This is a genomic window from Pseudomonas sp. Z1-29, assembly GCF_051131995.1.
Classification (GTDB): domain Bacteria; phylum Pseudomonadota; class Gammaproteobacteria; order Pseudomonadales; family Pseudomonadaceae; genus Aquipseudomonas.
In genome coordinates, this window is the sequence record NZ_CP071645.1 from 5587196 (window position 1) to 5644866 (window position 57671).

50 protein-coding genes and 1 pseudogene (2 of these 51 running past the window's edge) are annotated in these 57671 nt (G+C 62.2%); 23 read left to right on the forward strand and 28 right to left on the reverse strand.

Annotated features, from left to right (window positions below; translation table 11 throughout):
* The 3 genes in view from pilO to J3P84_RS25405 are tightly spaced (each overlapping or abutting the next) and all read right to left on the reverse strand, a layout consistent with a single transcriptional unit that may run on beyond the window.
* A protein-coding gene (pilO, locus tag J3P84_RS25395; RefSeq protein ID WP_434602584.1) for a type 4a pilus biogenesis protein PilO crosses the window boundary here: on the reverse strand, positions 1 to 129 show its 5' end (the start). 495 nt of this gene lie to the left of the window's left edge; 129 of the gene's 624 nt are visible here — the first part of the coding sequence; the start codon lies at positions 127 to 129; its stop codon lies off the left edge, out of view.
* Positions 126 to 692, reverse strand: coding sequence for a PilN domain-containing protein (locus J3P84_RS25400; RefSeq protein WP_434626463.1), 567 nt, complete (start codon positions 690 to 692; stop codon positions 126 to 128). The genes pilO and J3P84_RS25400 overlap by 4 nt, the downstream gene beginning before the upstream one ends.
* Entirely contained in the window at positions 692 to 1756 is a 1065-nt protein-coding gene (locus J3P84_RS25405; protein WP_434626464.1) for a pilus assembly protein PilM, read from the reverse strand. Before J3P84_RS25405 ends, J3P84_RS25400 begins: the two co-directional genes overlap by 1 nt.
* Positions 1757 to 1964: 208 nt before the next feature.
* Between J3P84_RS25405 and J3P84_RS25410 the strand changes: the two genes are divergently transcribed.
* On the forward strand, positions 1965 to 4409 hold the full coding sequence (locus J3P84_RS25410) for a penicillin-binding protein 1A (RefSeq protein WP_434631528.1): 2445 nt from the start codon (positions 1965 to 1967) through the stop codon (positions 4407 to 4409).
* A gap of 246 nt (positions 4410 to 4655) precedes the next feature.
* Here J3P84_RS25410 and J3P84_RS25415 read toward each other — a convergent pair whose 3' ends face one another.
* The 3 genes from J3P84_RS25415 to rpmE all read right to left on the reverse strand — a co-directional run bounded on the left by J3P84_RS25415 (position 4656) and on the right by rpmE (position 7159).
* A complete protein-coding gene (locus J3P84_RS25415) occupies positions 4656 to 5924 on the reverse strand; it encodes a malic enzyme-like NAD(P)-binding protein (protein ID WP_434570160.1) in 1269 nt (422 codons plus the stop codon).
* Positions 5925 to 6101: 177 nt separating this feature from the next.
* Positions 6102 to 6893, reverse strand: coding sequence for a thermonuclease family protein (locus J3P84_RS25420; RefSeq protein WP_434631531.1), 792 nt, complete (start codon positions 6891 to 6893; stop codon positions 6102 to 6104).
* Between the two features lie 41 nt (positions 6894 to 6934).
* On the reverse strand, positions 6935 to 7159 hold the full coding sequence (rpmE, locus tag J3P84_RS25425) for a 50S ribosomal protein L31 (RefSeq protein WP_305497356.1): 225 nt from the start codon (positions 7157 to 7159) through the stop codon (positions 6935 to 6937).
* A 292-nt stretch (positions 7160 to 7451) separates the two neighbouring features.
* Between rpmE and J3P84_RS25430 the strand changes: the two genes are divergently transcribed.
* From J3P84_RS25430 to J3P84_RS25475, 10 genes are all read left to right on the forward strand, one after another.
* On the forward strand, positions 7452 to 9671 hold the full coding sequence (locus tag J3P84_RS25430) for a primosomal protein N' (RefSeq protein WP_434626465.1): 2220 nt from the start codon (positions 7452 to 7454) through the stop codon (positions 9669 to 9671).
* A 263-nt stretch (positions 9672 to 9934) separates the two neighbouring features.
* The gene (gene argS / locus J3P84_RS25435) at positions 9935 to 11671 is read left to right on the forward strand and encodes an arginine--tRNA ligase (RefSeq protein WP_305497358.1); all 1737 of its coding nucleotides are present in this window, start codon (positions 9935 to 9937) and stop codon (positions 11669 to 11671) included.
* Between the two features lies 1 nt (position 11672).
* Positions 11673 to 12368 carry an SPOR domain-containing protein gene (locus J3P84_RS25440; protein WP_186639635.1) on the forward strand — a complete coding sequence of 232 codons (696 nt, stop codon included), beginning with the start codon at positions 11673 to 11675 and terminating at the stop codon, positions 12366 to 12368.
* A 275-nt stretch (positions 12369 to 12643) separates the two neighbouring features.
* On the forward strand, positions 12644 to 13174 hold the full coding sequence (hslV, locus tag J3P84_RS25445) for an ATP-dependent protease subunit HslV (RefSeq protein ID WP_003186641.1): 531 nt from the start codon (positions 12644 to 12646) through the stop codon (positions 13172 to 13174).
* 43 nt (positions 13175 to 13217) lie between these two features.
* Entirely contained in the window at positions 13218 to 14555 is a 1338-nt protein-coding gene (gene hslU / locus J3P84_RS25450; protein WP_305497360.1) for an ATP-dependent protease ATPase subunit HslU, read from the forward strand.
* A gap of 210 nt (positions 14556 to 14765) precedes the next feature.
* Complete coding sequence (locus J3P84_RS25455) at positions 14766 to 15143, forward strand: gamma-butyrobetaine hydroxylase-like domain-containing protein (RefSeq protein ID WP_434602581.1); 378 nt, start codon at positions 14766 to 14768, stop codon at positions 15141 to 15143.
* A gap of 277 nt (positions 15144 to 15420) precedes the next feature.
* A complete protein-coding gene (phaC, locus tag J3P84_RS25460) occupies positions 15421 to 17100 on the forward strand; it encodes a class II poly(R)-hydroxyalkanoic acid synthase (RefSeq protein WP_434626466.1) in 1680 nt (559 codons plus the stop codon).
* A 262-nt stretch (positions 17101 to 17362) separates the two neighbouring features.
* On the forward strand, positions 17363 to 18220 hold the full coding sequence (gene phaZ / locus J3P84_RS25465; protein WP_039592414.1) for a poly(3-hydroxyalkanoate) depolymerase: 858 nt from the start codon (positions 17363 to 17365) through the stop codon (positions 18218 to 18220).
* A 112-nt stretch (positions 18221 to 18332) separates the two neighbouring features.
* Positions 18333 to 20015: a class II poly(R)-hydroxyalkanoic acid synthase gene (gene phaC / locus J3P84_RS25470; RefSeq protein WP_434626467.1), complete on the forward strand. Its 1683-nt coding sequence runs from the start codon at positions 18333 to 18335 to the stop codon at positions 20013 to 20015.
* Positions 20016 to 20076: 61 nt separating this feature from the next.
* Positions 20077 to 20697 carry a TetR/AcrR family transcriptional regulator gene (locus tag J3P84_RS25475; RefSeq protein WP_434626468.1) on the forward strand — a complete coding sequence of 207 codons (621 nt, stop codon included), beginning with the start codon at positions 20077 to 20079 and terminating at the stop codon, positions 20695 to 20697.
* Positions 20698 to 20878: 181 nt separating this feature from the next.
* Here the strand turns inward: J3P84_RS25475 and J3P84_RS25480 are convergent, their stop codons facing one another.
* The 3 genes from J3P84_RS25480 to J3P84_RS25490 all read right to left on the reverse strand — a co-directional run bounded on the left by J3P84_RS25480 (position 20879) and on the right by J3P84_RS25490 (position 22748).
* A complete protein-coding gene (locus tag J3P84_RS25480; protein ID WP_434626470.1) occupies positions 20879 to 21781 on the reverse strand; it encodes a phasin family protein in 903 nt (300 codons plus the stop codon).
* Positions 21782 to 21791: 10 nt separating this feature from the next.
* Complete coding sequence (locus J3P84_RS25485) at positions 21792 to 22214, reverse strand: phasin family protein (protein WP_434626471.1); 423 nt, start codon at positions 22212 to 22214, stop codon at positions 21792 to 21794.
* A 258-nt stretch (positions 22215 to 22472) separates the two neighbouring features.
* Positions 22473 to 22748 carry a polyhydroxyalkanoic acid system family protein gene (locus J3P84_RS25490; RefSeq protein ID WP_434570176.1) on the reverse strand — a complete coding sequence of 92 codons (276 nt, stop codon included), beginning with the start codon at positions 22746 to 22748 and terminating at the stop codon, positions 22473 to 22475.
* Between the two features lie 155 nt (positions 22749 to 22903).
* On the opposite strand from J3P84_RS25490, the gene ubiE reads away from it, so the two are divergent.
* The 10 genes and pseudogenes from ubiE (at position 22904) to J3P84_RS25540 (ending at position 31067) form a co-directional block, all read left to right on the forward strand.
* Positions 22904 to 23674 (forward strand): bifunctional demethylmenaquinone methyltransferase/2-methoxy-6-polyprenyl-1,4-benzoquinol methylase UbiE, encoded by a 771-nt coding sequence (gene ubiE / locus J3P84_RS25495; RefSeq protein ID WP_024779926.1) that lies wholly within the window; start codon positions 22904 to 22906, stop codon positions 23672 to 23674.
* Positions 23674 to 24298, forward strand: a pseudogene (locus J3P84_RS25500) (ubiquinone biosynthesis accessory factor UbiJ). The gene ubiE and the pseudogene J3P84_RS25500 overlap by 1 nt, the downstream one beginning before the upstream one ends.
* The gene (ubiB, locus tag J3P84_RS25505) at positions 24295 to 25899 is read left to right on the forward strand and encodes a ubiquinone biosynthesis regulatory protein kinase UbiB (protein ID WP_434626472.1); all 1605 of its coding nucleotides are present in this window, start codon (positions 24295 to 24297) and stop codon (positions 25897 to 25899) included. The pseudogene J3P84_RS25500 and the gene ubiB overlap by 4 nt, the downstream one beginning before the upstream one ends.
* A gap of 81 nt (positions 25900 to 25980) precedes the next feature.
* Positions 25981 to 26379 (forward strand): phosphoribosyl-AMP cyclohydrolase, encoded by a 399-nt coding sequence (hisI, locus tag J3P84_RS25510; protein WP_305497371.1) that lies wholly within the window; start codon positions 25981 to 25983, stop codon positions 26377 to 26379.
* Complete coding sequence (locus tag J3P84_RS25515; protein WP_003186671.1) at positions 26372 to 26704, forward strand: phosphoribosyl-ATP diphosphatase; 333 nt, start codon at positions 26372 to 26374, stop codon at positions 26702 to 26704. The genes hisI and J3P84_RS25515 overlap by 8 nt, the downstream gene beginning before the upstream one ends.
* A 24-nt stretch (positions 26705 to 26728) precedes the next feature.
* Positions 26729 to 27016 (forward strand): twin-arginine translocase TatA/TatE family subunit, encoded by a 288-nt coding sequence (locus J3P84_RS25520; protein WP_434626473.1) that lies wholly within the window; start codon positions 26729 to 26731, stop codon positions 27014 to 27016.
* 10 nt (positions 27017 to 27026) lie between these two features.
* On the forward strand, positions 27027 to 27440 hold the full coding sequence (gene tatB, locus J3P84_RS25525) for a Sec-independent protein translocase protein TatB (protein WP_434626474.1): 414 nt from the start codon (positions 27027 to 27029) through the stop codon (positions 27438 to 27440).
* Positions 27437 to 28234: a twin-arginine translocase subunit TatC gene (gene tatC, locus J3P84_RS25530; RefSeq protein ID WP_434626475.1), complete on the forward strand. Its 798-nt coding sequence runs from the start codon at positions 27437 to 27439 to the stop codon at positions 28232 to 28234. Before tatB ends, tatC begins: the two co-directional genes overlap by 4 nt.
* Positions 28231 to 28938 carry a 16S rRNA (uracil(1498)-N(3))-methyltransferase gene (locus tag J3P84_RS25535; protein WP_434626476.1) on the forward strand — a complete coding sequence of 236 codons (708 nt, stop codon included), beginning with the start codon at positions 28231 to 28233 and terminating at the stop codon, positions 28936 to 28938. Before tatC ends, J3P84_RS25535 begins: the two co-directional genes overlap by 4 nt.
* A 212-nt stretch (positions 28939 to 29150) precedes the next feature.
* Entirely contained in the window at positions 29151 to 31067 is a 1917-nt protein-coding gene (locus J3P84_RS25540) for a methyl-accepting chemotaxis protein (RefSeq protein ID WP_434626477.1), read from the forward strand.
* Between the two features lie 1314 nt (positions 31068 to 32381).
* On the opposite strand, the gene mdoH is transcribed toward J3P84_RS25540, so the two are convergent.
* The 17 genes from mdoH to hutC form a co-directional block, all read right to left on the reverse strand.
* On the reverse strand, positions 32382 to 34952 hold the full coding sequence (gene mdoH, locus J3P84_RS25545; RefSeq protein WP_434626478.1) for a glucans biosynthesis glucosyltransferase MdoH: 2571 nt from the start codon (positions 34950 to 34952) through the stop codon (positions 32382 to 32384).
* On the reverse strand, positions 34945 to 36687 hold the full coding sequence (locus J3P84_RS25550; protein WP_434626479.1) for a glucan biosynthesis protein G: 1743 nt from the start codon (positions 36685 to 36687) through the stop codon (positions 34945 to 34947). Before J3P84_RS25550 ends, mdoH begins: the two co-directional genes overlap by 8 nt.
* Positions 36688 to 37037: 350 nt before the next feature.
* A complete protein-coding gene (gene dtd / locus J3P84_RS25555) occupies positions 37038 to 37475 on the reverse strand; it encodes a D-aminoacyl-tRNA deacylase (RefSeq protein WP_434626480.1) in 438 nt (145 codons plus the stop codon).
* Positions 37472 to 38443: a prolyl aminopeptidase gene (gene pip / locus J3P84_RS25560; protein ID WP_434626481.1), complete on the reverse strand. Its 972-nt coding sequence runs from the start codon at positions 38441 to 38443 to the stop codon at positions 37472 to 37474. The genes dtd and pip overlap by 4 nt, the downstream gene beginning before the upstream one ends.
* Positions 38444 to 38547: 104 nt before the next feature.
* Positions 38548 to 39459 carry an alpha/beta hydrolase gene (locus J3P84_RS25565; protein WP_434626482.1) on the reverse strand — a complete coding sequence of 304 codons (912 nt, stop codon included), beginning with the start codon at positions 39457 to 39459 and terminating at the stop codon, positions 38548 to 38550.
* Between the two features lie 163 nt (positions 39460 to 39622).
* Positions 39623 to 40570, reverse strand: a complete 948-nt coding sequence (locus J3P84_RS25570) for a choline ABC transporter substrate-binding protein (RefSeq protein ID WP_434626483.1) — start codon at positions 40568 to 40570, stop codon at positions 39623 to 39625.
* A 260-nt stretch (positions 40571 to 40830) separates the two neighbouring features.
* Positions 40831 to 41634, reverse strand: a complete 804-nt coding sequence (gene hutG / locus J3P84_RS25575) for an N-formylglutamate deformylase (RefSeq protein ID WP_434626484.1) — start codon at positions 41632 to 41634, stop codon at positions 40831 to 40833.
* 11 nt (positions 41635 to 41645) lie between these two features.
* On the reverse strand, positions 41646 to 42848 hold the full coding sequence (gene hutI, locus J3P84_RS25580) for an imidazolonepropionase (RefSeq protein WP_434626485.1): 1203 nt from the start codon (positions 42846 to 42848) through the stop codon (positions 41646 to 41648).
* 157 nt (positions 42849 to 43005) lie between these two features.
* Positions 43006 to 44538: a histidine ammonia-lyase gene (gene hutH / locus J3P84_RS25585; RefSeq protein ID WP_434626486.1), complete on the reverse strand. Its 1533-nt coding sequence runs from the start codon at positions 44536 to 44538 to the stop codon at positions 43006 to 43008.
* Between the two features lie 128 nt (positions 44539 to 44666).
* Entirely contained in the window at positions 44667 to 46190 is a 1524-nt protein-coding gene (hutH, locus tag J3P84_RS25590; RefSeq protein ID WP_434631533.1) for a histidine ammonia-lyase, read from the reverse strand.
* A 194-nt stretch (positions 46191 to 46384) separates the two neighbouring features.
* Positions 46385 to 47215 carry a quaternary amine ABC transporter ATP-binding protein gene (locus J3P84_RS25595; RefSeq protein WP_434626487.1) on the reverse strand — a complete coding sequence of 277 codons (831 nt, stop codon included), beginning with the start codon at positions 47213 to 47215 and terminating at the stop codon, positions 46385 to 46387.
* Positions 47212 to 48063: an ABC transporter permease gene (locus J3P84_RS25600; protein ID WP_109752006.1), complete on the reverse strand. Its 852-nt coding sequence runs from the start codon at positions 48061 to 48063 to the stop codon at positions 47212 to 47214. Before J3P84_RS25600 ends, J3P84_RS25595 begins: the two co-directional genes overlap by 4 nt.
* A gap of 71 nt (positions 48064 to 48134) precedes the next feature.
* On the reverse strand, positions 48135 to 49103 hold the full coding sequence (locus J3P84_RS25605) for an ABC transporter substrate-binding protein (RefSeq protein ID WP_434626488.1): 969 nt from the start codon (positions 49101 to 49103) through the stop codon (positions 48135 to 48137).
* A 70-nt stretch (positions 49104 to 49173) separates the two neighbouring features.
* Positions 49174 to 50640 (reverse strand): purine-cytosine permease family protein, encoded by a 1467-nt coding sequence (locus tag J3P84_RS25610; protein ID WP_434626489.1) that lies wholly within the window; start codon positions 50638 to 50640, stop codon positions 49174 to 49176.
* Positions 50641 to 50786: 146 nt separating this feature from the next.
* Complete coding sequence (gene hutU / locus J3P84_RS25615; protein ID WP_434626490.1) at positions 50787 to 52475, reverse strand: urocanate hydratase; 1689 nt, start codon at positions 52473 to 52475, stop codon at positions 50787 to 50789.
* 470 nt (positions 52476 to 52945) lie between these two features.
* Entirely contained in the window at positions 52946 to 53515 is a 570-nt protein-coding gene (locus J3P84_RS25620) for a HutD/Ves family protein (protein ID WP_434626491.1), read from the reverse strand.
* Positions 53512 to 54222, reverse strand: coding sequence for a histidine utilization repressor (hutC, locus tag J3P84_RS25625; protein ID WP_305501386.1), 711 nt, complete (start codon positions 54220 to 54222; stop codon positions 53512 to 53514). Before hutC ends, J3P84_RS25620 begins: the two co-directional genes overlap by 4 nt.
* A gap of 142 nt (positions 54223 to 54364) precedes the next feature.
* Between hutC and J3P84_RS25630 the strand changes: the two genes are divergently transcribed.
* On the forward strand, positions 54365 to 55729 hold the full coding sequence (locus J3P84_RS25630; RefSeq protein ID WP_434626492.1) for a formimidoylglutamate deiminase: 1365 nt from the start codon (positions 54365 to 54367) through the stop codon (positions 55727 to 55729).
* Between the two features lie 117 nt (positions 55730 to 55846).
* Here J3P84_RS25630 and J3P84_RS25635 read toward each other — a convergent pair whose 3' ends face one another.
* Entirely contained in the window at positions 55847 to 56416 is a 570-nt protein-coding gene (locus tag J3P84_RS25635) for a lipocalin family protein (protein ID WP_434626493.1), read from the reverse strand.
* 43 nt (positions 56417 to 56459) lie between these two features.
* A complete protein-coding gene (locus J3P84_RS25640) occupies positions 56460 to 56714 on the reverse strand; it encodes a hypothetical protein (protein ID WP_434626494.1) in 255 nt (84 codons plus the stop codon).
* A gap of 282 nt (positions 56715 to 56996) precedes the next feature.
* Here J3P84_RS25640 and J3P84_RS25645 point away from each other — a divergent pair, with 282 nt between their 5' ends.
* Positions 56997 to 57671, forward strand: the beginning of a protein-coding gene (locus J3P84_RS25645) for a methyl-accepting chemotaxis protein (RefSeq protein ID WP_434626495.1). 1218 nt of this gene lie beyond the right edge of the window; 675 of the gene's 1893 nt are visible here — the first part of the coding sequence; it begins with the start codon at positions 56997 to 56999; its stop codon lies beyond the right edge, outside the window.

Consider the following 57671-nt stretch of genomic DNA (forward strand, 5'->3'; position numbering starts at 1 on the left):
GAGCACCAGGATCACTAGCATGATGCCGGCCAGCCACTTGACCGGCGTCGGCCATGAACCGACATTGTTGGTGTCCAGGTCACTGAGATCGATCTTGCGCAGCGCGTCGAACCACTCTGCCGGCTTCATTGGGCGTCCTCCGCATCGGCCGGACGGGTCTGGCGAACCGTCAGCTGGAAGACATTGGCCTGGTCGAGCTGGCCCGCCGTGGTGGCCTTGACCTCCGTCAGGCTGGGCGCATCGAACAGCTCCGACGAGTCGAGGTTGCGCATCAGGTCCGAGACCCGGTTGTTTGACGCCGCGGCCCCTTTGATGGAGAGCGTGCCCTCTTCCATTTTCACTTCAGTGAAAAACACCCCATCCGGCAGGGTCCGCGCCAGTTGATCGAAAATGCGCGCACTGACCGGCCGGTTGCCCTGCAAGTCCTGGATGATCCGCATGCGCTCCAACAGTTGCTGACGCCGAGCCTTCAGCTCGCTGATCTGCTTGATGCGCTCGTCCAGCACGGCGATTTCCCCGGTCAGATGGGCGTTGCGCGCCATTTGGTAGTCAATCTCGTTGCTCAGGTACTGTGCCGCCAGCAGCGTCAGCCCCACCGCACCGACCAGCGCCCCCACCAATGCCAGCAAAAAGCGCTTGCGCCGCTCTTCGCGCAGTTCTTCGCGCCAGGGAAGCAGGTTGATCCGAGCCATCAGTCGAAACTCCTGAGGGCCAGCCCGCAGGCAATCATCAGGGCTGGCGCATCACTGGCCAGGGCACCGGCATTGACCTTGCTGCTCAAGGCCATGTTGGTAAACGGGTTGGCCACCTGGGTAGGTGTGCCCAGGCGCTGCTCGATCAAACGGTCGAGGCCTGCGACCGAGGCCGTCCCTCCCGCCAGCAGGATATGGTCCACTGCGCTGTACTGACCTGAAGCGAAGAAAAACTGCAGGGAACGCGACACTTGCTGCACCAGCGCTTCGCGAAACGGTTGCAGCACTTCGCCGAGATAGTCGTCCGGCAGGCCGCCCTGCTTTTTTGCCACGCCGGCCTGCTCCGGCGTCAGGCCATAACGGCGCTGGATTTCCTCGGTAAGCTGGCGCCCACCGAACAACTGCTCGCGGGTATAAATGATGCGCCCGTTGTGCAACACGCTGAGCGTGGTCATCGTGGCTCCGATGTCGATCACCGCCACGGTCAGGCGCTCCTGGGATGCCGCCAGCTGAGTGGCGAGCAGGCCGAACGCACGCTCCAGCGCGTACGCTTCCACATCGACCACCCGGGCCGTCAGCCCGGCAAGCGCCAGCGCCGCCTCGCGCACCTCGACATTCTCTTTGCGACAAGCCGCCAACAGCACCTCGACACGCTCGGCGCTGCGAGGCGATACGCCGACCACCTCGAAATCGATCGCCACTTCGTCCAGTGGATAAGGAATGTACTGGTCGGCCTCGATCTTGAGCTGGTTCTCCATGTCGTCATCGGACAGCCCGGCGTCCATCTCGATGGTCTTGGTGATCACCGCCGACCCCGCCACGGCCACCGCCACGTTGCGCAAGGGTGTCCTGGCCTTGGCCAGCACTCGTGAGAGCGCCTGGCCCACTCCTTCCAGCTCGGCGATGTTCTTTTCCACCACGGCATTGGCTGGCAACGGCTCGACAGCGTAGGACTCGACACGCAGACGATCGCCCTGACGGCTCAATTCGAGCAGCTTCACCGACGTCGAGCTGATGTCGATCCCCAAAAGTGTGTGGGCTTTTTTATTGAAGAGTCGTAGCACTACCAATTCCCTATGACTATCCGTGAGTTACGGACTCTCTAATATGAATTGCGTTCAATCCCCCCGGTCCGACGGACGTCCGGATGGCGTTTCCGACGAAAAAAAATGCTTATAATGCCCAGCGTTTTTTTTCGCTTTGTTGCTGGCATGGGTCCTTCCCTGAACCTGGCGCCTTTTTCATTCTTTGCCTGGATATCCAAAAGCCTTGATTCGTCTGCTGAAATTTTTCGGATGGTCCATCGTCGCGGTTTTCTGCGGACTGCTCCTGGGTCTGAGTGGTGCCTTTCTTTACCTTAGTCCGGGATTGCCGTCCGTGGAGGCGCTGAGAAGTATTCAGTTGCAGATTCCTCTGCGGGTATACAGCAGCGACAATAAATTGATCGCCGAATTTGGCGAAATGCGCCGCACGCCGATCCGTTTCGCCGACATTCCGCCCAATTTCATCAATGCGTTACTAAGTGCTGAAGACGACAACTTCGCCAACCACTATGGCGTCGATCCGGGCAGTCTGATGCGCGCCGCCAGCCAACTGGTCAAGAGTGGCCACATCCAGTCCGGCGGCAGCACCATCACCATGCAGGTCGCCAAGAATTTCTTCCTGACCAGCGAACGCAGCTTCTCGCGCAAGACCACCGAGATCCTCCTGGCCCTGCAGATCGAGCGGCAACTGACCAAGGATGAAATTCTCGAGCTGTACGTGAACAAGATCTACCTGGGCAACCGCGCCTATGGCATCGAGGCGGCGGCGCAGGTGTATTACGGCAAGTCGATCCGCGACGTGAGCCTGGCGCAGATGGCAATGATCGCCGGCCTGCCCAAGGCACCGTCACGTTTCAACCCGCTGGCCAACCCGGCACGCAGCAAGGAGCGTCGCGACTGGATCCTGGGGCGCATGTACAAGCTCGGCAAGATCAGCGAAGCCGACTACACCGCCGCGATCAACGAGCCCTTGAACGCCAGCTATCACGTGCCGACGCCGGAAGTGAATGCCCCGTACATCGCCGAAATGGCCCGGGCCGAGATGGTCGGGCGCTATGGCAGCGACGCCTATACCGAAGGTTTCCGGGTCACCACCACGGTGCCGAGCAACCTGCAGGAAATGGCCAATACCGCGCTCCACGAAGGCCTGATGACCTACGACCAGCGCCACGGCTACCGTGGGCCGGAATCGCGCCTGCCAGGCAAGACCAAGGAAGCCTGGGCCCTGGAGCTGACCAAGCAGCGCACCATCAGCAGCCTGGAGCCGGCGATCGTCACTCAGGTGGACAAGGACGGCATCAAGGTCCTGACCCGCAATGGCGAGTCCGAAGAGCACGTGGCCTGGGACACCATGAAATGGGCCCGTCCGTTCCTCAATACCAACAGCATGGGCGCCAACCCGCGGCAGCCGTCGGACGTCGCTCAGGTCGGCGACCTGATCCGCGTACAGCGCCAGCCGGACAACTCCCTCAAGTTCAGTCAGATACCTGCCGCCCAAGGCGCGCTGGTGTCGCTGGACCCGCAGAATGGCGCGATCCGCTCGCTGGTGGGTGGTTTCGCCTTCGAGCAGAGCAATTACAACCGCGCCTTGCAGGCCAAGCGTCAACCGGGCTCGAGCTTCAAGCCGTTCGTCTACAGCGCTGCGCTGGATAACGGCTACACCGCCGCCAGCCTGGTCAACGATGCGCCGATCGTGTTTGTCGACGAGTACCTCGACAAGGTCTGGCGACCGAAGAACGACACCAATACCTTCCTCGGCCCGATTCGCCTGCGCGAAGCGCTGTACAAGTCCCGCAACCTTGTCTCGATCCGCCTGCTGCAAGCGCTGGGCGTGGACCGCACCATCGACTACATCAGCAAGTTCGGCTTCAACAAGCAGGACCTGCCGCGCAACCTGTCCCTGGCACTGGGCACCGCGACGCTGACGCCCATGGAAATCGCCACGGGTTGGAGCACCTTTGCCAACGGCGGCTACAAGATCACTCCGTACATCATCGACAGGATCGAAAGCCGCAACGGCGAAACGCTGTTTGTCGCCAACCCGCCACGAGTACCGACAGGCGAGCAGGCCAGCGACGGCGTCGCCGCCCCCGCCGCCGAGACCTTCACGGTCAACGCAACTGGCGGCGAAGCCACCACCGCCCCTGGCGTACCGCAAGCGCCGGCAATCGCCGAACGCATCGTTGACGGCCGTACCACCTACATCCTCAACAGCATGCTGCAGGATGTGATCAAGCTCGGCACCGGCCGGCGCGCCCTGGCACTGGGTCGCACCGACCTGGCCGGCAAGACCGGTACCACCAACGAATCGAAGGATGCGTGGTTCTCGGGCTACAACGGCGATTACGTGACCACCGTCTGGACCGGTTTCGACCAGCCCGAAAGCCTGGGTCGCCGCGAATTCGGCGGTACCGTGGCACTGCCGATCTGGATGACCTACATGGGCGCCGCCCTCAAGGACCGACCACCCCACACCCAGCCGGAACCGGAAGGCATCCTCAGCCTGCGGGTCGACCCGGCCAGCGGTCGCGCCGCCACCCCAGGCACGCCTGGCGCGTACTTCGAGCTGTTCAAGAGCGAAGACACGCCGCCGTCGGCCAATGAGCTGGGCAACGGTGTAGCGCCGGGCAGCCCGCTGCCGGCGGATGAGGCAGCGCCGATCGATCTGTTCTGACCGGACGCCACCGAAAAGCCCCGCCTTCGAGAGAAGCGCGGGGCTTTTTGATGTATCAGGTATTCTGAGACATTGAATCGACTGCACGTCCGCCTTCGCGAGCAGGCTCGCTCCCACAGGGATTGCATTCCAATGTGGGAGCGAGCCTGCTCGCGAAGAGGCCCTCGAATCTCACACCAAACCAAACTGACAAAAAAAGCCCCGGCTCACACGAGCCGGGGCTTTTTGTTGAAGCGCTACAACGGCTTAGCCGTTGAACACGTCATCCACGCTCTTGAGCGGGTAGTTCTTCGGATATGGCAGGGTGGCCACGCCAGTCTCGATCGCGGCCTTGGCCACGGCGTCGGAGATCAGGGTGATCAGGCGCGCATCCATTGGCTTCGGAATGATGTACTCACGACCGAATTCCAGCTTGATGCCGCCATAGGCGTCACACACATCCTGAGGCACCGGCAGCTTGGCCAGTTCGCGCAGGGCGTTGGCGGCGGCGACTTTCATTTCTTCGTTGATGCGCTTGGCGCGAACGTCCAGGGCACCACGGAAGATGAACGGGAAGCCCAGGACGTTGTTGACCTGGTTCGGATAGTCCGAGCGGCCGGTGGCCATGATCACGTCGCTGCGGGTGGCGTGAGCCAGTTCCGGGGAGATTTCCGGGTCCGGGTTCGAGCAGGCGAACACGATCGGGTTCGGCGCCATGCGCAGCAGGTTTTCCGGGCTCAGCAGGTTCGGACCCGACAGGCCGACGAAAACGTCTGCACCGTCCAGCGCATCCGCCAGGGAGCGCTTGTCGGTCGCGTGGGCAAACACGGCCTTGTACTGGTTCAGGTCGTCACGGCCGGAGTGGATCACGCCGGTACGGTCAACCATGAAGATGTTTTCAATCCTGGCGCCCATGCTCACCAGCAACTTCATGCAGGAGATGGCCGCGGCACCCGCGCCCAGGCAGACGATCTTGGCTTCCGGCAGGGTCTTGCCGGCGATTTCCAGGGCATTGATCATGCCGGCTGCGGTCACGATCGCGGTGCCGTGCTGGTCATCGTGGAAAACCGGAATGTCGCACTGTTCGATCAGGGCGCGCTCGATCTCGAAGCACTCAGGTGCCTTGATGTCTTCCAGGTTGATGCCGCCGAAGGTGATGGAGATGCGCTTGACGGTGTCGATGAAGGCCTGCGGGCTTTCGGAATCGACTTCGATGTCGAACACGTCGATACCGGCGAAGCGCTTGAACAGCACGCCCTTGCCTTCCATGACCGGCTTGGAAGCCAGTGGGCCGAGGTTACCCAGGCCGAGAATCGCGGTGCCATCGGAAATGACTGCAACCAGGTTGCCCTTGCCGGTGTATTTGTAGGCCAGCTCAGGGTCGCGAGCGATCTCGCGTACTGGCTCGGCTACGCCGGGGCTGTAGGCCAGCGACAGGTCGCGGGCAGTGGCGGTGGCCTTGGTGAGCTCGACACTCAGCTTTCCTGGACGAGGATTAGCGTGATATTCGAGAGCGGCAGTTTTCAGATCAGACATGTGGGCATTCCGCTTTTTACTGTGTTGGACAGACGGACCGCCGAGGATACGCGCCTCGCAAAGTCCCTACAAGACTGACCAGTCACTGCTGTCAAGCGCCCTGCCCTACGACTTTGGGCCAAGAACCAGGAAACACAAGGGCTTCATGGATACAATAACGTCAAAAAATGTCTACAATTATTTCTGCCTGAGCACTGCCTGCAACATTGCCGGATCAGTCAGAGGCAACATCCACCGCGCCTGCCCGGGCCTAGCCGCACCGCGTCGAGAGCGATCGACAACCCAACCACGGGCCTCGATGGTCCGGCCTTCCAGGCCCTTGAGCAGCGAAGCGTCAAAGCTTCGCTGCAGATTGGCCGCAATATGCAGGACAACCGAGCCTTGCAGCTCGATCCAGATCCCGCCGCGATTGCGTTGCACACTGTCTACGCGGCCGCTGACCAGCGCAAAACCGGGGGCCTTGATCTGCTCCGCGCGCACGACGGGCGACTTCTTCCATAGCCCCAGGCCGGCCTGCCGCGCCTTGCGCTCCGCCGCCTGCTGACACTCGACCAGGTCGACATTCGGCGCGACCGCGACCAGGTAACCCAGCCCCTCGGCAATCAATTGCTCTTCCAGGTTCCGACCCTGCTGGTCATAGACATGGGCCAGCGTGCGCCCGTAGTCGTCACGGTCGTCCTTGCCAGGCGACACCCTGACCCGACCGGCGCTGGCAGCCACCAGCGCCTCGAGCCGCTGGCGCGCCGCCACGGCAAACGGCTCGTCCGCACGCCCGCGCTTTCCCAGTTCCGGACTGTTGAGACCGATCATGCGGATGCGACGACCGTCGCTGAGGTACAAGGTGTCGCCATCGACCACCCGTTGCACGGCCACGTCGGGCAGTCCATCCGGGGACGGGCACGCCGCCTGGGCACCACAGAGCCAAATCGCGGACACAAAAAAGGCGCCCGCTAGGGACGCCTTTTTCATCAGCCTGGAATAGCCGGAACGACTTTCCAAGATGATCAGCCTCAGGCTTTTGGAGTAACTTTGCCGAAAGCACCGAAACGATCGGCGAACTTCTGAACACGGCCGCCGGTATCCAGAGTCTTTTGCTTACCGGTGTAGAACGGGTGGCATTCGTTGCAAACGTCGATCGCCAGGGCTTTGCCGTAGGTCGAACGCGTTTCGAACTTGTTGCCGCAGCTGCAGGTTACGGCCACAACTGGGTAGTCCGGATGGATATCGGTTTTCATGGTGTTTTCCTCAGGCTAGCGTGCCGCCACCCAACACTATTGTTGAATACCGCACGTAATTAGGCCGCGGATTCTACCAGACAAGATTAATCACGCAAGCTACAACTTGTACCAACCGTCTGCTAGGCTCCCCGCCTCATGCGCCAGCTCCTCTGTGGGAGCGAGCCTGCTCGCGAAGGCGGTGGACCCGTCGCATGAGTATTGCTTGACGCTCCGCTTTCGCGAGCAGGCTCGCTCCCACAAGGATCGCGCCAGGTTTTCTGAATTTGCTTGTCTATCGAGATCCTCCCGCGTGCCCGACGCCATCCTGCGCCTCGCCCTGCCATCGCCCCTGCGACGTCTGTTCGACTACCGTGCCCCAGCCGGGGTAACACGCGCCCAGTTGCAGCCGGGCATGCGCCTGCGGGTGCCGTTCGGCCGGCGGGAAATGATCGGGATCCTGGTGGAAGTCACCGATCACAGCGAAGTGCCGGTCGACAAGCTCAAACCGGCCCTGGCGCTGCTCGACGCCACGCCACCGCTGCCCGCGGCGCTGTTCAAGCTGTGCCTGTGGACCGCACAGTATTATCAGCACAGCCTGGGCGACACCTTGAGCTGGGCGTTACCGGTGCTGTTGCGCCAGGGCGAACCGGCCGAGGCACGCCAGGAGCGATTCTGGTCGGTGACGCCGGGCGCTTCGCTGGATGACCCGCGCATCGCCCGCGCACCGCGCCAACGCGAGGCCCTGGCGACCCTGGCCCAGCATCCCCATGGGGTAGCGCACCAGCTGTTGAGCAAGTTGATGCTCAGCAAGGACAGCCTTGATCTGCTGCTAGCCAAGAATCTCGTCCAGGTAGAAGTCCGCCGGCACGCCCCCGACGCGCGCCACGAACACTGGCTGGCCCAGCCGGAACTGCCGCTCAACGCCGAACAGCGGACCGCTTGCGAGGCGATTCGCGCGGGTTTCGACAGTTATCACGCCTTTCTGCTGGCGGGCGTCACCGGCAGCGGCAAGACCGAGGTCTACCTGCAACTGATCCGCCAGACCCTTGAAGCCGGCAAGCAAGCCCTGGTGCTGATTCCGGAAATCAACCTGGGCCCGCAGACCCTGGCGCGCTTCGAGCAGCGCTTCAATGCGCGCATCGCCCTGGTGCATTCGGCGGTCAACGACCGCGAGCGCCTGGAAGCCTGGCTCGCCGCCCGCGACGGCGAGGCCGACATCATCATCGGCACCCGCTCGGCGCTGTTCACGCCGATGAAGAACCCCGGCCTGATCATCATCGACGAAGAACACGACGGTTCCTATAAACAGCAGGAAGGCCTGCGCTACCACGCCCGTGACCTGGCGCTGGTGCGTGCGCGCCAGGAAAATATCCCGATCGTGCTCGGCTCGGCCACGCCCTCCCTGGAAAGCCTGCACAACGCCTACACCGGTCGCTACGGCCTGCTGCGCCTCAACGAGCGGGCCGGCGGCGCCAAGCAGCCGCGCTTCCTGCGCCTGGATGTGAAAAGCCGCCCGCTGGACAGCGGCATTTCCGGACCGATGCAGCAAGCCATCGGCCAGACCCTGGCCGCTGGGCAGCAGGTGCTGGTGTTTCTCAACCGCCGGGGGTTCGCCCCGACCCTGCTGTGCCATGACTGCGGCTGGATGTCCGGCTGCGAGCGCTGCGACGCGCGAATGACCGTGCATCAGCGCTACGGCGAACTGCGCTGTCACCATTGCGGACACTCCGAGCCGGTACCGAGGCACTGCCCGCAATGCGGGAAAGTGGACCTGCGTCCGGTAGGCGCCGGCACCGAGCGCGCCGAGGAGCGGCTGGGTATCTTGTTTCCCGATTACCCGGTACTACGGGTGGATCGCGACAGCACCTCGCGCAAGGATGCGATGAATCAGCTGTTCGCCACGATCCAGAAAGGCCAGCCGTGCATCCTGGTGGGCACGCAGATGCTCGCCAAGGGGCATCACTTCCCGCGCGTGACGCTGGTATCGATCCTGGATGCCGACGGTGGGTTGTTTTCCGGTGACTTCCGCGCGAGCGAGCGCATGGCGCAGCTGATCGTCCAGGTTGCAGGTCGCGCCGGACGGGCCGAGGAGCCGGGCAAAGTGATTATCCAGACCCACCTGGCCGACCACCCGCTGCTGATCCAACTGACCGAGCAGGGCTACTTCGCCTTCGCCGAGCAGGCCTTGAGCGAACGTCGCGCCGCCGGGCTGCCGCCGTTCGCCCATCTGGCGCTGCTGCGGGCCGAGGCCCACAAGCCAGGACAGGCCGAAGGCTTCCTGGACGAAGCGTGCAGCGAGGCCGAGCGCCTGCTGGCGGAACAGAGCCTCAGCGGGATCGAACTATTGGGCCCGGTGCCGGCTCCGATGGAACGGCGGGCGGGACGTTATCGCGCACAGCTTTTATTACAGGCCAATGCCCGCGCACCGCTGCATCGGTTGCTGAGCGCCTGGTTGCTGGTACTGGAACAACTGCCCAGCGGGCGGGCGGTGCGCTGGTCGCTGGATGTGGATCCGGTGGATTTGTATTAATGGAACGCTAACCTGGCCCTTGTGGGAGCGAGCTTGCTCGCGATGGCGGCGGATCAGCTTGCATGAATATTGAATGCCAGACCGCTATCGCGAGCAAGCTCGCTCCCACAGGGGATTGCGTACATCCAAGCCAGCAAGAATAGTCGCCGCACATACCCGCCCGACCCGCTACAGTTGGCAAGCTCGCCCGCGCCACGGATAATGCCCAGTTTTTCCACCAGCGCATCGAAGCGCCGCCGCGCCTGCGGTTGAAAGAGAAGACCATGAAAGACACCATCCGCCAGCTTATCCAGCAAGCCATCACCCAACTCGTCACTGAAGGTGTGCTGCCAGAAGGCCTGTCGCCGGCGATTCAGGTCGAGAACACCCGCGACAAGACCCACGGTGACTTTGCCAGCAACATCGCGATGATGCTCGCCAAACCGGCCGGCATGAAACCTCGCGACCTGGCGGAAAAGATCATCGCCGCATTGCCGGCCGACGAAAACGTCACCAAGGCCGAAATTGCCGGCCCCGGGTTCATCAACTTCTTCCAGAACACCCAGGCACTGGCCTCGCGGCTGGACGCGGCCCTGGCCGACGAGCGCCTCGGCGTACGCAAGGCCGGCCCGTTGCAGCGCACCGTGGTCGACCTGTCGGCCCCCAACCTCGCCAAGGAAATGCACGTCGGTCACCTGCGCTCGACCATCATTGGCGATGGCGTGGCGCGCGTCCTGGAGTTTCTCGGTGACACGGTGATCCGCCAGAACCACGTCGGCGACTGGGGCACCCAGTTCGGCATGCTGATGGCCTACCTGCAGGAAAACCCGATCACCAGCGACGAGCTCTCGGACCTGGAAAACTTCTACCGCGCCGCCAAGCAACGCTTCGACGAGTCGCCCGAGTTCGCCGACCGCGCCCGTGGCCTGGTGGTCAAGCTGCAGGCTGGCGATGCCGAGTGCCTGGCGCTGTGGACAAAGTTCAAGGACATCTCGCTGTCCCACTGCCAGAAGATCTACGAGCTGCTGAACGTCAAGCTGAGCATGGCCGACGTAATGGGCGAAAGCGCCTACAACGACGACCTGATCAACGTGGTCAACGACCTCCGGGCCAAAGGCATGCTGGTGGAAAGCAACGGCGCCCAGTGCGTGTTCCTCGACCAGTTCAAGACCGCCGATGGCGAGCCGCTGCCGGTGATCATCGTCAAGGCTGACGGTGGCTACCTCTACGCCACCACTGACCTGGCGGCCGTGCGTTATCGCAACGGCGTGCTGAAGGCCGATCGGGTCCTGTATTTCGTCGACCAGCGCCAGGCCCTGCACTTCCAGCAGGTGTTCGAAGTGGCCCGTCTGGCCGGTTTCGTGACCCATCCGATGGAAATGGAACACATGGGGTTCGGCACCATGAACGGCGCCGATGGTCGCCCGTTCAAGACCCGCGATGGCGGCACGGTGAAGCTGATCGACCTGCTGACCGAAGCCCAGGACCGTGCGTACACTCTGGTCAAGGGCAAGAACCCGGAGCTGGCCGAAGACGAACTGCGCAAGATCGCCAAGGTGGTCGGCATCGACGCGGTGAAATATGCCGACCTGTCGAAGCACCGCACCAGCGACTACAGCTTCAACTTCGACCTGATGCTCAACTTCGAAGGCAACACCGCACCGTACCTGCTGTACGCCTACACCCGCGTGGCGGGCGTGTTCCGCAAACTCGGCAAGGGCTTCGACGAAATCGAGGGCCAGATCGTCCTCGAAGCCGCCCACGAGCAGGAGCTGGCGGCCAGGCTGGCGCAGTTCGGTGAAGTCCTGAACAACGTGGCCGACAAGGGCACGCCGCACACCTTGTGCGCCTACCTGTACGACGTCGCCGGGCTGTTTTCCAGCTTTTACGAGAATTGCCCGATCCTCAACGCCGAGACCCCGGCACAAATGCAGAGCCGCCTGCGCCTCGCCGCGCTGACCGGGCGCACGCTCAAGCAAGGCCTGGAACTGCTGGGCCTGGAAACGCTGGAGCGCATGTAACTTGGCCGCCAAGAAAAAACCTGCACCCAAACGCGGCGCCAGTCGTTACCAGCCTCCGGCCAAACAGCCGATTCCGGGCTGGTTGTGGATGGCGATCGGCCTGACTGTCGGCGCATTCATCGTATTCCTGATGAAGCTGGAACCGGGCCAGGGCGATGACGTCAAGCGTGTTCGGCAAGAGCAGCAGAAAGCCACGCGGATCGCCGAGGCCAACAAGACCCCGCCGAGCCCGACACAACCGGTGAAGCCGAAATACGACTTCTACACCTTGCTGCCGGAATCGGAGGTCATCGTGCCACCCGATGCCGTGCCGGAGAAAACCCTGCCGACGCCGCAGGTGCCGACCACGCCAGTGACCCCGGCCGAAGCGGCGAAGATCGACACCGCCCGCGCCCAGGCCGCCCTGGCCGGCATTACGCCGCCACCGGCCCCGCCGGTGCAGAAGGCCGCGCCGGTGACAAAATTCTTCCTGCAGGCCGGCTCGTTCCGCAAGGAAGCCGACGCCGACAAGGTCCGGGCGCAGATCATTCTGCTGGGCCAGTCGGTGTCGGTGGAGTCCGGAACGGTGAAGGACGAAACCTGGTATCGCGTACTGGTCGGACCGTTCAGCAATCGCGAAGAACTGACCAAGGCCCAGAAACAACTGGCTGGCAGCGGTTTCAGCAACCTGTTGTTACAACAACGCCAGAGCCGCTAGGCACACTGATACAAACCCTGTGGCGAGGGAATTTATCCCCGCTGGGCTGCGAAGCGGCCCCAAAAGCTTGAGGGAGTCAACTCAGTCGCACCGAAGCGGCAGGCTTTTAGGACCGCTTCGCGCCCCAGCGGGGATAAATCCCCTCGCCACAGGATCGTGGAACATTCACAACACACCACTCATCCCCTCCCCCGCCCCGCAGTTGAAAAACCCCACGCCACCCCCATATGTGTTTCATCCGGGCATTTTCGCCCCGCTGCGTGGAGACTCTTCCCTTGACCACCATCGTTTCAGTCCGCCGTCACGGCAAAGTCGTCATGGGCGGCGACGGCCAGGTTTCATTGGGCAACACCGTGATGAAAGGCAACGCGAAGAAAGTCCGCCGCCTGTATCACGGCCAGGTCATCGCCGGTTTCGCCGGGGCCACCGCCGACGCCTTCACCCTGTTCGAGCGTTTTGAAGGGCAACTTGAAAAGCATCAGGGGCACTTGGTCCGCGCAGCCGTCGAGCTGGCCAAGGAATGGCGCACCGACCGTTCCCTGAGCCGCCTCGAAGCCATGCTTGCGGTAGCCAACAAGGATGCTTCCTTGATCATTACCGGCAACGGCGACGTGGTTGAACCGGAAGACGGCCTGATCGCCATGGGTTCCGGTGGCGCCTACGCCCAGGCTGCCGCCAGCGCCCTGCTGAAAAAGACCGACCTGTCGGCTCGCGAGATCGTCGAGACTGCCCTGGGCATCGCCGGCGACATCTGCGTCTTCACCAACCACACCCAGACCATTGAGGAGCAGGACCTCGCGGAGTAAGCCCTTCCAGGCCCAGACTCCCGCTTGAGGACCGCCAATTATTATGTCCATGACTCCCCGCGAAATCGTCCACGAACTCAATCGCCACATCATCGGCCAGGACGATGCCAAGCGCGCCGTCGCCATCGCCTTGCGTAACCGCTGGCGCCGGATGCAACTGCCGGAAGAACTGCGCGTCGAAGTGACCCCCAAGAACATCCTGATGATCGGCCCGACCGGTGTCGGCAAGACCGAGATCGCCCGGCGCCTGGCCAAGCTCGCCAACGCGCCATTCATCAAGGTCGAAGCCACCAAGTTCACCGAAGTCGGCTACGTGGGCCGCGATGTCGAGTCGATCATTCGTGACCTGGCCGATGCGGCGATCAAGCTGCTGCGCGAACAGGAAATCACCAAGGTTCGCCATCGCGCCGAAGACGCCGCGGAGGAGCGCATTCTCGATGCCCTGCTGCCACCGGCGCGCATGGGCTTCAACGCCGACGCCGCCACGACCCAGGACTCCAACACCCGCCAGCTGTTCCGCAAACGCCTGCGCGAAGGCCAGCTGGACGACAAGGAGATCGAGATCGAGGTGGCCGAAATGGCCGGCGTCGACATTTCCGCGCCGCCAGGCATGGAAGAAATGACCAACCAGTTGCAGAGCCTGTTCGCCAACATGGGCAAGGGCAAGAAGAAAAGCCGCAAGCTCAAGGTCAAGGAAGCGCTGAAGCTGGTGCGCGATGAAGAAGCCAGTCGCCTGGTCAACGAAGAGGAACTGAAGGCCAAGGCCCTGGAAGCGGTCGAGCAGCACGGCATCGTGTTCATCGACGAAATCGACAAGGTCGCCAAGCGCGGCAATGTCGGCGGCGCCGACGTTTCCCGCGAGGGCGTGCAACGCGACCTGCTGCCGTTGATCGAAGGCTGCACGGTGAACACCAAGCTGGGCATGGTCAAGACCGACCACATCCTGTTCATCGCCTCCGGTGCGTTCCACCTGAGCAAGCCGAGCGACCTGGTGCCTGAGCTGCAAGGCCGCTTGCCGATCCGGGTCGAACTCAAGGCGCTGTCGCCGGAAGACTTCGAGCGCATCCTGAGTGAGCCCCATGCGTCGCTGACCGAACAATACTGCGCGCTGCTCAAGACCGAAGGCCTGAACATCGAGTTCGCGCCGGAAGGCATCAAGCGTCTGGCGCAGATCGCCTGGCAGGTCAACGAGAAGACCGAGAACATCGGTGCCCGGCGCCTGCACACGCTGCTTGAACGCCTGCTTGAGGAAGTCTCGTTCAGCGCCGGCGACCTGGCCAGCGCCCACAACGAAGCGCCGATCATCATCGACGCCGAATACGTCAACAGCCACCTCGGCGAGCTGGCGCAGAACGAAGACCTGTCGCGGTATATCCTGTAGGCCACACGATAGGTGAGCGAGCTCTTGTGGCGAGGGAGCTTGCTCCCGCTGGGCTACGAAGTAGCCCCAGGAACCGGAAGCCGCCGTTCATCCAGGGGGATCGCAGCGGGCTCTTGGGAGGGCTTCGCCCTGGAGCGCCAGCCCGGTCCAGCGGGAGCAAGCTCCCTCGCCACATGGCGTTCACCCAAGGCTTCAAGAGAGCGACGACTCATGACCAGACTCCCCACCGCCATCAACCTGCACAAAGCCTCCAAAACCCTGACGCTCAAATACGCGCCGGACGAGGAGTATCACCTGCCCGCGGAATTCCTGCGGGTGCACTCGCCTTCCGCCGAGGTCCAGGGCCACGGCAAACCCATCCTGCAATACGGCAAGCTCGGCGTCGGCCTGACCAAGGTCGAACCGGCCGGCCAATACGCACTGAAACTGACCTTCGACGATGGCCATGACAGCGGATTGTTCACCTGGGACTATCTGTACCAGCTGGCGGTGCGCCAGGAAGACCTGTGGAACGATTATCTCGCCGAACTCAAGGCGGCCGGAAAAACCCGCGACCCGAATGCGTCCGTCGTCAAGCTGATGCTCTAGCTCAAGGGCTGGCGCATTAGGGCGAATTTTCTAGACTCATCTGTTTGAATGCCTGCGCGGCAACGTCAATGACTGGCCTGCTTGCGAAAAAAATTAAACTCGGGTAACCAATGGAGCTGGCAAGTTCCCTGCAAAGGAACCGGCGAGTTCCTGGCACACGTTTCCTCATTGCCCTCGATGCGGAATTGATGGTCACCCCGAGCAGCGTACCTGGTATTGGCCTTGCGCTTCTGGCACGGTCCCCGGTACTCGTCTGAAGGACAATGGAGCGTCGTAGATGAGCAACAAGAACAACGATGAGTTGAAGTACCAAGCTTCGGAAAACACCCTGGGCTTGAATCCCGTCGTCGGCTTACGCAGGAAAGACCTGCTGGCCTCTGCCCGGATGGTGCTGACCCAGACCATCAAACAACCGCTGCACAGCGTCAAGCACGTCGCCCATTTCGGCGCTGAACTGAGGAAAGTCCTGTTCGGCAAATCCGAGTTGCAGCCCGCCAGTGATGACCGTCGTTTCAACGACCCGGCGTGGAGCCAGAACCCGCTCTACAGACGTTATCTGCAAACCTATCTGGCGTGGCGCAAGGAGCTGCACGCCTGGATCGACGACAGCAGCCTTTCGCCCCAGGACATCAGCCGTGGGCACTTCGTGATCAACCTGATGACCGAAGCCATGGCCCCGACCAACTCGGCGGCCAACCCGGCGGCGGTCAAGCGCTTCTTCGAAACCGGCGGCAAGAGCCTGCTCGATGGCCTGTCCCACCTGGCCAAGGACCTGGTGCACAACGGCGGAATGCCGAGCCAGGTGGACATGGGTGCGTTCGAAGTCGGCAAGAGCCTGGGCGTGACCGAAGGCGCGGTAGTCTTTCGCAATGACGTGCTGGAGCTGATCCAGTACCGCCCCATCACCGAGCAGGTCCATGAGCGACCGTTGCTGGTGGTGCCGCCGCAGATCAACAAGTTCTACGTATTTGACCTGAGCCCGGACAAGAGCCTGGCGCGCTTCTGCCTGCGCAGCAACGTGCAGACTTTCATCATCAGTTGGCGCAACCCCACCAAGGCGCAGCGCGAGTGGGGCCTGTCGACCTACATCGAAGCGCTCAAGGAAGCGGTGGATGTGGTCACGGCCATCACCGGCAGCAAGGACGTGAACATGCTGGGCGCCTGCTCGGGCGGCATCACCTGCACCGCCCTGCTCGGCCATTACGCCGCGCTGGGGGAGAAAAAGGTCAATGCCCTGACCCTGCTGGTGAGTGTGTTGGACACCACCCTGGACACCGACGTGACGCTGTTCGTCGACGAGCAGACCCTGGAAACGGCCAAGCGCCATTCCTACCAGGCCGGCGTCCTTGAAGGCCGCGACATGGCCAAGGTGTTCGCCTGGATGCGGCCCAATGACCTGATCTGGAACTACTGGGTGAACAATTACCTGCTGGGCAACGAGCCGCCGGTGTTCGACATCCTGTTCTGGAACAACGACACCACGCGACTCCCGGCGGCGTTCCATGGCGACCTCATCGAGATGTTCAAGAACAACCCGCTGATCCGCCCCAACGCACTGGAAGTGTGCGGCACGCCGATCGACCTCAAGCAGGTCAGCGCCGATATCTTTTCCCTGGCCGGCACCAACGACCACATCACGCCGTGGAAGTCCTGCTACAAATCGGCGCAGCTGTTCGGCGGCAAGGTTGAATTCGTGCTGTCGAGCAGCGGTCACATCCAGAGCATTCTCAACCCGCCGGGCAATCCAAAGTCCCGCTACATGACCAGCGAAGACATGCCGGCCAAGGCCGAGGACTGGATGGAAAACTCCACCAAGCACACCGACTCGTGGTGGCTGCACTGGCAAGCCTGGCAGGCCGAACGCTCGGGCAAGCTGAAGAAGGCCCCCACCGTGCTGGGCAACAAGACGTATGTGGCCGGGGAAGCGGCGCCGGGCACTTATGTGCATGAGCGGTAAAGAACTGCAACTCGTCCGCTGCGGGGGTGAGCTTGCTCACGAATACATTCCCGCAGCCGACATGGACATGTAAGGCCCACAGCGCTGGTGAACACAGACTCAGGTTCACAGCAGATCCAATGCGGGAGCGAGCCTGCTCGCGATTGCGGTGTGTCAGCACACATTGATGTTCGGATGTACCGCAGTCATCGCGAGCAGGCTCGCTCCCACAGGAGATCGGGGAAAAATGAAAGACCGCGACCCAACCCACAGGGCTTGAAGCATGCCGCAACCGTACATTTTCCGTACCGTCGACCTGGATGGCCAGACCTTGCGCACCGCGGTACGTCCCGGCAAGCCTCACTTGACGCCGCTGCTGATTTTCAACGGCATCGGCGCCAACCTGGAGCTGGTCTTCCCGTTCATCGAGGCCCTGGACCCGGACCTGGAAGTAATCGCCTTCGATGTGCCCGGGGTCGGCGGTTCGTCGACGCCGAGCCGGCCGTATCGTTTTCCGGGCCTGGCCAAGCTTACCGCGCGGATGCTCGATTACCTCGACTATGGGCAGGTCAACGTGATCGGTGTGTCCTGGGGCGGCGCCCTGGCCCAGCAGTTCGCCCATGATTATCCGGAGCGCTGCAAGAAGCTGGTGCTCGCCGCCACGGCCGCCGGCGCGGTGATGGTGCCGGGCAAGCCGAAGGTGCTGTGGATGATGGCCAGTCCTCGACGCTACGTGCAGCCGTCCCATGTGATGCGCATCGCGCCGCTGATCTACGGCGGCTCGTTCCGCCGCGACCCAAGCCTGGCGGCTCGTCACGCGGCCAAGGTACGTTCGGCGGGCAAGCTCGGTTATTACTGGCAACTGTTCGCGGGCCTCGGCTGGACCAGCATCCATTGGCTGCACAAGATCCACCAGCCGACCTTGATCCTGGCCGGGGATGACGACCCGCTGATCCCCCTGATCAACATGCGCATGCTGGCCTGGCGCATCCCCAATTCGCAGTTGCACATCATCGATGACGGCCACCTGTTCCTGATCACCCGGGCCGAGGCTGTGGCGCCGATCATCATGAAATTCCTCGAGGAAGAACGGCAGCGCGCGGTCATGCACCCGCATCCCGCGCCGCTGGGTGGCGGCTGACACCGCCCATTTGCGCCTGGCAGGACGCCGGATCGCGCAACTACCCGAAACAGCGACTATGTTGTCTGGTTCGGTGTGTTTGTTTTCAGCCTGATGATGAAGGAGTTGACTCATGCGCGACAAACCGGCGAAGGGTTCCATGCCCGCCCCTGCCAGCTTCATCAATGCACAGAGTGCGGTCACCGGCCTGCGCGGCAGGGACCTGCTGTCGACCCTGCGCAACGTTGCCGCCCATGGCCTGCGCAACCCGGTCCACAGTACCCGACATGCGTTGAGGCTCGGCGGCCAGCTGGGGCGCGTGCTGCTGGGGGAAACCCTGCACCCGACCAACCCCGACGACAAACGCTTCGCCGACCCCACCTGGCAGCTCAACCCGTTCTACCGCCGCAGCCTGCAGGCCTACCTGAGCTGGCAGAAGGAAGTCCGCCAGTGGATCGATGAGGGCGGCATGAGCCCGGATGATCAGGCCCGTGCGCATTTTGCCTTCTCCCTGCTCAACGACGCGGTAGCGCCGTCCAATACCCTGCTCAATCCGCTGGCGATCAAGGAGCTGTTCAATTCCGGAGGCAGCAGCCTGATTCGCGGGATCAGCCATCTGGTCGACGACCTGCTGCACAACGACGGCTTGCCCCGGCAAGTCACGCCACACGCCTTTGAAGTCGGCAAGACCCTGGCGAGTACGCCCGGCGCAGTGGTGTTTCGCAACGAGCTGCTGGAACTGATCCAGTACAAGCCGATGAGCGAAAAGCAATACGCCACGCCGCTGCTGATCGTGCCGCCGCAGATCAACAAGTTCTACATCTTCGACCTGAGCCCTTCCAACAGCTTCGTCCAGTACGCTCTGAAAAACGGCTTGCAGGTGTTCATCATCAGTTGGCGCAACCCGGACGTGCGCCATCGGGAATGGGGCCTGTCCAGTTATGTCGAGGCGACGGAAGAGGCCATGAACGTCTGCCGGACGATCACCGGCGCCCGCGAAGTCAACCTGATGGGCGCCTGCGCCGGTGGCATGACCATCGCCGCCCTGCAGGGCCATCTGCAAGCCAAGCGCCAACTGCGCCGGGTGGCCAGCGCCACCTACCTGGTGAGCTTGCTGGACAGCGAGATCGAGAGCCCGGCCACGCTGTTCATCGACGAACAGACCCTCGAAGCCGCCAAACGCCGCTCCTATCAGAAAGGCATTCTCGATGGCCGCGACATGGCTCGGGTCTTCGCCTGGATGCGGCCCAACGACTTGATCTGGACCTACTTCGTCAACAACTACCTGCTGGGCAAGGAGCCGCCGGCATTCGATATTCTCTACTGGAACAACGACTGCACGCGGCTTCCGGCGGCCTATCACGGCGACCTGCTGGATTTTTTCAAACACAACCCGCTGACACGGCCGGGCGCCCTGGAGGTGTGCGGCACGCCTATCGACTTGCAGAAAGTCACCGTGGACAGCTTCAGCGTGGCCGGCATCAACGACCACATCACGCCGTGGGATGCGGTGTACCGTTCGACGTTGCTGCTGGGCGGCGAACGACGTTTCGTGCTGTCCAACAGCGGACACGTCCAGAGCATCCTCAACCCGCCAGGCAACCCCAAGGCCAACTACATCGAGAATCCGAAACTGAGCAGCGACCCGCGCGCCTGGTACTACGACGCCAAGCACATCGAGGGCAGTTGGTGGACCCAATGGCTGGGCTGGATCCAGGAGCGCTCCGGCGCCCAGCACGAAACGCAGATGACGCTGGGCAACGCGAAATACCCGGCCCTGGAAGCGGCACCCGGGAATTACGTACGGGTACGCTGAACGCCTCGTCCCACGGTCGCACTGCGGGCCGTGGAAAGACTCCACCGACCAAGAAGACCGGATGAAAACCCGCGACCGAATCCTCGAGTGTGCCCTGCAATTATTCAACGAGAAGGGCGAGCCGAATGTTTCCACCCTCGAAGTCGCCAACGAGATGGGCATCAGCCCCGGCAACCTCTACTACCACTTCCATGGCAAGGAACCGCTGATACTCGGATTGTTCGAGCGATTCCAGGCCGAGCTTGCACCGCTGCTGGATCCGCCCGCCGATGCGCAACTGGCGCCGGAGGACTACTGGTTGTTCCTGCATTTGATCGTCGAGCGCCTAGCCCAATACCGGTTCCTGTTCCAGGACTTGTCAAACCTGGCGGGGCGCCTGCCGAAACTGGCCAAGGGTATCCGCCAGTTGCTCAACGCGTTGAAACGGACCCTGGCCTCTTTGCTGGCGCAGCTCAAGGCCCAGGACCTGCTGGTGAGCGACACCCAGGCACTCGGGCAACTGGTGGAGCAGATCACCATGACGTTGCTGTTTTCGCTGGATTATCAGCGGATCCTTGATCGCGAGGGCGAGGTTCGCCTGGTGGTCTATCAGATCATGATGCTGGTGGCGCCGCACTTGCCGCCAGCGATAAAGGTCGCGACCGAGCAGATGGCTTTGCGGTATCTGGAGGAGCACGAATAACGGCCGGCTGCGGCAGACCCAATGTGGGAGCGAGCCTGCTCGCGAAAGCGCTGGGTCAATCAATTCAAATGTGACTGAGAAAATGCATTCGCGAGCAGGCTCGCTCCCACAGGTTGAATCCAGGATGCATATAAAAACGCCCGACCTTCACAGGCCGGGCGTTTTTGCATGTCCCGGAAAATCAGGACTGGCTGGTAGGCGTCGACGGAACCGGCGCTGGAGTCGGAGTAGCTACCGGGGCCGGAGCCGAGGCAGAGTTTGCCGTGCTCGTCGGGGTGGCCGGTTTGGCGGCCGTGGCCGGCGCCTTGGGTGCGGCTGCTTTTGGCGCGGCCGGTTTTTTCACTGCGGGCTTTTTCGCCGCGGCCGGTTTTGCTGCGGCTTTTGCCGCTGGCTTGGCAGCCGGTTTGGCCGCAGCTGGTTTAGCCGCCGCCGTCTTGGCCGCTGGCTTGGCGGCAGGTTTGGCTGCAGTTTTTGCCGCGACGGGTTTGGCCGCCGCCTTGGCTGCAGGCTTGGCCGCTGCGGTTTTGGCTACTGGCTTGGCCGCTGCTTTGGCCGCAGGCTTGGCGACGGTTTTTGCCGCCGCCTTGACCAGTGGCTTGGCTGCCGTCTTCGCTGCAGGCTTGGCCGCCGCGGTCTTGGTTGCAACGGGCTTGGTCGCGACCGGCGTGACCTTGGCCCCGGTGAGTTTTTCGATCTGCCTGGTCAGGGTGTCGACCTTGCTGTGCAGTTCCTTGACTTCATTGCGGCTCGGCACGCCCAGGCGGGAAATTGCACTGTTCAGACGCTTGTCGAAAGCCCCTTCCAGCTCATCCCACTTGCCCAGTGCACGATCCTTCACGCCGCCCATGCGCGACTTGGTGGACTCGGCAGAATCCTTGGCGGCATCGACTTGTTTGCCGACCGCCGTCTTGGTGAGTTTTTCGGCCTTCTCGCCGTCCTTGACCAAGGACTCGAAGAGTTTGCTGCCGTCAGTGTCGATCTTCGAGTACACGCCTAAACCAGCAAGCCAGATTTTGCGGGAGTACTTTTCAATCTTCCCGGCCCACGAGCTGCCTTCTTTTTCGGTGATTTTCTTGCCAGCCATCCCGTTCTCCTTAATGTTTACGCGCGACACGTTCGAGCAATGCCGTCAGCTCATCGAGCTTAGCAGAGAGTGTCTCAACGTCATGTTTAGACGGAATGCCGATACGATTCAAGGCACTTGCAACACGCGCGTCGAATACCTTCTCGACTTTGTCGAGTTGAACTTCGACGCGGGCCTTGAAAGTGTTGACGTCGGTCTTGGCTTCGATCAGTTCGCTGTTCGCCGCTTCAAGTTTCCCAGCAATGTTCTTTTTGCCTTTGGTTTCAATAACTTCACCGGCCTTGACCAGCTCCTTGAAGTAGTCGCCGCCCTCCTGACCGACCTTGATATAAGCGCCCAGGCCCGCCAGCCAGATCTTGCGCGCGTACGTTTTCACGTCGCCCAGCGTGGAAGATTCAACGTCGGTTTTTTTCTTCAAAATAACTTTGGCCATGGTGCACCTCACTCGAAGACAGGTTTGAGCAACTGCCCGCACACGGTCGGGCTCAGGCACAAAGTAGTGAGAATAATTAGAAAGGGCACCCTAACAACTGACATAAAACCCGGGACGATGATTTCCCCTGTGGGAGCGAGCCTGCTCGCGAAAGCGGTGTGTCATTCAACATCAATGTTGTTGATCCATCGCATTCGCGAGCAGGCTCGCTCCCACAGTTGATAGATAGGCGGTGGACTTCAGTCCTCTGCACTACAATCAAGCCAACGCCTTGTCCAGCGCCTTTTCGATTTCCGTCTTGATTGTCCCGCTCATGGCCGACATCAACATGCCCAGCTCCACTTCGACGCGGATCGAATCCTCGCCCACATGCACTTCACCCTTGACCCCGGAACGCTTGAGCTTCAGCGTGTCGCCCTCCCACTTGGGCTCCAGGCCGTAGCTGTCGGACAGTTTCCGGGCCAGCTTGTCGGCCTTTTCGCGGGCCGCTTCCTTGCCCAGGTCATGGGCACGCTCAACAGTAATACGGGCCATCTGTTAACTCCTGCTTGATCGAGACTTGCCTGAACGTTTGCGACCCTGCCTGCGTCAAAACGTCCGGACGGTGGCTCATCTTACCTGCAGCCTTGCCAAGACAAAGCCCTCCACCGGGATTAGAATGTCCCGCATTCTTTTTTGGTGACCGCGATATGACTGATCAGCGCAAAGGCAGCGATGCCGAACCCACCACACACTTCGGCTTCAAGAACGTGCCGGAAAGCCAGAAAGCGGAGAAAGTCGCCGAGGTTTTCCACTCGGTGGCCGCCAAGTACGACTTGATGAACGACCTGCTCTCGGGCGGCATGCATCGCCTCTGGAAGCGTTTCGCGATCGAGTTGTCGGGCGTGCGCAGCGGCAACCGCGTGCTGGACATTGCCGGCGGCACGGGTGACCTGACTAAAAAGTTCTCCCACATCGTCGGCCCCACCGGCCATGTGGTGCTCGCCGACATCAACGAATCCATGCTCAAGGTCGGCCGTGACCGCCTGCTCGACCTGGGCGTGGCCGGCAACGTCGAGTTCGTCCAGGCCGACGCCGAGAAGCTGCCGTTCCCCGACAACCATTTCGACTGCGTGACCATCGCCTTCGGCCTGCGTAACGTCACCCACAAGGAAGATGCCCTGCGCTCGATGTTGCGCGTGCTCAAGCCCGGTGGCCGGCTGTTGGTGCTGGAGTTTTCCAAGCCGACCAACGCGTTGATGTCCAAGGCCTATGACGCCTACTCGTTCGCCTTCATGCCGTTGATGGGCAAGCTGATCACCAACGACGCGGAAAGTTATCGCTACCTGGCCGAATCGATCCGCATGCACCCCGACCAGGAAACGCTGAAGTCGATGATGGTCGAGGCCGGTTTCGATCGGGTGACCTACCACAACATGACGTCCGGCATCGTCGCCCTGCACCGCGGTATCAAGCCCTGATGCTGCTCACCGGGCTGCTCGCCAGTGTCGAACTCGGTATCAACCGGGTCCTGCGCCTGGACAGCACGGCGCCGATGCGCCTGGCACACTTGAGCGGCAAGGTGATTGCCGTCGACTGCCGCAGCCCGGCGTTGCAGCTGTTCATCCTGCCCAGCGACGAAGGCCTGATGCTCGCCGCCCATTGGGAGGCCGAGGCCGACTGCACGCTGCGCGCCCCGGCATCGAGCCTGCTCGAGTTGGCGCTGAGCAAGAACAAGACGGCGGTGCTGCACAGCCCCGACGTCGAGCTCGACGGCGACAGCGGCGTGCTGCTGGAACTGGCGGCGATTCTCCAGGACCTGGAACTGGACTGGGAATACGAAGTGTCCCGCTGGATCGGTCCGGTCGCCACCCAATTGCTCAGTGGCCATCTGCGCAGCCGCTCCCGCTGGTACCGCCAGGGCTTCGCCAGCCTGGGACAGAATCTGAGTGAATACCTGGCCGAGGAATCGCGTACGCTCGTAGGCCAACGCGAAGCCCAGGCCCGTTTTGCCGAACTGGACCAGATCAAGCTCGATCTGGAACGTCTCGAGGCGCGTTTCGAGCGCCTTTCCCGATCCCTTGAACCCAAGCGATAACGCATGAAGCTGCTTGCCGTCCGCCGTCTGTTGCGCATCCAGCGCGTCGTGATCCGCTACCGCCTCGATGACCTGCTGTTCGCCCTGCCGCTGCCCTGGTTTCTCCTGGCACTGCGCTTTGTGCTGCCGTGGCGCTGGTTCCCCCGTCGAACGCTGGACTTGAGCCGCGGCGCACGCCTGCGCCTGGCCTTGCAGGACCTGGGGCCGATCTTCATCAAGTTCGGGCAGATCCTCTCGACCCGTCGCGACCTGTTGCCCGAAGACATCGCCGATGAGCTGATGCTGCTGCAGGATCGCGTGCCGCCCTTCGACTCGAAACTGTCGGTAGCGCTGATCGAGGCGCAGTTGGGCAAGAAGATCAGCGAAGTCTTCAGCCGTTTCGATGTCGAGCCGCTGGCTTCGGCGTCGGTCGCCCAGGTCCACGCCGCCCAGCTCAAGACGGGTGAAGAAGTGGTGGTCAAGGTGATCCGCCCGGGCCTCAAGCCGATCATTGCCCAGGACCTGGCCTGGCTGTTCATCCTTGCCCGCGCCGCCGAGCGGATGTCAGCCGATGCACGCCTGCTGCACCCGGTGGACGTGGTCCAGGACTATGAAAAAACCATCTTCGATGAGCTCGACCTGCTGCGCGAGGCCGCCAACGCCAGCCAGCTGCGGCGCAATTTCGAGGGCTCTCCGCTGCTGTACGTGCCGCAAGTCTATTGGGACTGGTGTCGGCCGAAAGTGCTGGTAATGGAGCGCATCTACGGGATCCAGGTGACCGACCTGGCAACCCTCGCCGACCAGCGCACCGACATGAAATTGCTTGCCGAGCGCGGCGTGGAGATTTTCTTCACCCAGGTGTTTCGCGACAGTTTCTTCCACGCCGACATGCACCCGGGCAACATCTTCGTCAGCACCGTGCAACCGTGGAGCCCGCAGTACATCGCCATCGATTGCGGCATCGTCGGCAGCCTCACCCCCGAGGACCAGGATTACCTGGCGCGCAACCTGTTCGCCTTCTTCAAGCGTGACTACCGCCGCGTCGCGCAGTTGCACATCGATTCGGGCTGGGTGCCGGCCGAGACCAAGCTCAACGAATTCGAAGCGGCGATCCGCACCGTGTGCGAACCGATCTTCGAAAAACCGTTAAAAGATATTTCATTCGGCCAGGTGCTGATGCGCCTGTTCCAGACTGCGCGCCGCTTCAACATGGAGGTCCAGCCGCAGTTGGTGTTGCTGCAAAAAACCCTGTTGAACATCGAAGGCCTCGGCCGCCAGCTGTACCCGGACCTGGATTTGTGGAACACCGCCCAGCCCTTCCTTGAACGCTGGATGCGCGAACGCGTCAGCCCGAAGACCTTGCTGGGCAACGTCCAGAGCCAGTTCGAGCAGATTCCGCACCTGGCCAACATGACCCGCGATCTGCTCGAACGCATGTCCCAGCCCCATGCCCATGATCCTGCTCCACCCTGGAAACAGCGGCGCGACGATTGGTTCCTGCGCCTGCTTGGCGCGGCCCACCTGGGTGGCGGCGCCGTGCTGGCCGCCGGTGGCCCGTTGAGCGAACTGGGCCATTGGCCCGCCGGGATCATGGTGGCCGTCGGTTTGTATCTGGTCGTTCGTCGATAGCCAGCACCGGTTCACGCTGGCACACTGTTTCAACGCTGGGCCCGCCGACTGGAAGTGCGCGGCCCATGGTCGGAGTCGAAGATGAAAAACTGGCAGGACGAGATCAAATGGGACGCCGACGGCCTGGTGCCGGCGATCGCCCAGGATCACAAGACCGGGCGTGTGCTGATGATGGCCTGGATGAACCGCGAGGCGCTGGCCCTGACCGCCGCCGAGAATCGCGCCATCTATTGGTCACGTTCCCGTGGCAAGCTGTGGCGCAAGGGTGAAGAGTCCGGGCACGTGCAACACCTGCACGAGATGCGCCTGGATTGCGACGGCGACGTCATTATCCTGATGGTCGAACAGGTCGGTGAAATCGCCTGCCATACCGGCCGTCAAAGCTGCTTCTACCGTGTCTTCGAGAACGGCGACTGGAAAACCGTCGACCCGGTACTCAAGGACCCGCACGCCATCTATTCAGGACACAACCATGAGTGACACCCTGACCCGCCTGGCCCAGGTGCTGGAAGAGCGCAAGGGCGCCGCGGCCGACAGCTCCTATGTCGCCAGCCTGTACCACAAGGGTTTGAACAAGATTCTGGAAAAGGTCGGCGAAGAGTCGGTCGAAACCATCATTGCCGCCAAGGACGCTGCCATCAGCGGCGACTGCAGCGACGTGATCTACGAGACCGCCGACCTGTGGTTCCACAGCCTCGTCATGCTCGCCCAACTGGGGCAGCATCCGCAGGCCGTACTGGATGAACTGGACCGTCGCTTCGGTCTGTCCGGGCACGTCGAGAAAGCCTCGCGCCCGTCCGCCTGATCAACTTTTGAGAGGAATAGCCACATGGGTATTTTTGACTGGAAACACTGGGTCGTCATTCTGGTAGTCGTGGTGCTGGTGTTCGGCACCAAGAAACTGAAAAACCTCGGCACTGATGTCGGTGAGTCGATCAAGGGCTTTCGCAAGGCCATGAACGATGACGAGAAACCGGCCGACCCACAGGCCAATCCGTCGCAACCGGTACAACCGGCCCAACCGGTACACCCACAGGCCACGCAGCCGGTGAATGCGCCGAACACCATCGACGTGCAGGCCCAGAAAGTCGAAGAGCCAATCCGCAAAGACTCGTGAGCACTGACTAATGTTTGGGATCAGCTTCACTGAACTGCTGCTCGTCGGCCTCGTCGCCCTGTTGGTACTGGGGCCCGAACGCCTGCCGGGCGCTGCGCGCACCGCCGGTCTGTGGATCGGGCGCCTGAAGCGCAGCTTCAATGCGATCAAACAGGAAGTTGAACGTGAAATCGGTGCCGACGACATCCGTCGGCAACTGCACAACGAACACATCCTGTCGCTGGAACAGGAAGCGCGGAAGATCTTCACGCCGACCCAGCAGGAGCCGACGCCGGTCCAGCCCGTGGCCGAGCCGACGATTGCTCCCCAGGTCCCGGCGGCCGAAGCTGCGCCAGTGGTGGTTGAACCGGCAAAACCGGTTGATCCGGTTACCGCGACGCCCTCGACTCCCAACGACTCCACTTTGCCGCCGCGAGCCCCATGAGCAATATCCCAGAGCACGACCAGCCGATGCCGCTGGTATCGCACCTCACCGAGTTGCGCACCCGCCTGCTGCGCTGCGTCGCGGCGGTGTTCATCATCTTTGCCGGGCTGTTTGCCTTCACCCAGCAGATCTACACCTTCGTCTCCACGCCGCTGCGCGAGTACCTGCCGGTAGGCGCGACGATGATCGCCACCGATGTCTCGTCGCCGTTCCTGACGCCGTTGAAACTGACGATGATGGTCTCGCTGTTCCTGGCGATCCCGGTAATCCTGCATCAGATCTGGGGCTTCATCGCTCCGGGCCTGTACAAGCATGAAAAACGCATCGCCGTGCCGCTGCTGGTGTCGAGCATCCTGCTGTTCTACACCGGCATGGCCTTCGCCTACTTCTTCGTATTCCCGCTGATCTTCAAGTTCTTCGCCGCCGCCACCCCGGCAGGCGTGGAAATGATGACCGACATTACCAGCTACCTGGATTTCGTCATGACGCTGTTCTTCGCCTTTGGCGTGGCGTTCGAGATTCCTGTGGCGGTGGTATTGCTGGTGTGGATCGGCGTGGTCGACGTCGCCTACCTGAAGAAGATCCGTCCGTACGTGATCATCGGTTGCTTCGTGGTCGGCATGATCCTCACGCCGCCGGATATTTTCTCCCAGACCTTGCTGGCCGTGCCGATGTGGCTGCTGTTCGAGATCGGCATCCTGTTCGGCGGCTTGGTGCGCAAGCGCCGCGAAGAAGAACCCGAGGACCAGCCGGTCGACGACCACAACGACCAGCCGCCAGCGACCCAAGCGTGAACCTGCTGCTGCTCGAAGAGGCCGATTTCATCGAGCCGGACCGCGTCATCCTGAGCGATCGGCGCCTGACGCACATGCTGGAAGTCCACCGCAGCGCCGTCGGCGACAGCCTGCGGGTCGGCCGTATCGGTGGCCTGATGGGCACGGCCCAGGTGTTGCGCCTGGAGGCTCGCGAAGCCGAACTGCAAGTGACCCTCGACCAGCCGCCGCCGGCCAAGTTGCCGCTGACCCTGGTGCTGGCATTGCCGCGTCCGAAGATGCTCCGCCGGGTGTTCCAGAGCGTCGCCACCATGGGCGTGCCGCGCGTGGTGCTGGTGAACAGTTATCGTGTGGAAAAAAGCTTCTGGCAGACGCCCTTCCTGGAACCCGAGGCGATTCGCGAGCAACTGATTCTTGGTCTGGAGCAGGCCCGGGACAGCGTGCTACCGGAAATCATCATTGAAAAACGCTTCAAGCCCTTCGTCGAAGATCGCCTGCCCGCCATCGTTGAAGGCACCCTCGGGCTGGTCGGCCACCCTGGCAACCACCCGCCCTGCCCGCGCGCGCTGACAGAACCGGTGACCTTGGCCATCGGCCCGGAAGGCGGCTGGATCCCCTACGAAATCGACCTGCTGGGCAAGGCCGGCCTGCAACCGGTGCAGCTCGGCGAACGGATCCTGCGGGTCGAGACCGCCGTCACGGCCCTGCTTGCACGGCTGTTCTAACGACCTGTTTGCTTTCCCGTGGCGAGGGAGCTTGCTCCCGCTCGGCTGCGAAGCAGTCGTAAATTCCTGCCCCGGGTGGCCGCTTCGCGACCAAGCGGGAGCAAGCTCCCTCGCCACGAAAAACACCCGTCGCGTCTATTTTCTACAGCTCCCGCCAAAGCCGCCGATACAGTCCCCATAAAACCAATTCAACGCTCCAAGGGAGTATCAGCATGTTCCGGTGGCTTGCCCAGGGTCTGGGAAACGTAAGCGTTAATCGCAAACTTGGCTTCGGCTTCGGCCTGGTGCTGTTCCTCACCCTGATGATCGCGTTCACCGGCTGGTCCGGCCTGGGCAATGTCATCAGCCGGGGCGACAAGCTGGGGTTCATTGCCAGCCTGAACGACCTGAGCAAGGACCTGGACCTCGCCAGCATCGACTACAACACCACACGCGGCGAAAAAGGCCCGCAACAGGTCAACGACCTGCTCGGCAAGCTCGAAGCCGGGTTGAAGACAGCTCGCGAGATGATCGAACAGCCTGACGACGTGGCGTTGATCGACAAGCAACTGGCCGCCGTCGCCGAATACAAAAGCGCCTTCGCCCAGATGACCAGCGCCACCGTCAGCCGCGAAGATGCCCGCGGCAAGCTGGGCGCCAGTGCCGATAGCACCGTGGCCCGCGTCGCCGAAGTGGAGAAAGCGCTGCTACAGGGCGGCGACATCACCCAGTTCAACAGCGTGGTGACCTTGAGCAAGGCGATCCAACAGGCACGCTATCAGGTTCGCGGTTACACCTACAGCGGCAAAAGCGAGGCCCAACAGCCGGCCATCGATGCAATTACCGATGTCCTGAAACTGCTGGCACGCTTGCCAGCCCAATTGCCTGAGGAACACGCCGACAGGCTCCAGCAGGCCAGCGACTCGATGAACATCTACCGGGCGGCAGTCAGCCAGTTCCGTGACTCCCAACTTGATAACGGTGCCGCTCTGCAGCGTATGAGCGAGCAAGGCCAGGTCCTGATCGACTCCAGCCAGAAGCTCACCGCGTCCCAGACGGCCGTGCGCGACCACGACACCGCCCAGGCCAAGACCGTCCTGATCGCAGCCGCCGCACTGGCGCTGCTGTTCGGTGTGATCGCCGCCTTGCTCATCACTCGGCAGATCGTCGGCCCGCTGGATGAGACCCTGAAGGTGGCAGAACGCGTCGCCGCGGGCGATCTTACCCACAACCTGACATCCGAACGCCGCGACGAACTCGGTCAATTGCAACGCGCCATGCAACGCATGACCGTTGGCTTGCGGCAGTTGATCGGCGGCATCGGTGAAGGCGTAACCCAGATCGCCAGCGCTGCTGAACAACTCTCGGCGGTGACCGAACAGACCAGCGCCGGGGTCAACAGCCAAAAGATCGAGACCGACCAGGTCGCCACTGCCATGCACGAAATGACCGCCACCGTGCAGGAAGTGGCGCGCAACGCCGAGGAAGCCTCCGAGGCCGCCGTCGCCGCCGATCAACAGGCCCGCGAAGGTGACAAGGTCGTCGGCGAAGCCATCGCCCAGATCGAGCGCCTGGCGCGAGAAGTGGGCAACTCTACCGCCGCCATGGGCGATCTGAAGCGCGAAAGCGACAAGATCGGCAGCGTCCTGGACGTGATCAAGTCGGTGGCCCAGCAAACCAACCTGCTGGCGCTCAACGCGGCCATCGAGGCAGCCCGAGCCGGTGAAGCCGGGCGCGGCTTCGCCGTGGTGGCCGACGAAGTTCGCAGCCTGGCCCAGCGCACCCAGAAGTCCACCGAGGAAATCGAAGAACTGATCGTCGGCCTGCAAGCGGGTACCGAACAGGTCGCGACCATCATGGACAACAGCCGCAGCCTGACCGACAGCAGCGTCGAACTGACCCGCCGCGCCGGTGGCTCGCTGGAAAACATCACTCGCACGGTGTCGGCGATCCAGTCGATGAACCAGCAGATCGCAGCGGCGGCAGAGCAGCAGAGTGCGGTGGCCGAGGAGATCAACCGTAGCGTGCTGAATGTGCGGGATGTGTCAGAGCAGACGGCGTCGTCCAGTGAGGAGACAGCCGCCTCCAGTGCCGAACTGGCGCGGTTGGGGGTTCATTTGCAGACGTTGGTGGGCCGGTTTCGGGTTTGATTCGGGTGTTGAAGTTGTGTGTATATCCGTTGTTTAAGTAATGGCTACTTAGGGTTTCGCCCTGACGGCGAGTCACTTTCGAAAGGCGCGAAAGTAACCAAAGCGCCTCTGCCCCACCACTTGGCACCTCGCTTAGGCTCGGTGTGCCCTCACTCCGGCATTGCTCCGTGGGCCCGCCGCGAAGGACCATCCATGGCCCAGCGCGGCTATCCCGGCATCCATGCCGGGATGCCCACTACGCAATACCTGCGTTCGGCCATCGTGGTTAACGGGGCGCCCGAGATCCACGTCCACCGCGAGGCGGCCTGAAAGCCGACCTGTTTCTTTGGTGACCGCGTTTCCCTGTGGGACCCGAGCTTGCTCGTGATGACGCTGGGGCAGTTGGCATGCATGGCGAAAGTGCCGCGGTCTTCACTCCCACATGAAAAAACCATTTTTCCTGAACAAACAACAAACCCGTGGCGAGGGAGCTTGCTCCCGCTCGGCTGCGCAGCGGCCGTAAAAAACGACCTGCTGTTTCCCTGATGCATCTTGCCGAATGGTTTTGGGGGGCTCCTCCGCAGCCCAGCGGGAGCAAGCTCCCTCGCCACGGTTAATGCGGCCACCAACGAAAAATGTCGAATGTGCAGGTTGTTCGCGAACAAACTCACTCCTACAGAATGAACGCGGTCACCTAGAGACAGGTCGGCTATCAGGCCGCCTCGCGGTGGACGTGGATCTCGGGCGCCCCGTTAACCACGCTGGCCGAACGCAGGCATTGTGGAGTGGGCACCTCGGCATGGATGCCGAGGTAGCCGCGCTGGACCATGGATGGTCCTTCGCGGCGGGCCCACGGAGCAATGCCGGAGTGAGGGCATGCCGAGCCTTAGCGAGGCACCGAGTGGTGGGGCAAAAGCGTTTTGCTTACTTTTGCGCTTCTCAAAAGTGAGCCGTCGTAAGGACGGAACCCTAAGCAGCCGTTACCTAAATAACGGATATACACACAAAAACCCCAACTCCCACAGTCCGTCATCCCAAGGCTACGATGTCTTGCGCCTTTGCCTACAACTACGCCAGAATCCGCCGGCTTGCGCGCCTTGGCCCTGGGCTCTAACGTTTGCAGGTCGCTGTCGGTTCAGCGATCGGGTTTAGCAGCTCGGCATAATATCAAGGCACGCAGGTCCGTTTTATGGCGGCTGTGCGTGGGGCACTTCGGTGCGCCGGGTTCCTTGATTCCTGGTCTGCATCAAGCTCCCTCGCCCCAAGAGCGAATCGCCAATAAAATGCGCCCAACAAAAAGCCCCGCCTCTTTTCAGAAGCGGGGCTTTTTGTGCATCAGGCCAGTTGAGGCTGTGCGCCCACCGGTTGAAGCGGCAGCAACGGTGCATGCGGATCGGCCTTGACCGATTCACGCCACGCCGCCAGCCACTCGGGATGCGCCTCGCTCCAGACCTGCTCATGCAGACGGGACAATGCCACCGGATCGCTCAGCAGCGCCAATCGCTCGGCGTTGTTGAGCCCGGCCGGGCCTACCTTCAAGGCATGACGGACGCGCTCGACGCGCAGCCATTCGATCGGCTCGGCCTTGCCGTGACGGGAGGTAGCCAATGCGTACGCCAGGGCGTTCTGTCGCGGATCGACCACCGCCCGGATGAAGCCGTCGTTCAGCGCGTGCCAACGGTTTTCATGGGTGTACTGGTCAGTCGACAGCAGTTCCTGTGGTGGCGCGTATTCCTCGGGAATCAGGAACAGGCTTTCATCACGGGACTTCAAGCCCAGGCCCACGCGGCTGGAGATCACCGAAACCGGGATCGACAGCATCAGCGAGCCGACAATCGGCACGAGCCACCACAGGAAGCTCGGGTTCAGCCAGATCACCAGCAAGGCCCAGAAGAAGCCCAGCAGGGTCTGCGGGCCGTGGCGCTTGATGGCTTCGCTCCAAGGCGTGGAGTCATCGTCACGCTTGGGCGAGTTCCAGGTCGCGGCCCAGCCCAGGAAGGCGGCCAGCACGAAACGGGTGTGGAAGATCATGCGCACCGGCGCCAGCAGCATGGAGAACAGCATTTCCAGCAGCATCGACATCGTGACCTTGAACTTGCCGCCGAACTCCTTCGCGCCTTTCGCCCAGATCAACACGATGCTCAAGAGCTTGGGCAGGAACAGCAGCACGATGGTGGTCGAGAACAGCGCGATGGCTTTTTCCGGATGCCATTGTGGCCACAGCGGATACAACTGGCGCGGCTCGAGGAAGTACTGCGGCTCCATCAGCGTGTTCACCGCCAGCAGCGCGGTGGACAGCACCAGGAAGAAGAACCACAGCGGTGCCGACAGGTAGGACATCACGCCGGTCAGGAACACCGCACGGTGCACCGGGTGCATGCCCTTGACCAGGAACAGCCGGAAGTTCATCAGGTTGCCGTGGCACCAGCGACGGTCACGCTTGAGTTCGTCCAGCAGGTTCGGTGGCAGCTCTTCGTAGCTGCCCGGCAGGTCATAGGCAATCCACACGCCCCAGCCGGCACGGCGCATCAGCGCAGCTTCAACAAAGTCGTGGGAGAGGATCGCACCGGAGAAGGCACCTTTACCGGGCAACGGCGCCAGGGCGCAGTGGTCGATAAACGGCTTCATGCGGATGATCGCGTTGTGGCCCCAGTAGTGCGACTCGCCCAGTTGCCAGAAGTGCAGGCCTGCGGTGAACAGCGGACCGTAGACCCGTGTGGCGAACTGCTGCATGCGCGCATACAGCGTGTCCATGCCCGAGGCACGCGGTGCGGTCTGGATGATCCCAGCGTCCGGCGTGGCTTCCATCAGGCGCACCAGGCTGGTCAGGCATTCGCCGCTCATGACGCTGTCGGCGTCGAGCACGACCATATACTTGTAGTCGCTGCCCCAGCGACGGCAGAAGTCGTCGAGGTTGCCGCTCTTGCGTTTCACGCGGCGACGGCGGCGGCGATAGAAAATCTTGCCGAAGCCCCCGGTTTCACGGCAGACATCCAGCCAGGCCTGCTGCTCGGCGACGCAGATATCGGTTTCGTTACTGTCACTGAGCACGAAGAAATCGAAGCGATCCAGGTCACCCGTGGCCGCGACCGACTCGAACGTGGCGCGCAGACCGGCAAATACCCGTGGCACGTCCTCGTTACAGATCGGCATCACCAGGGCGGTGCGGGCATCCTTGGGAATCGGCTCGTTACCGGCACTGGCACCGGAAATGCGGTACTTGTCATGCCCGGTGAGCAGTTCGAGGAATCCCATCAGCGCGGTCCAGAAACCGGCCGAGACCCAGCAGAACAGGATCCCGAACAGGATCAGGATGCTGGTTTGCAGCGCGTATGGCAGCACTTGCGTGGCCGTCTGCAGCAGCGGCTGATGCAGCACTTCATCCAGGTCCACCAGCGACCAGCCCTGGTACGGCATGATGCCTTTCATGTACCAGCCGGCCACGATGGTCTGGCCGAGCATCAAGATCAACAGGATGTAGCGACGGATCGAACCCACGGTACGCCAGCGCGCATGCGGCAAGACGCGCTCGTCCTTGGGCGGCTTCGGTGGGTTGGTGCGGCCGGTCAGGCGGCGCCAGGCGCGTACCAGGATATTGGTGCGCCATGGCTCCGGCACGACCTTGGTCCGGCGAATCGGCGGAGTAGCCTTCAGGCATACACGGCCACTGGAATCGAGGGCCAGCATTTCGGCGTCCTCGAGTTCCTCGGCAGTGCTGAGCGCCAGGCGACGGCCCACCGAGGCTTGGGCAGCCTCGTCGGGCGCATCGAACGTCGACGAAGCCAGGCGTTCATGCAATTCGCTGAAGGAATTGCAGCCCGCCAGTTCGGCGCGCTGCTCGTCGGTCATCGGCAAATGGGCCAGATACTCGCTCAGAGACACTGGCTGTACGGAAGTATTACTCATCGGCAGGCAACTGATAGCTCCAGGTCTCGGTCAGGACTTGCTCAGTCTGCTCCGGTTCCTGCGGGGTTGGGGTCGGCTCGGCGGCGGCGGTGGACGCCTTGACGGCCTTGGCTTCCTGCTGCTCGCCGGCCTGTTCGTTGGCTTTCTCTTTCTCGCTCTGCTGCTTGGCGACCTTGTCGGCCTTGGCCAGCGTGGTCACGGAATGCGAGGTAGCCGGCAGCTCTACAGGAACCAGCGGCCGGACCAACGCGGCACGCATCTCGGTCGCCTTGCCCGGATCCTTGATCTTCAGGCGCAACGTCAGGCGCCAGCCCTTGGTTTCAGGGTTGTAGCGCACGCTGTTCTCGACGATTTCGCCGTTGTCACCCACGCTCACCTGGCTACGCACCTCGGCATCTTCAGGCAGGGCTTGCAGGGACGGGCCTTCGAAATCGACCAGGTAGGCCACGCTGCCATCCGGCTGGCGAATCAGGTTGGACTGCTTCACGTCACCCGTGGAACGCAGGGTCTGCTTGACCCAGGCGCTGTCTGGCGAGTGCAGGCTGGCTTCATCAAGTGTCCAGTGCAGGCGATAGGCGAAGTCCAGTGGCTGGCCTGGCTCAGGCAGTTTTTCCGGGCTCCAGAACGCAACGATGTTGTCGTTGGTTTCGTCGGCGGTCGGGATCTCGACGAGGTCTACGGTCCCCTTGCCCCAGTCGCCTTTCGGTTCGATCCAGGCGCTTGGACGTTTTTCGTAGCGGTCGTCCAGGTCTTCGTAGTGGCTGAAATCACGACCACGTTGCAGCAGGCCGAAACCACGCGGGTTTTCTACCGAGAAGTTGCTCACCGCCAGGTGTTTCGGGTTGTTCAGCGGACGCCAGATCCACTCGCCGTTGCCGGCATGGATGGACAGGCCGCTGGAGTCGTGGAGCTCGCGACGGTAGTTCAGGACCTTGGACGGCTGATTCGCGCCGAACAGGAACATGCTGGTCAACGGGGCGATGCCCAGCTTGTTGACGCGATCACGCAGGAAAACACGCGATTTGACGTCAACGACGGTGTCGGTGCCCGGGCGCACGGTCAGGCGATAAGCGCCGGTAGCACGTGGCGAATCGAGCAAGGCGAAGATCACCAGGTGCTTGTCGGTCGGCTTCGGACGCTGGATCCAGAACTCACGAAAACGCGGGAACTCTTCACCCGATGGCAATGCGGTATCGATCGCCATGCCGCGAGCGGACAAGCCATAAACCTGGCCCTTGCCGATGACGCGGAAGTAGCTGGCGCCGAGCATGGTCATGATTTCGTCTTGCTTGTCAGCTTTGTTGATCGGGTACAACACGCGGAAACCCGCGTAGCCCAATTGTTCGGTGGCCTTCGGATCGAACTTAACATCACCGAAATCGAAGCGTGTCGGGTCGTATTTGATCTCATCGACGGTGGTCGCGGTGATTTCGTTGATCTTCACCGGTGTGTCGAAATGCATGCCCTGGTGATAGAAGGACAGCCGGAACGGCGTCTTCTGGTCGGCCCATTCAGCTTTTTCGGTGCGGAAACGGATTTTCTGATAATCGGCGAATTTCATTTCGCGGAATTCGTTCGGCAGGTTGCTGCGCGGGGCTTCGAATTTCTGCCCGGCCAGTTCTTGTGCCTTCGCCGATACATCATCCAGGCTGAATGCCCACAGTTGGCCCGCGCCAAACAGGCACAGCAGGGCCGAGCCCGCTACCAGAGCGTTTCTAAACCGTTTGGCAGTCATTTTTGGTGCATTACAGGGACTAACAATCACGAGCAACCCTCGCCGAAAACAGATCAAAAAACCAACGGCCAGATAAAGTATCTGCACGGTAACGGCGCTGAAAAACCGCTCCTGCGGACCACTCTTGCCAAGTTGGCGAGCATTGTTCCGACTCCGATGGGACAAAATGATTCCCCAAACGGTTCAGGACAAGTCTCTACCTAAGTCAAATGGACCGGCGAACGCCGATCCCCCGTAGCGCGCGATTATCTAGTAGGCCGCGTGACAACGCATCAGGGCTAGCAAAGTATTTATCGAGAAAACTCCCTGTTTTGACTCGAAACCGGACCGAAAAGATGTTTCAAACGCTTTCAGACCTGTAACAGAAAGGTTACCGGGCCATCATTGACCAGATGCACTTGCATGTCGGCGCCGAATCTACCTGATGCCACGGTGCCATGCACCTGTTTCGCCTGGGTCAGCAGATAGTTGTACAACTCTTCGCCAAGGACGGGCGGCGCGGCGGTTGAAAAGCTCGGGCGCAGACCGCTTTTGGTGTCCGCCGCCAAGGTGAACTGCGAGACCAGCAGCAAACCACCCGCGACGTCCGCCAGGGACAGGTTCATCTTGCCGTCGGCGTCGCTGAACACCCGATAGTTAAGCAGCTTGTGCAGGAGTTTGTCGGCACTGGCCCGGGTATCCCCAGGCTCGACGGCTACCAGCACCAGCAAGCCATGGTCCACGGCCCCGACGATCTCGCCCGCGACTTCGACCCGGGCGCCGCGAACCCGCTGCAGCAACCCCTTCATGCTTCTTCGGGGGGCAGGTCGAGCAGGCGGCGGGCCATTTGCGCGGCGGCGCGCACCAACGCGTCGGTAATCCCTGGTTCCGAAGCGGCATGGCCGGCGTCACGGATCACCTGCAGCTCGCTGTTGGGCCAGTTCTGGTGCAGCTCCCAGGCATTGTCCAACGGGCAGATCACGTCGTAGCGACCATGCACGATGACGCCCGGCAAATGGGCGATCTTGCCCATGTCGCGAATCAACTGATTGGGTTCGAGAAAGGCGTTGTTGGTGAAGTAGTGGCATTCGATCCGGGCGATCGACAACGCTCGCTGCGGCTCGGAGAAACGATCGACCACCAACGGGTTCGGGCGCAGGGTCGCGGTGCGCCCCTCCCAGGTGGACCAGGCCTTGGCCGCGTGCATCTGGGCGATCTGGTCGTTGCCGATCAAGCGTTTGTGGAAAGCGCTGAGCAGGTCATCGCGTTCATCCAGGGGGATCGGTGCGATGTAGTCCTGCCAGTAGTCGGGAAACAGACGACTGGCCCCGGCCTGATAGAACCACTCGATTTCCTGCGGACGGCAGAGAAAGATCCCGCGCAAGATCAGGCCATGTACCCGTTCCGGATGAGTCTGGGCGTAGGCCAGGGCCAGGGTCGAGCCCCAGGAGCCGCCGAACAGCACCCACTTTTCGATGCCCAGGTGCTTGCGGATGCGCTCCAGGTCTTCGACGAGGTCCCAGGTGGTGTTGTTTTCCAGACTCGCGTGAGGCGTGGAACGGCCGCAGCCGCGCTGATCGAACGTAACGATGCGGTACAGATTCGGATCGAAGTAGCGACGGCTTTGCGCATCGCAACCCGCCCCCGGGCCACCGTGGATGAACACGACAGGCAGGCCTTCCGGCGAGCCGCTTTCATCGACATAGAGCGTGTGGGTGTCATCGACAGCCAGATCGTGCCGGGCATGGGGTTTGATCTGCGGGTACAAAGTCTGCATTGCGCGCTCCGTAAGGGGTCGAGTCATCCGTGTGGGGACTTCTATTTAGTCTGCCGTCCGGCATCATAAACCCGAATTACCTTAATGAGCATGCCCTGCGGCAGTCAAAGCGTGTCGGCCAGGTAGGCCAGTAGCCTGCGATATAGCTGATCGACCTCCGGCACCTGGCCCCGCGCACGCAGGCAACCGTGGACCAGACCCTCGCCGTTGTACAACTCAGAGGCTACCCCTGCGGCGCTCATGCGCTCGTTATAGAGGACGCCATCGTCGCGCAGCGGATCCCATTGCGCCACGGCAACCAGCGTCGCGGGCAGGCCGCTGAAATCCTCGGCGAGCAATGGCGCGGCGTAGGCTGAGGGCTGGGTACCACGCAGGTACAACGCGTCATAGCGTTGCAGGTCACTGCCGTTCAAGAGCGGCGCGTCGAAACATTCGGTGCGCGACGGTAAATGCTCGGGCCCACCAAGCGCCGGGTAGATCAGCACCTGCGACCGGGGCAGAGGCTGCCCTGCATCGCGCAAGGCCAGGCACACCGCAGCGGCGAGGTTGCCGCCGGCGCTGTCGCCCACCACGGCCCGGCGCCGAGGGTTGATGGCAAACGGCAGGTCCCCCAGGTGGCGCCACACGGTGAGGCAATCTTCGAACCCAGCGGGAAACGGATGCTCGGGGGCGAGCCGGTAATCCACCGCCACCACCAGCACGCCGAGGGCCGCGGCCAGCTCCATGCAAATGAATTCATGGGAATCCAGGTCCCCTACCACCCAACCGCCACCGTGCAGATAAAGAATGCACGGCCACCCGGCGAGCGGCGGCGAAGTACGCAAGTGATAGGCCCGGACAGCCACGCCAGCCAGGTGCAGATCCTCGACCGCAAGCGTTGATGGGCGCGGCGGGGTGAATGCCCGGCACATCCGGCTGTAAGCCTGGCGCGAGCCGGCGAGGCTGTCATCCGGGCTGGTGAAGCTCAGGGTCTTGTCGATGAAGGCGGACATTGCCTGGGAGAGTGGGTAGGCCATTGTGGTTCGCCGTGGACGCTATGGTTTAGCCCGAAAGCTTTTGTGGCGAGGGAGCTTGCTCCCGCTGGGCTGCGCAGCAGTCCTCGCTTCCTGGCGGCTGCTGCGCAACCGAGCGGGAGCAAGCTCCCTCGCCACGGGGGTTATCAGTACCCGCAAGATTGGGTCAGTTCTTGAGACTGGCCTGCACCGCCGCGATGCCATCCTTGCCATCGAAGCTGGTCACGCCGGCGAGCCAGCGCTGCAGGTCCTCGGGATGCTCGCGCAACCATTGTCGCGCGACGTCCTGGGGCGTCTTGCGCTCCATGATCGGCACCATCAACTGGCTTTCCTGGGCGGCGGTAAACGTGAGGTTCTCCAGCAGCCGCTGCACGTTCGGACACCGCTGTGTGTAGTCCGGCGCGGTGACGATGGAGACCGTCGCGGCGCCTTCGTTGGGGCCATAGACGTCTTCGCTGCCGGTCAGGTAAGCGATGTTCATGTTGATGTTCATCGGGTGCGGGGTCCAGCCGACAAAGACCACGAATTCCTTGCGATTGACTGCCCGCTGCACCGCCGCCAGCATCCCGGCCTCGCCGGACTCGATCAGCTTGAAATCCTTGAGACCGAAGTGGTTGGTCTCGATCATGGTCTTGATGGTGGTATTGGCGCCGCTGCCCGGCTCGATGCCGTAGATTTTCGCCCCCAACTGGTCCTTGAACCGGGCGATGTCGGCGAAGGTCTTGAGCCCCGCCGCCGCCACGTAGTCGGGAACGGCCAGGGTCGCCTGGGCGTCGGCCAGGCTTGGTTTGTCCAGTACTTTCACTTGATTGGCCGCCAGGAACGGGGCGATGTTCTTGTCCATCGCCGGTTTCCAGTAGCCGAGGAAAATGTCGAGCCGCTTGTCGCGGATGCCGGCGAAGATGATCTGCTGCACGGCGCTGGTCTGCTTGCTTTCGTAGCCCAGGCCAGTGAGCAGCACGTCAGCCATGCCACTGGTGGCGATCACGTCGGTCCAGTTGACCACGCCCATGCGCACGGTCTGGCAGGACGCTGCCTCGGCAGCCATCGCGCCGGAGCTCAACAGGACGGTACCGCAGAGGATCGACAGACAGCGTTTGAACGGTCTTTTCATCGGAAAGGTCTCGTGCGGCAGCGGATTATTGTAGGCCGGTGTCTTGGTGCACCGTGCCTGGAACATTACGCAGCGTCGAGGGGCTGAAGATGAACTGTGGCGACGCGGTTTTGCACGGTGGCGACAGGTAAGACGATGAACGCTTCTGTGGCGAGGGAGCTTGCTCCCGCTGGGTGGCGAAGCCGCCCCAAGGATCTTGTGAGCGCTGCGCACTCAAGCGGGAGCAAGCTCCCTCGCCACAACAAGCGCCTCACTGCAGATCAGTGCTTGTAAGCCTGCCGCCCCCACGCCAGGAAACCCTCCACCAACTCCCTGAGCACCACCTGGGTCGGCGCCGCCAGGTCCGGGCGGTAGTTGAATGGCTCGAACTCTTCCATATAGGTGCTCTGGCACAGTTCCAGTTGCACTGCGTGAATGTCCTCGGCCGGGTTGCCGTAGTGCCGGGTGATGTGTCCGCCCTTGAAGCGTCCGTTGAGCACATGGGTGAACTGGCCGTGGCGAGCGCAGATGGCTTCGAGCTGGCTGGCCAGGGCCGGGTCGCAACTGGCGCCGTTGAACGTGCCGAGATTGAAGTCCGGCAGCTTGCCGTCGAACAGGTGCGGGATCACCGAACGGATCGAGTGGGCATCGAACAGCAAGGCATAGCCGAACTCGGCCTTGAGCCGCGCCAGTTCCTGTTGCAGGGCCTGATGGTAGGGCATCCAGATCTGCTGCAAGTACGTGGCACGCTCATCAGCCGTCGGCGCCAGGCCTTCGCGAAACAACGGCACGCCATCGAACAGCGTCGCCGGGTACAGGCCAGTGGTGGCGCCGACATACATCGGTTTGTCATCAGAAGGACGGTTCAGGTCGACGACGAACCGCGAATATTCGGCCGCCAGGGTGCTGGCGCCCAGCTCATCGGCGAAATCATACAGCCGGGGAATATGCCAATCGGTGTCCGGCAGGCTCTGGGCCTCGGGGATCAACCCGGCCTCTACCGCCGGCGTCAGGCGCAGGCCGGCGTGAGGCATGCTGATCAACAGCGGCACGCGCCCTTGCTTGAAATTCAGGACCTTCTCCACAACCGTTCTCCTCAATCGATTTCCACGCCGTGGCGCACGACGCGTTTTTCCAGATCGCCGCCGAGCCAGTACGACAGATCGGCCGGGCGATCGATGTGCCAGGCGACAAAGTCCGCCACCTTGCCGGCTTCCAGCGAGCCGTGGGTCTGGGCCATGCCCAGGGCCTGCGCGGCATGAATTGTTGCTCCCGCCAGTGCTTCTTCCGGGGTCAGGCGCAGGCAGGTGCAGGCCATGTTCAACATCAGGCGCAACGACAGCGCGGGCGAGGTGCCGGGGTTGAGGTCACTGGCGACGGCGATTTTCACGCCGTGCTTGCGCAGGGCATCCATGGGCGGCAACTGGGTTTCACGCAGGAAATAAAATGCCCCCGGCAGCAGCACCGCTACGGTGCCAGACTCGGCCATGGCCTTGGCGTCGTCCTCGGTCATGAATTCCAGGTGATCGGCCGACAGCGCCTGATACCGCGCCGCCAGGCTGGAACCATGCAACGACGACAGTTGCTCGGCGTGCAGCTTTACCGGCAGGCCCAATCGCTGCGCGGTCAAGAACAACCGTTCGACCTGCTCGGGAGAAAACGCCAGGTACTCGCAGAACGCATCCACCGCGTCCACCAGCCCCTCGGCGGCCAACGCCGGGAGCATTTCGGCGCAGATGTGTTCGATGTAGTCGTCGGCGCGGTCCTTGTATTCCGGCGGCAAGGCGTGGGCCGCCAGGCAGGTGCTGCGCACACTGACCGGCAATTCGGCGCCGAGGCGGCGGATGACCCGCAGCATCTTGCGTTCGCTGGTCAGGTCGAGGCCGTAGCCGGATTTGATTTCCACCGTAGTCACGCCGTCGCGCATCAGGCTTTTCAGGCGTTTTGCGGCGCTGGCGAACAGCTCGTCCTCGCTGGCGGCGCGGGTGGCGCGCACGGTGCTGGCGATGCCACCGCCGGCCGCGGCGATGTCGGCGTAGCTGACGCCTTGCAGGCGCTGTTCGAATTCACCGCTGCGGTTGCCGCCGAACACCGCGTGGGTGTGGCAATCGATCAGCCCCGGGGTGACCCAGGCGCCCTTCAGGTCGTTGATTGCCGGGTAGTCGCCCACCGGCAATTCGGCACGGGGGCCGATCCATTGGATGTGCTCGCCCTGAGTAACAATGGCGGCGTCTTCGATAATCGAGTAGGCGCCCTGGGCCATGGTGGCGGCGTGGCAGTTTTGCCAGAGGGTTTTCATCCCGGTTTCCTCGTCGCATTCAAAATCGATTCGCGAGCAGGCTCGCTCCCACAGAAGTTGCGCAGAATCTGAGGCAGCGCCATCCATGTGGGAGAAGCTGCGCAGAATCTGAGGGAACGCCATCCATGTGGGAGCGAGCCTGCTCGCGAAGGGGCCATCAAAGGCTCGGCAACAACTGCGCCGTGACCAGCTCGTTCAGACACCGACTCGCCAACAGCTCACTGGCCGCGTTGATGTCCGGCGCAAAGAACCGGTCCTTCTCGTAAAACGGTACTTCTGCACGCAGCAGCGCCCGGGCCTGTTCCAGTTTGGCCGAGGTTTTCAAACCACCGCGCAAATCCAGCCCCTGGCACGCCGCCAGCCATTCCACCGCGAGAATCCCGCGGGTGTTCTCGGCCATCTCCCACAAGCGCTTGCCGGCGGCCGGGGCCATGGAGACGTGGTCTTCCTGGTTCGCCGAGGTCGGCAGGCTGTCCACCGAATGAGGATGGGACAGCGCCTTGTTTTCACTGGCCAGGGCCGCAGCGGTAACCTGGGCGATCATGAAGCCGGAGTTGACCCCGCCATTGGCCACCAGGAATGGCGGCAGTTGCGACATGTGCTTGTCCATCATCAACGAAATGCGCCGCTCGCTCAGGGAGCCGATCTCGGCGATCGCCAGGGCCATGTTATCGGCCGCCATCGCCACCGGTTCGGCGTGGAAGTTACCGCCGGAGATCACGTCGCCCTCGGCGGCGAACACCAGCGGGTTATCCGACACAGCGTTGGCCTCGATCACCAGCACCTCGGCGGCCTGGCGGAACTGGGTCAGGCAGGCGCCCATCACTTGCGGCTGGCAACGCAGGGAGTACGGGTCCTGGACCTTGTCGCAGTTCTGGTGCGAATCCGACACTTCACTGCGCTCGCCCAACAGGTCGCGATAGGCCGCGGCGGCATCGATCTGGCCTTTCTGGCCGCGAGCCGCATGGATGCGCGCATCGAATGGCGAGCGCGAGCCAAGCACCGCTTCCACCGTGAGGCTGCCCAGCGCCAGGGCAGCGGCAAACAGGTCTTCGCCTTCGAACAGGCCGCGCAAGGCAAACGCGGTGGACACCTGGGTGCCATTGAGCAACGCCAGACCTTCCTTGGCCGCCAGGGTCAGCGGCGCGAGGCCGGCGACTTTCAGGGCGTCGACAGCCGGCAGCCATTCGCCTTTGTAACGGGCCTTGCCTTCGCCCAGCAGCACCAGGGACATGTGGGCCAGAGGCGCCAGGTCACCGGATGCGCCCACCGAACCTTTCAGCGGAATGTGCGGGTAGACCTCGGCGTTGATCAGTGCGATCAGCGCATCGATCACCTGCCGGCGAATGCCGGAGAAACCCCGGCTCAGGCTGTTGACCTTGAGCACCATGATCAACCGCACCAGCGCATCGCTGATCGGCTCGCCGACGCCGGCGGCATGGGACAGCACCAAAGAGCGCTGCAGGTTTTCCAGGTCTTCGCTGGCGATGCGGGTCGAGGCCAACAGGCCGAAACCAGTGTTGATGCCGTAGGCGGTGCGATTCTCGGCGAGGATCTGCTCCACGCAGGCAACGCTGGCTTCGATCTGCGCCGATGCGCTGGCGTCGAGGCTGAGCGTCACCGGTTGCTGATAGATGTCACGCAATTGAGCCAGGCTCAATTGGCCGGGAATCAGGTTCAAGGCAGTCATGTATTGCTCCTTTTGAGAGTTTTGTTTTTACCCGCCAGTCGCTCCGGAATGTTCCGTTATCCGTCACCTTCGCCTTTTGGGCGACGCCTTGTGGGCTAGGTGCCTTGGCACGCTGGTGTTTTTTTTGATCAATTCAAATTCGGTAGAACGTGGTGCAGCACGTTCGGATCCCTGAGCAGCCCGGCGGCGCTGGCGATGTCCGGCGCCAGCCAGCGATCCTGGTCGTAGGCCGGGACGCGCTCGCGCAGCAGCTTCCAGGCGGTGTCGGTGCCAGCGCCAAAACGCTGCGCCTTGAGAAACTCGAAGGCCTGGGCCGCCAGCAGGTATTCGATGGCGAGGATCTGCGTACAGTTTTCCAGCGCCCGGTGCAGCTTCAGGGCCGCGTTGGTGCCCATGCTCAAATGGTCTTCCTGCAACCCGGATGTGACGAAATTGTCGAGCACCGCCGGTTGCGCCAGTTGCTTGTTTTCCGCGCACAGCGACGCGGCGACGTATTGCACGATCATCATCCCCGAATTCACCCCGGGATTGGCCACCAGGAAGGCCGGCAGCCCACTGACGTGCGGGTTGATCAAACGGTCGAGGCGACGCTCGGCGATGGAGCCGATTTCCGCCACGGCGATCGCCAACAGGTCAGCCGCCAGCGCCACCGACTGGCCATGAGGGTTGGCCTGGGACACGACCCGGAAATTGTCCGGTGTACCTAGCAGTAAAGGGTTATCGGTGGCGGCATTGAGTTCGGTTTCGATCTGTTGCCGGGCATGCTCCAACTGATCACGAGCGGCGCCATGCACTTGCGGAATCGAGCGGATGCTCAAGGCGTCCTGCGTGCGAATGCCCAGACTTGAGGCGATGACTTCGCTGCCATCGAGCAGCGCCCGCAAGTTACTGCCCACCTGCTGCATGCCGGGGTGCGGCTTGAGCGCAATGATCTCGGCATCGAACGCGGCGATCTGCCCGCGCTGCGCCTCGAAGCTCATGGCACCGATCACATCGGCCCACTGCACCAGGCGCGTCGCATCGGCCAGGGCCAGGCAACTGAGGCCGGTCATGCACGGCGTGCCGTTGACCAGGCACAAACCGTCCTTGGCCCCCAACTGCACCGGTTGCAGACCTTCTGCGGCCAGCGCCTGCTGCGCCGAGACGACCTGCCCGCGATAGCTGACCTCGCCGACGCCCAGCAGCGCGATGCTGATGTGGGCCATGTGGGTCAGGTAGCCCACCGAACCCTGGGACGGCACTTGCGGCGTGATGCCGCGATTGAGCAGCGCCAGCAAGGCCTCGACCACCCGGCGATGGATGCCTGATCTGCCTTGGCTGTAGTTGAGAATGGCCGCGCAGAGGATCGCCCGGGTCTGCTCATCGGACAGCGCCGGGCCGACGCCACAGGCATGGCTGAGCAAGGTGTTGCGCGACAATTGGCTGAGCTGTTCGTCCTTGAGCGAGACATTGCACAAGGCGCCCAGGCCGGTGTTGACGCCATAGGCCCGTTCACCGCTTTCGACGATGCGCTGGACGATGGCCTGGGCATTGTCGATGCGCGCCCAGGCCTGGGCCGATAGCTCCAGCACAGCGCCGAAGCGGGCGACGGCGACCACGTCCTGCCAGCGCAGCGGGGCGCCGGCGATTACGATTTTTTCAGCCTGGGACATCTTCAACCTCATGGGAAATTCTTTTCAGCAACACACCTGGCTAAAGGCACTGCCTTTGTGGCGAGGGAGCTTGCTCCCGCTGGGCCGCGCAGCGGCCCCAAAATCTTGCGAGCGCTACGCACTCGAGCGGGAGCAAGCTCCCTCGCCACAACAACCTGTCAGCCAAAAATAGCTGTTCGCCAGCCACCACAGCCTTACACCACCGCCGCCCTGCGCTGCACAAACCGGTCAACATACTCATCCGCCGGCGAGTGCAGGATCTCCCGTGGCGTGCCGACCTGGATCAGCTTGCCGTCCTTGAGAATCGCGATGCGGTTGCCGATGCGTACGGCCTCGTCGAGGTCGTGGGTGATGAAGACGATGGTCTTGTGCAGAGTCTTTTGCAGTTCCAGCAACTGGTCCTGCATTTCCGCGCGGATCAGCGGATCGAGGGCGCTGAACGCCTCGTCCATCAGGATGATGTCGGTATCCGCCGCCAACGCCCGGGCCAGGCCGACGCGCTGGCGCATGCCGCCGGAGAGCTGGTGCGGGTATTTGTTCTCGTAGCCCTTCAGGCCCACGGTGCTGATCCAGTGCAACGCCCGTTCGGCGCAGACCTGCTTGCTTTCGCCGCGCACTTTCAAGCCGTAGGCGACGTTGTCCAGCACGCTCTTGTGGGGCAGCAGGCCGAAGCTCTGGAACACCATGCTGATCTTGCGCCGACGAAACTCACGCAAGGCCTCCATGTCCAGTTGCAGGATGTCTTCGCCGTCCACCAGGATCGCGCCGCTGGTAGGGTCGATCAACCGGTTGAAGTGGCGAACCAAAGTGGACTTGCCGGAACCGGACAGGCCCATGATCACAAAAATTTCACCGGTGCCGATGCTCAGCGACAGGTCGTTCACGCCGACCACGCAGCCGGTTTCGGCCAGCACCTGGTCCTTGGTCCTGTTTTGACGGATCAGCTCCAGGGCCTCCTTGGACCGGTTGCCGAAAATCTTGAAGACGTTCCTGACTTCGATCTTGCTGACGGCTGCGTTGCTCATTTGCTCACCTCATGCCGAGGACGACCGTAGGCCTGGGTAATGCGGTCGATGACCACGGCGAGAATCACGATGGCGAGCCCGGCTTCGAGGCCGCGCCCGACGTTGAGGGTCTGGATGCCGACCAGTACATCTTCACCCAGGCCACGGGCGCCGATCATCGAGGCGATGACCACCATCGACAGGGCCATCATGGTGGTCTGGTTGATCCCGGCCATGATGCTCGGCAGGGCCAGGGGCAGTTGCACGCCGAACAACTGCTGCCAGCGGTTGGCGCCAAAGGCGTTGATGGCTTCCATGACTTCGCCGTCAACCTGGCGGATGCCCAGGTCGGTCAGGCGGATCAAGGGCGGCGCGGCGTAGATCACCGTGGCGAAGATCGCCGGGACCTTGCCCAGGCCGAACAGCATCAACACCGGAATCAGGTACACGAAGCTTGGCATGGTCTGCATGATGTCCAGCAGGGGCATCAGCACCGAACGCAGACGATTGCTGCGCGCCGAGAGAATGCCCAGCGGAATCCCGATCAGCACCGAAATCAGCGTCGCGACCAGCATCAGCGCGAGGGTCTGCATCAGTTTGTCCCACAGGCCCACCGCGCCCACCAGGAACAACAGGCCGACGATCACCGCCGTCGCCACCACCTTGCGGGTGGCATGCCAGGCGACACCGCCGACGATCGCCAGCATCAGCCACCAGGGGGCCATGCGCAGCAGACCTTCAAGGTTGACGATGGCCCACAGCAACGTGTCGGAGATATGCCGGAACACATCGCCATAATTGGTCACCAGGGAGTCGACCCAACCGTTGACCCAGTCGGCGATGGAGAAGGTAAAGCTTTCGGGAAACATAAGAGACTCTCGATCAGGTGGATGCGGTGAACGTCCCGGCCAGCCCCACGGTTGGCCGGGAAATATTCGACCTACAGAGCCGCGTCGATTTTCTTGGCAGCGTCTTCGCTGACCCAGGCATGCCAGACTTCAGGATGTTCCTTCAGGAAGATCTTCGCCAGTTTCGGCGACTCGATCCGCTCTTTGGCCATGCGCCCGAGGTTCTGGTTCAGGATGTCGATCGGCAGGTTGACCTTTTCCAGCACCGCCACCAGTTCCGGAGCCTCGTCATGGAAGGTCTTGGACAGGCCGACCTTGATGCTCACGCTTTTATCCACGCCCGGTTTTTCTTCGAGCTTCACCAAGTCCACCTGGCCCATCAGCGGCGTTGGCGACCAGTAGTAGAACAGGATCGGCTCGCCACGCTTGTAGCTCGACAGCACTGCCGCATCCAGCGCCGGGCCGGTGCCTGGGCGGAAGTTGGTGTAGGTTTTTTCCAGGCCGTAGCTTTTCAGCATTTCGCTGTTGTCCAGCTCGCAGGTCCAACCGGCCGGGCAGTTGTAGAAGCGGCCCTTGGATGGCTCCTCCTGATCCTTGAACACGGCGGCGTACTGGCCCAGGTCGGCGATATTCTTCAGGCCCGGGGCCTTGGCTTCGAGCTTGCGCTTGGCATCACCTTCGATCACGTAGCGCGGCACGTACCAGCCTTCGATCGCGCCGACCACCGGTGCACCGACGCCCACCACCTTGCCGGCCTTCTCGGCCTTGTTCCACACCTCACTGCGGCCGACCCACTCTTCGGCGAACACCTGGATGTCGTTGCTGCTCAGGGCGTTCTCCATGGTGATGGAATTGCCTGGCAGGCTGTCGGTCTTGCAGCCGTAGCCTTTTTCCAGCACCACTTGCATCACGTCGGTCAGCAGCATGCCGCTTTCCCAGTTCAGGCCGGCGAACTTCACCGGTTTGCCCGACTCGCACCAGCCGGCCGCTTGCGTGGCACCGGCGCTGGCCAGCAGGCCCATGGACAGCAATGTGGTCAGCAGGGTCTTGTTCGACTTCATTATGTGACGCTCCTAATCAGTTGAATTGGCTTACGGCAGTCAAGAGGCATCCAGCCCTGTCAACGTCCCATCAGACCGCTTGGATGCGGCCCGCCCTGCTCGGTTGTGCGTCAACCGCGTCCTGCTCGACCGGCAGGATCAATTGATCGGGTACTGCGCTGTGCCACTTTCTGGCGATGAGGTAATACAGCGCCGCCGGAACCACCAGACCGATGATCCACGAGATATCCACACCACCCATGGCTTTCACCAACGGGCCGGTATAGAACTTGGTGGCGATGAACGGCAACTGAACCAATACACCGAAGACGTAGACGCTGATGCCGAGGGCGTTCCAACGACCGTAGCGACCGTTCGGGTCGCTCAGTGCCGGCACGTCATAGCGCTCGCGCGTGATGCAGTAGTAGTCCACCAGGTTGATCGCGCTCCACGGCGTGAAGAATGCGAGCAAGAACAGGATGAAAGACTTGAACGCACCGAGGAACGAGTGCTGGCCGAGCAGCGCGATCAGGGTCGCGGCGCCGACGATGACCAGCACGAAGACCAGACGCTGCAACCGCGTTACGTTCAGGTGCCCGCGAAAACCGCTGATAATGGTCGCGATGCACATGAAGCTGCCGTAGGAGTTCAGCGTGGAGATGGTGACCTTGCCAAAGGCGATGCTGAAGTACAGCAGCGCAGCGGTGGCGCCGGTGCCCCCCAGGCCTACGATGTAGGCAACTTCGTGACCGGCGAACTGCCCGTTGGCCGAAGCGGCGGCAAACACGCCGAGGATCATTGCTACCTGCGCGCCGATGACGGAACCCGCGCCGGCGGCGAAAAAGGTTTTCACCGAGGACGTCTTGCTCGGCAGATACCGCGAGTAGTCAGCCACGTAGGGGCCGAAGGCGATCTGCCAGGAGGCCGCGAGCGACACCGCCAGCAGGAAACTGCTCCAGCTGAAATGGCGAATTTGCAAGAGCGCGCCAACGTCCGTCTGGCTGACCAGGCGAGCGAACAGGTAGACAAAGGCAATCACACCAATAACGCTGGCGACCCGGCCAATGAAGTGGATCACCCGGTAACCGAGCACCGTCACCAGCACGATGACACTGGAGAAAATGAGGATGCCGAGACTGTCACTGACGCCAAACAACTGGCCCAGCGCCTGGCCGGAAAGCACGGTTCCCGTGGCGGTGAAACCCAGGTACATCAGGCATACCAGCACGATCGGGATGGCCGCGCCATACACACCGAACTGCACCCGGCTGGAGATCATCTGCGGCAGGCCCAGCTTGGGTCCTTGCGCGGCATGCAAGGCCATGACGCCACCGCCGAGCACCTGGCCGATCAGCAGACCGATCAACGACCAGAACACATCACCGCCAAGCACCACCGCCAACGCGCCGGTGACAATTGCCGTGATCTGCAGGTTGGCCCCCATCCAGAGGGTGAACTGGCTCAACAACCGACCGTGTCGCTCCGCTTCCGGGATGTAGTCGATCGAACGTTTCTCGATCAACGGCTTGCTGCTATCGCGTGTGCTGGTGACAGCCATGGTTCAACCTCTGTGGATTGTTCGGGTTCGGGCGCTGCTTTTATGTGTGGGAGCGAGCCTGCTCGCGAAAGGGTGTGTCATTCAACAGATGCCTCGGATGACAAGCCGCCTTCGCGAGCAGGCTCGCTCCCACATGGGTTTTGCGTTTACTTACCAGTAATCATCGGCAGGTTCAGCCCCTGCTCCTTCGCACAATCAATGGCAATCTGGTAACCCGCATCGGCATGACGCATGACGCCAGTGCCCGGGTCGTTATGCAGTACGCGGGCGATACGCTCGGCCGCTTCGTCGGTGCCGTCGCAGACGATCACCATGCCCGAGTGCTGGGAGAAACCCATGCCGACGCCACCACCGTGGTGCAGCGACACCCAGGTCGCGCCGCTGGCGGTGTTGAGCAAGGCATTGAGCAGCGGCCAGTCGGAAACGGCGTCGGAGCCGTCCTGCATGGATTCGGTTTCACGGTTCGGGCTGGCGACGGAGCCGGAGTCCAGGTGGTCGCGGCCGATCACGATCGGCGCCGACAACTCACCGCTGCGAACCATCTCGTTGAAGGCCAGGCCCAACTTGGCGCGCTGGCCCAGGCCAACCCAGCAGATACGTGCCGGCAAGCCCTGGAAGCTGATGCGCTCGCGGGCCATGTCCAGCCAGTTGTGCAGGTGAGCGTCGTCGGCGATCAGTTCCTTGACCTTGGCGTCGGTCTTGTAGATGTCCTGCGGGTCTCCCGACAGCGCGGCCCAGCGGAACGGGCCGATGCCACGGCAGAACAGCGGACGGATATAGGCGGGGACGAAACCCGGGAAATCGAAGGCATTCTCGACGCCCTCTTGCTGGGCCATCTGGCGGATGTTGTTGCCGTAGTCGAAGGTCGGCACGCCCATTTTCTGGAAGGCCAGCATGGCTTTGACGTGCACGGCCATCGATTGCTTGGCGGCCTTCACCACGGCGGCAGGTTCGGTCTTGGCGCGGGCGCGGTATTCGTCCCAGGTCCAGCCGGCCGGCAGGTAACCGTTGAGCGGATCGTGGGCGCTGGTCTGGTCGGTGACCATGTCCGGACGCACACCACGGCGAACCATTTCCGGGAGAATTTCGGCGGCGTTCCCACACAACGCAATGGAAATCGCCTTGCCTTCGGCAGTGTATTTCTCGATGCGGGCCAGGGCATCGTCGAGGTCTTTGGCCTGCTCGTCGACGTAGCGGGTTTTCAGACGGAAATCGATGCTGACCTGCTGGCACTCGATGTTCAGCGAACATGCGCCGGCCAGGGTCGCGGCCAAGGGTTGCGCGCCGCCCATGCCACCCAGGCCTGCGGTCAGGACCCAACGGCCCTTGAGGTTGGAATCGTAATGCTGGCGACCAGCCTCGACGAAGGTTTCATAAGTGCCTTGGACGATGCCCTGGCTGCCGATGTAGATCCAGCTGCCGGCGGTCATCTGGCCGTACATGGCCAGGCCCTTGGCGTCGAGTTCGTTGAAATGCTCCCAGCTGGCCCAGTGCGGCACCAGGTTGGAGTTGGCGATCAGTACGCGAGGAGCGTTGCTGTGGGTCTTGAATACGCCCACCGGCTTGCCGGATTGCACCAGCAGGGTTTCGTCGTCATTCAGGTTGGTCAGGCTTTCGACAATCTTGTCGTAGCATTCCCAGTTGCGCGCCGCGCGACCGATGCCACCGTAGACCACCAGTTCCTTGGGGTTCTCGGCCACTTCCGGGTCGAGGTTGTTCATCAACATCCGCAGCGGCGCTTCAGTCAGCCAGCTCTTGGCGGTCAGCGTGTTACCGCGAGGCGCGCGGATTTCAACGTCACGGTATTTTTCAGGTTTGCGGGTAGCGTCGGTCACAGCAAAAACTCCTCAGCGATCAATCCAGACCAGCCCGGGCAGTGGGCAGCGATTCAGCGGACGTTGCGTTGAATGCAGGAGACTCATACGCATACGTCTTTACTTGTATGTACAAGCATATGCAATCAAGCGGCCAACTTGTTGGAGCCGATGTTCAGGGACGGTTTGGGATAGAGCTCAAAGCCCTGTGATTGAAGGGCTGCCGAGCTGCATGAAATTTTTCAGAAGGGTTTTGGAGGGGGAAGTCGGAGGGACACAAAAGCGTGGTATTGCGCCACGCTGGGGCGTTCGGTAACAAGTTGGTGCGCATGGAAGGAACAACGAGCACGCTGTGGTGAGGGGATTTATCCCCGCTGGGCTGCGGAGCAGCCCTAGATCCAGACAACTCGATACATCAGGAAAAACGCAGGGGGTCGCTTCGCGACCCAGCGGGGATAAATCCCCTCGCCACAAGATGAGTGCAGCCGAGTTTAGTGGGCCGTCAGCTCGATCACGCAGCATTGGCCGTGGGTGGTGATCTCCAGCAGCCCGGTGTTGCCGCTCAGTTGCAGGCAGTCATAAAGCCCCAGCGTCTGGACCGCCTCGTCAATATTGACCCTCAGCGTCGGCGCCGCGCTGAACACCAACACCGTCCCCGCCTCGCTGAGAAAATGCTGCTGCCCACCCATCCACTGCAACCGCGCGCGGTAACGCTGCGGCGCATAGATCAGGTTGAAATCGCGGATCGACCCGCCCAGCAAGGTGCAGTGCACATGGCTTTCGCCGCTGAACGCAAACGGGTCCAGCGGATGCAATGCCCGCGAGGCCTGGCCATCGACATTCAGCGTCATGCCGTCACCCTGCAAGACACTGATGACCCGTTCATAACCGGCGAAGGTGGAAAAACCGCCCGACTCAGCGATATCGGCGATCGACAGGCGCCAACCGAAACCTTCCAGGCCGGTGCCTGCATCGCGGGTGATTTCTTCGGTGCTGCCACCGCCGTTTTTCCACGGCATGCGTGGGTAGTTGGCGGCGCGTAAAACCTTCAGCTGGCTCATTTGTGAAAGCGTCCTTCCAGGCTATGGCGGGAGCCCGGATGGATCAGGCGCGCGGCGGTCACCGGCTGGCGCCCGGACCAGGTGCGACGGCGAATCAGCAGGCACGGCTCGCCCCGCTCGATCTGCAACAGCTTGCATTCGCTCGGCTCGGCCAGGATCGCCTCGACCACATGCTCCCCCTCGGTCAGCGGCGCGACCTGGTTCAGGTAGGCGTAAGGCGTTTGCTGGGTGAAGTCCTGCTTGAGGTAGTCGGGCGCCACGAGCGCATTGACGAAACGGTCCTCGATCTGCACGGGAATGTCGTTCTCGAAATGCACGATCAGCGAGTGAAAGACCTTCTGGCCTTCGCGCATATCCAGGGCCAGGGCACGTTCGGAGCCGGCGGCCTCCTCTTCCAGGGTAATGACCTTGCAGGTATGGCGATGACCCCGGGAGGCGATTTCATCGGCGATGTTGTGTACTTCGAACAACGCGGACTGGCTCTTGGGCTCGGCGACGAACGTGCCGACACCCTGCATGCGCACCAACAGGCCATCGGCGGTCATTTCCCGCAGGGCACGGTTGATGGTCATGCGGCTGAAGCCCAACTGACTGACCAGTTCGCTTTCCGACGGCACGCGGTAGTGCGGCGGCCAGTTTCCACTGTCGATCTGCTGGGTGATCATCTGTTTGACGCGGGCGTACAAGGGCGCCGGACTGTCACCCATGGTTGCGGCCAGCGGCGGTTTGGCAGGCGGAGTCGGCACGGCGGTTCCCTGTTCTGCAAATTAGGTGGCTAGCTTGCCGGAGTTTACCGGCCAGGCAAACGTCTGTATATGTATATACAAATTTCACAGATGAGGGTCAACCATGTCCGCCTTCTTTGCCGAACGCGCGCTGCTGCCTAGTGGATGGGCCAATGATGTACGTCTTGAGGTCGATGCCAACGGTATCCTGACCCACATCCAGGCCGACGCCCACGCAGACGGCGCCGAACGACTGGACGGCCCGCTATTGCCAGGCATGCCGAACCTGCATTCCCATGCTTTCCAGCGGGCCATGGCCGGACTGGCGGAGGTGGCCGGCAACCCCAACGACAGCTTCTGGACATGGCGTGACCTGATGTACCGCCTCGTCGGGAAAATCAGCCCCGGGCAACTCGGCATTATCGCCCGCCAGCTGTACATCGAAATGCTCAAGGCCGGCTACACCTCGGTCGCCGAGTTCCATTACGTGCATCATGACCTCGACGGCGCGCCCTACGCTGACCCGGCCGAACTGGCGCTGCGCATCAGCCACGCCGCCAGCGCCGCCGGCATCGGCCTGACGTTGCTGCCGGTGCTCTACAGCCATTCCGGTTTCGGCGGCCAGGCGCCCAACGAGGGGCAGCGCCGGTTCATCAACAGCACCGAAAACTACCTGAAGCTTCAGGAGCGCTTGCAACCTGTCCTGGCCGGGCAAGCCAATCAGGCGCTGGGCTTGTGTTTCCACTCCTTGCGCGCCGTGACGCCCGGACAGATCAAGGACGTACTGGCCGCCAGCGATCCGCATTGCCCGGTGCACATCCACATCGCCGAACAGCAAAAGGAAGTCGACGATTGCCTGAGCTGGAGTGGCGCGCGGCCGCTGGAGTGGCTGTACGAAAATACCGAAGTCGACCAGCGCTGGTGCCTGGTTCACGCAACGCACGCCAACCCCCAGGAAGTCAGCCTCATGGCCAGGAGCCGGGCGATTGCCGGGTTGTGCCTGACCACTGAAGCCAATCTTGGCGACGGGATTTTCCCGGCCGTGGACTTCCTCGCCCAAGGTGGGCGGATGGGCATCGGTTCCGACAGCCATGTGTCGTTGAGTGTGGTGGAAGAGTTGCGTTGGCTGGAATACGGCCAGCGTTTGCGAGACCAGCGGCGCAACCGTTTGTATCGAACGGATCAACCGATGGTCGGGCGCACGCTGTATGACGCCGCGCTGGACGGCGGCGCCCAGGCGCTGGGACAACCCATCGGTGCTTTCACAGTAGGCAAGCGCGCCGATTGGCTGGTGCTTGATGGCAACGATCCGTACCTGGCCACGGCCAACGGCGACGGTATCCTCAATCGTTGGCTGTTCGCCGGTGGCGATCGCCAGGTGCGGGATGTGATGGTGGGTGGCAAGTGGGTGGTGCGCGATGGGCGCCATGCCGGCGAAGAGGAAAGCGCACGGGCGTTCACCCAGGTGTTGCGCGAGCTGCTGGGCTGATTCTCATAACAACAATCTGGGAGCGAGCCTGCTCGCGAAGGCGGACCATCAATCAACTTATGTGTTGAATGTGAAGCCCTCTTCGCGAGCAGGCTCGCTCCCACAGATGTTACGGAGTCAGTCCGAAGTCTTCGCCATCTGCCGGTCCGATGCGCGCCAGACCAACCGCGTAGTGTCATAGCCCTGCTGGCGGGCCTTGCTCAGCAGTTCTTCGCGCACATCCACCTTCACCGTCGGCGTGCGGGACAGCAACCACATGTAGCGCCGGCTCGGGTCGCCGATGATGGCGGTCTTGTAGTCATCGCTGACGTACAACACCCAATATTCCCCTTTTGCCACGCCCGGCAGGATCCGCGAGAACCAGGTATCGAATTCGACCCAGAGCTTGTCGGTTTTACCCGGCACTTGCGGGTAAGCCGTGCCCCTGGCCTCTTCCCATTTCCAGTCGGAAGTCAGGCAGCGGTTGAATACGTCCATGTTGCCGTCAGGCTTGAGGGTGTAATGCGCTTCGGACTGCGCGCAGTTGCGCTGGAAGTACATCGGCAGGCGGGCCAGTTCGTACCAGGTCCCTTGGTACCGCTTTAGATTGACGCTGTTGACTGTCTTGGGCGCCAACGGGTCTACGCCAGAAGAGGCACAGCCGGCCAATACCAGGCCAGCCAGAAGCACAAAAACTAACCGCATCATTATTTTTTTCTCCCGTGGGCGCTTGGCCCCGGTTTACTTCAGGTTACTTCAGGCCTTGGCCGGAAAACATCAACACTTTGTCACCGGCATACTGCACGCTGATAAAGCTTTCCTGGTCGCCCCAGGTGCAGCTGGACATACCGAGCGCGCCCGAACAATCAGTCGGTTTCCCCAGTAACGTTTCGACTTCGGCCTTGGGCATGCCAGCCGACAGCTTCGAATAGTTTTCCTGGTTGACCTTGCTGCATGCGGTCAAGACGACGCACACAAACAGCAGGGCGATGGATCGCAGCGACATGAGTAACTCCTGGAGCGGAAGGGAGGTGGCAGGGTGCCAACCTGATCCTTAGAAGAGAAAACCCCTGTCTGGTTCCCTCGTGCCCCTGGTATTTATTGGCTGTGCAGCGGTGTTTCATCGGAAATCAACCGGTTTGTGACGCTGTCGTGCCTTTCGTCGGGAGCGCCCCCTCGACGCCTGATGGGACGGGCTTTTGCGCCGATAAAAAGTAACAGCGCAAAATCTTGCACTATGGCAAATTGGCAGCCCTTCCTGACCCGTCCCTACGCGGTAGCGTTCTTAATGACCAGAAACATGAAATTCAGCCACAAAATCCTGCTGGCTGCCGCCCTTGTGGTGGCCGTCGCATTCGCCTGTTTCATCCTGTTCAACGACTATCGTCAACGACAAAGTCTCAACACCAGCACCGAGACGTCCATGCAGGAACTCGGCAACCTGACCAGTCGTAATATCCAGACATGGGTCGAAGGCCGAATCCAATTGCTGCAATCGCTTGCCCAGCAAATAGCCATCGATGGAAACAGTGCCGAGAGCCTGAAGCGCGCCGTGGGCCTGCCCGCCTACACCGGCAATTTCCAGCTCAGCTATTTCGGCGGTACCGACGGTGTGATGTTCTCGATACCGGCCGGTAATCGTGCCGCCGACTATGACCCGCGCGCCCGTGGCTGGTACAAGGCTGCCAATAGCGCCCAGCAGACCATCGTCACCGAGCCCTACATCGCGGCCTCGTCGGGCAAGCTGGTAATCACCGTTGCCACGCCGGTACAGCGTCAGAACCAGATGATCGGCGTGGCTGGCGCGGACATCGACCTGTCGAGCGTCAGCGCCATCATCAACTCGCTGAACTTCGGCGGCCATGGCCATGCGTTCATCGTCAGCGCCGACGGCAAGATCCTGATCCACCCCGACAGCAAGCGTGTCCTCAAGACGCTTGCCGAGGCCTACCCCAACGGCGCA

Excerpts from the sequence above, each read along its gene's own strand:
- phaZ (WP_039592414.1), top strand. The coding sequence starts at position 17,363 with ATGCCGCAACCGTACATTTTCCGTACCGTCGACCTGGATGGCCAGACC.
- pip (WP_434626481.1), bottom strand. The coding sequence starts at position 38,443 with ATGCAGACTTTGTACCCGCAGATCAAACCCCATGCCCGGCACGATCTG.
- rpmE (WP_305497356.1), bottom strand. The coding sequence starts at position 7,159 with ATGAAAACCGATATCCATCCGGACTACCCAGTTGTGGCCGTAACCTGC.
- J3P84_RS25420 (WP_434631531.1), bottom strand. The coding sequence starts at position 6,893 with ATGAAAAAGGCGTCCCTAGCGGGCGCCTTTTTTGTGTCCGCGATTTGG.
- J3P84_RS25640 (WP_434626494.1), bottom strand. The coding sequence starts at position 56,714 with ATGTCGCTGCGATCCATCGCCCTGCTGTTTGTGTGCGTCGTCTTGACC.
- hutH (WP_434631533.1), bottom strand. The coding sequence starts at position 46,190 with ATGTCCCAGGCTGAAAAAATCGTAATCGCCGGCGCCCCGCTGCGCTGG.
- J3P84_RS25630 (WP_434626492.1), top strand. The coding sequence starts at position 54,365 with ATGTCCGCCTTCTTTGCCGAACGCGCGCTGCTGCCTAGTGGATGGGCC.
- J3P84_RS25635 (WP_434626493.1), bottom strand. The coding sequence starts at position 56,416 with ATGATGCGGTTAGTTTTTGTGCTTCTGGCTGGCCTGGTATTGGCCGGC.
- J3P84_RS25550 (WP_434626479.1), bottom strand. The coding sequence starts at position 36,687 with ATGACTGCCAAACGGTTTAGAAACGCTCTGGTAGCGGGCTCGGCCCTG.
- J3P84_RS25620 (WP_434626491.1), bottom strand. The coding sequence starts at position 53,515 with ATGAGCCAGCTGAAGGTTTTACGCGCCGCCAACTACCCACGCATGCCG.
- J3P84_RS25610 (WP_434626489.1), bottom strand. The coding sequence starts at position 50,640 with ATGGCTGTCACCAGCACACGCGATAGCAGCAAGCCGTTGATCGAGAAA.
- phaC (WP_434626467.1), top strand. The coding sequence starts at position 18,333 with ATGCGCGACAAACCGGCGAAGGGTTCCATGCCCGCCCCTGCCAGCTTC.
- J3P84_RS25520 (WP_434626473.1), top strand. The coding sequence starts at position 26,729 with ATGGGTATTTTTGACTGGAAACACTGGGTCGTCATTCTGGTAGTCGTG.
- hutC (WP_305501386.1), bottom strand. The coding sequence starts at position 54,222 with ATGGGTGACAGTCCGGCGCCCTTGTACGCCCGCGTCAAACAGATGATC.
- tatC (WP_434626475.1), top strand. The coding sequence starts at position 27,437 with ATGAGCAATATCCCAGAGCACGACCAGCCGATGCCGCTGGTATCGCAC.
- phaC (WP_434626466.1), top strand. The coding sequence starts at position 15,421 with ATGAGCAACAAGAACAACGATGAGTTGAAGTACCAAGCTTCGGAAAAC.
- hslU (WP_305497360.1), top strand. The coding sequence starts at position 13,218 with ATGTCCATGACTCCCCGCGAAATCGTCCACGAACTCAATCGCCACATC.
- J3P84_RS25515 (WP_003186671.1), top strand. The coding sequence starts at position 26,372 with ATGAGTGACACCCTGACCCGCCTGGCCCAGGTGCTGGAAGAGCGCAAG.
- J3P84_RS25605 (WP_434626488.1), bottom strand. The coding sequence starts at position 49,103 with ATGAAGTCGAACAAGACCCTGCTGACCACATTGCTGTCCATGGGCCTG.
- J3P84_RS25480 (WP_434626470.1), bottom strand. The coding sequence starts at position 21,781 with ATGGCTGGCAAGAAAATCACCGAAAAAGAAGGCAGCTCGTGGGCCGGG.
- mdoH (WP_434626478.1), bottom strand. The coding sequence starts at position 34,952 with ATGAGTAATACTTCCGTACAGCCAGTGTCTCTGAGCGAGTATCTGGCC.
- J3P84_RS25400 (WP_434626463.1), bottom strand. The coding sequence starts at position 692 with ATGGCTCGGATCAACCTGCTTCCCTGGCGCGAAGAACTGCGCGAAGAG.
- hisI (WP_305497371.1), top strand. The coding sequence starts at position 25,981 with ATGAAAAACTGGCAGGACGAGATCAAATGGGACGCCGACGGCCTGGTG.
- J3P84_RS25490 (WP_434570176.1), bottom strand. The coding sequence starts at position 22,748 with ATGGCCCGTATTACTGTTGAGCGTGCCCATGACCTGGGCAAGGAAGCG.
- ubiE (WP_024779926.1), top strand. The coding sequence starts at position 22,904 with ATGACTGATCAGCGCAAAGGCAGCGATGCCGAACCCACCACACACTTC.
- dtd (WP_434626480.1), bottom strand. The coding sequence starts at position 37,475 with ATGAAGGGGTTGCTGCAGCGGGTTCGCGGCGCCCGGGTCGAAGTCGCG.
- J3P84_RS25570 (WP_434626483.1), bottom strand. The coding sequence starts at position 40,570 with ATGAAAAGACCGTTCAAACGCTGTCTGTCGATCCTCTGCGGTACCGTC.
- J3P84_RS25485 (WP_434626471.1), bottom strand. The coding sequence starts at position 22,214 with ATGGCCAAAGTTATTTTGAAGAAAAAAACCGACGTTGAATCTTCCACG.
- J3P84_RS25475 (WP_434626468.1), top strand. The coding sequence starts at position 20,077 with ATGAAAACCCGCGACCGAATCCTCGAGTGTGCCCTGCAATTATTCAAC.
- hutI (WP_434626485.1), bottom strand. The coding sequence starts at position 42,848 with ATGAAAACCCTCTGGCAAAACTGCCACGCCGCCACCATGGCCCAGGGC.
- J3P84_RS25415 (WP_434570160.1), bottom strand. The coding sequence starts at position 5,924 with ATGTCTGATCTGAAAACTGCCGCTCTCGAATATCACGCTAATCCTCGT.
- J3P84_RS25595 (WP_434626487.1), bottom strand. The coding sequence starts at position 47,215 with ATGAGCAACGCAGCCGTCAGCAAGATCGAAGTCAGGAACGTCTTCAAG.
- J3P84_RS25540 (WP_434626477.1), top strand. The coding sequence starts at position 29,151 with ATGTTCCGGTGGCTTGCCCAGGGTCTGGGAAACGTAAGCGTTAATCGC.
- tatB (WP_434626474.1), top strand. The coding sequence starts at position 27,027 with ATGTTTGGGATCAGCTTCACTGAACTGCTGCTCGTCGGCCTCGTCGCC.
- argS (WP_305497358.1), top strand. The coding sequence starts at position 9,935 with ATGAAAGACACCATCCGCCAGCTTATCCAGCAAGCCATCACCCAACTC.
- ubiB (WP_434626472.1), top strand. The coding sequence starts at position 24,295 with ATGAAGCTGCTTGCCGTCCGCCGTCTGTTGCGCATCCAGCGCGTCGTG.
- J3P84_RS25565 (WP_434626482.1), bottom strand. The coding sequence starts at position 39,459 with ATGGCCTACCCACTCTCCCAGGCAATGTCCGCCTTCATCGACAAGACC.
- hutH (WP_434626486.1), bottom strand. The coding sequence starts at position 44,538 with ATGACTGCCTTGAACCTGATTCCCGGCCAATTGAGCCTGGCTCAATTG.
- J3P84_RS25600 (WP_109752006.1), bottom strand. The coding sequence starts at position 48,063 with ATGTTTCCCGAAAGCTTTACCTTCTCCATCGCCGACTGGGTCAACGGT.
- J3P84_RS25455 (WP_434602581.1), top strand. The coding sequence starts at position 14,766 with ATGACCAGACTCCCCACCGCCATCAACCTGCACAAAGCCTCCAAAACC.